The organism is Variovorax monticola, from assembly GCF_051216855.1.
Classification (GTDB): domain Bacteria; phylum Pseudomonadota; class Gammaproteobacteria; order Burkholderiales; family Burkholderiaceae_C; genus Variovorax.
Genome location: NZ_JBPJZP010000009.1, coordinates 54,021 through 109,945, shown reverse-complemented (window position 1 = coordinate 109,945; position 55,925 = coordinate 54,021). Strand labels below are relative to the sequence as shown.

51 protein-coding genes and 1 pseudogene (2 of these 52 cut by a window edge) are annotated in these 55,925 nt (G+C 69.4%); 13 read left to right on the top strand and 39 right to left on the bottom strand.

The window, feature by feature from the left end:
• The 4 genes from ACSFA5_RS30010 to ACSFA5_RS29995 all read left to right on the top strand — a co-directional run.
• Nucleotides 1-2,250, top strand: the 3' portion of a protein-coding gene (locus tag ACSFA5_RS30010; RefSeq protein ID WP_435447696.1) for a bifunctional acetate--CoA ligase family protein/GNAT family N-acetyltransferase. It extends 471 nt beyond the left edge of the window; the window shows 2,250 of its 2,721 coding nt (coding positions 472-2,721); its start codon lies beyond the left edge, outside the window; it ends in the stop codon at nt 2,248-2,250.
• A 76-nt stretch (nt 2,251-2,326) separates the two neighbouring features.
• Complete coding sequence (locus ACSFA5_RS30005) at nt 2,327-3,355, top strand: Lnb N-terminal periplasmic domain-containing protein (RefSeq protein WP_435447695.1); 1,029 nt, start codon at nt 2,327-2,329, stop codon at nt 3,353-3,355.
• Nucleotides 3,356-3,360: 5 nt separating this feature from the next.
• On the top strand, nt 3,361-5,331 hold the full coding sequence (locus tag ACSFA5_RS30000) for an esterase/lipase family protein (protein WP_435447694.1): 1,971 nt from the start codon (nt 3,361-3,363) through the stop codon (nt 5,329-5,331).
• Between the two features lie 162 nt (nt 5,332-5,493).
• Complete coding sequence (locus ACSFA5_RS29995) at nt 5,494-7,152, top strand: ankyrin repeat domain-containing protein (RefSeq protein ID WP_435447693.1); 1,659 nt, start codon at nt 5,494-5,496, stop codon at nt 7,150-7,152.
• Between the two features lie 141 nt (nt 7,153-7,293).
• On the opposite strand, the gene ACSFA5_RS29990 is transcribed toward ACSFA5_RS29995, so the two are convergent.
• Genes ACSFA5_RS29990 through ACSFA5_RS29960 form a run of 7 tightly spaced genes read right to left on the bottom strand, consistent with a single transcriptional unit; the run spans nt 7,294 to nt 15,015 of the window.
• On the bottom strand, nt 7,294-8,310 hold the full coding sequence (locus ACSFA5_RS29990; RefSeq protein ID WP_435447692.1) for an LLM class flavin-dependent oxidoreductase: 1,017 nt from the start codon (nt 8,308-8,310) through the stop codon (nt 7,294-7,296).
• Nucleotides 8,307-9,221, bottom strand: coding sequence for an ABC transporter substrate-binding protein (locus ACSFA5_RS29985; RefSeq protein WP_435447956.1), 915 nt, complete (start codon nt 9,219-9,221; stop codon nt 8,307-8,309). Before ACSFA5_RS29985 ends, ACSFA5_RS29990 begins: the two co-directional genes overlap by 4 nt.
• Nucleotides 9,222-9,256: 35 nt before the next feature.
• Nucleotides 9,257-10,192, bottom strand: a complete 936-nt coding sequence (locus ACSFA5_RS29980; protein WP_435447691.1) for an ABC transporter substrate-binding protein — start codon at nt 10,190-10,192, stop codon at nt 9,257-9,259.
• A gap of 57 nt (nt 10,193-10,249) precedes the next feature.
• Nucleotides 10,250-12,094 carry an amino acid ABC transporter permease/ATP-binding protein gene (locus ACSFA5_RS29975; protein WP_435447690.1) on the bottom strand — a complete coding sequence of 615 codons (1,845 nt, stop codon included), beginning with the start codon at nt 12,092-12,094 and terminating at the stop codon, nt 10,250-10,252.
• Nucleotides 12,091-12,627, bottom strand: coding sequence for a GNAT family N-acetyltransferase (locus tag ACSFA5_RS29970; protein WP_435447689.1), 537 nt, complete (start codon nt 12,625-12,627; stop codon nt 12,091-12,093). Before ACSFA5_RS29970 ends, ACSFA5_RS29975 begins: the two co-directional genes overlap by 4 nt.
• Complete coding sequence (locus tag ACSFA5_RS29965; protein ID WP_435447688.1) at nt 12,627-13,964, bottom strand: LLM class flavin-dependent oxidoreductase; 1,338 nt, start codon at nt 13,962-13,964, stop codon at nt 12,627-12,629. Before ACSFA5_RS29965 ends, ACSFA5_RS29970 begins: the two co-directional genes overlap by 1 nt.
• A 43-nt stretch (nt 13,965-14,007) precedes the next feature.
• On the bottom strand, nt 14,008-15,015 hold the full coding sequence (locus ACSFA5_RS29960; RefSeq protein WP_435447687.1) for an LLM class flavin-dependent oxidoreductase: 1,008 nt from the start codon (nt 15,013-15,015) through the stop codon (nt 14,008-14,010).
• Nucleotides 15,016-15,212: 197 nt separating this feature from the next.
• Between ACSFA5_RS29960 and ACSFA5_RS29955 the strand changes: the two are divergent.
• Nucleotides 15,213-15,631, top strand: a pseudogene (locus ACSFA5_RS29955) (DUF1801 domain-containing protein).
• On the opposite strand, the gene ACSFA5_RS29950 reads toward ACSFA5_RS29955, so the two are convergent.
• The 9 genes from ACSFA5_RS29950 to ACSFA5_RS29910 form a co-directional block, all read right to left on the bottom strand.
• Nucleotides 15,628-16,176: a P-loop nucleotide/nucleoside kinase family protein gene (locus ACSFA5_RS29950; protein WP_435447686.1), complete on the bottom strand. Its 549-nt coding sequence runs from the start codon at nt 16,174-16,176 to the stop codon at nt 15,628-15,630. The pseudogene ACSFA5_RS29955 and the gene ACSFA5_RS29950 sit on opposite strands and share 4 nt — an antisense overlap.
• A gap of 43 nt (nt 16,177-16,219) precedes the next feature.
• Nucleotides 16,220-16,417: a hypothetical protein gene (locus ACSFA5_RS29945; RefSeq protein ID WP_435447685.1), complete on the bottom strand. Its 198-nt coding sequence runs from the start codon at nt 16,415-16,417 to the stop codon at nt 16,220-16,222.
• A 101-nt stretch (nt 16,418-16,518) separates the two neighbouring features.
• Nucleotides 16,519-17,559: an L-glyceraldehyde 3-phosphate reductase gene (gene mgrA / locus ACSFA5_RS29940; RefSeq protein WP_435447684.1), complete on the bottom strand. Its 1,041-nt coding sequence runs from the start codon at nt 17,557-17,559 to the stop codon at nt 16,519-16,521.
• 162 nt (nt 17,560-17,721) lie between these two features.
• The gene (locus ACSFA5_RS29935; protein ID WP_435447682.1) at nt 17,722-18,693 is read right to left on the bottom strand and encodes an ABC transporter substrate-binding protein; all 972 of its coding nucleotides are present in this window, start codon (nt 18,691-18,693) and stop codon (nt 17,722-17,724) included.
• Between the two features lie 37 nt (nt 18,694-18,730).
• Complete coding sequence (locus ACSFA5_RS29930; RefSeq protein WP_435447681.1) at nt 18,731-19,060, bottom strand: 4Fe-4S binding protein; 330 nt, start codon at nt 19,058-19,060, stop codon at nt 18,731-18,733.
• A complete protein-coding gene (locus ACSFA5_RS29925) occupies nt 19,057-20,670 on the bottom strand; it encodes an FAD-dependent oxidoreductase (RefSeq protein WP_435447680.1) in 1,614 nt (537 codons plus the stop codon). Before ACSFA5_RS29925 ends, ACSFA5_RS29930 begins: the two co-directional genes overlap by 4 nt.
• 126 nt (nt 20,671-20,796) lie before the next feature.
• Complete coding sequence (locus tag ACSFA5_RS29920) at nt 20,797-22,233, bottom strand: MDR family MFS transporter (protein ID WP_435447679.1); 1,437 nt, start codon at nt 22,231-22,233, stop codon at nt 20,797-20,799.
• Nucleotides 22,234-22,336: 103 nt separating this feature from the next.
• A complete protein-coding gene (locus ACSFA5_RS29915) occupies nt 22,337-23,260 on the bottom strand; it encodes a cation diffusion facilitator family transporter (protein WP_435447678.1) in 924 nt (307 codons plus the stop codon).
• A 7-nt stretch (nt 23,261-23,267) separates the two neighbouring features.
• Nucleotides 23,268-24,272, bottom strand: a complete 1,005-nt coding sequence (locus tag ACSFA5_RS29910; RefSeq protein WP_435447677.1) for an AraC family transcriptional regulator — start codon at nt 24,270-24,272, stop codon at nt 23,268-23,270.
• A 230-nt stretch (nt 24,273-24,502) separates the two neighbouring features.
• Here ACSFA5_RS29910 and ACSFA5_RS29905 point away from each other — a divergent pair, with 230 nt between their 5' ends.
• Nucleotides 24,503-25,555 carry an aldo/keto reductase gene (locus ACSFA5_RS29905; RefSeq protein ID WP_435447676.1) on the top strand — a complete coding sequence of 351 codons (1,053 nt, stop codon included), beginning with the start codon at nt 24,503-24,505 and terminating at the stop codon, nt 25,553-25,555.
• Here ACSFA5_RS29905 and bioD read toward each other — a convergent pair.
• The 8 genes from bioD to ACSFA5_RS29865 form a co-directional block, all read right to left on the bottom strand.
• Nucleotides 25,538-26,272, bottom strand: a complete 735-nt coding sequence (bioD, locus tag ACSFA5_RS29900; protein WP_435447675.1) for a dethiobiotin synthase — start codon at nt 26,270-26,272, stop codon at nt 25,538-25,540. The two genes, ACSFA5_RS29905 and bioD, sit on opposite strands and share 18 nt — an antisense overlap.
• Entirely contained in the window at nt 26,269-27,510 is a 1,242-nt protein-coding gene (bioF, locus tag ACSFA5_RS29895; RefSeq protein ID WP_435447674.1) for an 8-amino-7-oxononanoate synthase, read from the bottom strand. Before bioF ends, bioD begins: the two co-directional genes overlap by 4 nt.
• Nucleotides 27,494-28,885, bottom strand: a complete 1,392-nt coding sequence (gene bioA / locus ACSFA5_RS29890; RefSeq protein WP_435447673.1) for an adenosylmethionine--8-amino-7-oxononanoate transaminase — start codon at nt 28,883-28,885, stop codon at nt 27,494-27,496. The genes bioF and bioA overlap by 17 nt, the downstream gene beginning before the upstream one ends.
• A gap of 325 nt (nt 28,886-29,210) precedes the next feature.
• Nucleotides 29,211-29,846 (bottom strand): class I SAM-dependent DNA methyltransferase, encoded by a 636-nt coding sequence (locus ACSFA5_RS29885; RefSeq protein WP_435447672.1) that lies wholly within the window; start codon nt 29,844-29,846, stop codon nt 29,211-29,213.
• Entirely contained in the window at nt 29,843-30,601 is a 759-nt protein-coding gene (locus tag ACSFA5_RS29880; protein ID WP_435447671.1) for a PIG-L deacetylase family protein, read from the bottom strand. The genes ACSFA5_RS29885 and ACSFA5_RS29880 overlap by 4 nt, the downstream gene beginning before the upstream one ends.
• A complete protein-coding gene (locus ACSFA5_RS29875) occupies nt 30,589-31,632 on the bottom strand; it encodes an acyl-CoA dehydrogenase (RefSeq protein WP_435447670.1) in 1,044 nt (347 codons plus the stop codon). Before ACSFA5_RS29875 ends, ACSFA5_RS29880 begins: the two co-directional genes overlap by 13 nt.
• Nucleotides 31,633-31,723: 91 nt before the next feature.
• Nucleotides 31,724-32,356, bottom strand: coding sequence for an alpha-ketoglutarate-dependent dioxygenase AlkB (locus ACSFA5_RS29870; protein ID WP_435447669.1), 633 nt, complete (start codon nt 32,354-32,356; stop codon nt 31,724-31,726).
• Nucleotides 32,353-34,677, bottom strand: a complete 2,325-nt coding sequence (locus ACSFA5_RS29865) for a helicase C-terminal domain-containing protein (RefSeq protein WP_435447668.1) — start codon at nt 34,675-34,677, stop codon at nt 32,353-32,355. The genes ACSFA5_RS29870 and ACSFA5_RS29865 overlap by 4 nt, the downstream gene beginning before the upstream one ends.
• Before the next feature lie 148 nt (nt 34,678-34,825).
• On the opposite strand from ACSFA5_RS29865, the gene ACSFA5_RS29860 reads away from it, so the two are divergent.
• The 5 genes from ACSFA5_RS29860 to ACSFA5_RS29840 all read left to right on the top strand — a co-directional run bounded on the left by ACSFA5_RS29860 (nt 34,826) and on the right by ACSFA5_RS29840 (nt 41,485).
• A complete protein-coding gene (locus ACSFA5_RS29860; RefSeq protein ID WP_435447667.1) occupies nt 34,826-38,374 on the top strand; it encodes a response regulator in 3,549 nt (1,182 codons plus the stop codon).
• Nucleotides 38,371-39,243 (top strand): CheR family methyltransferase, encoded by an 873-nt coding sequence (locus tag ACSFA5_RS29855; protein ID WP_435447666.1) that lies wholly within the window; start codon nt 38,371-38,373, stop codon nt 39,241-39,243. The genes ACSFA5_RS29860 and ACSFA5_RS29855 overlap by 4 nt, the downstream gene beginning before the upstream one ends.
• Nucleotides 39,240-39,845: a chemotaxis protein CheB gene (locus ACSFA5_RS29850; RefSeq protein ID WP_435447665.1), complete on the top strand. Its 606-nt coding sequence runs from the start codon at nt 39,240-39,242 to the stop codon at nt 39,843-39,845. The genes ACSFA5_RS29855 and ACSFA5_RS29850 overlap by 4 nt, the downstream gene beginning before the upstream one ends.
• Complete coding sequence (locus ACSFA5_RS29845; RefSeq protein ID WP_435447664.1) at nt 39,835-41,052, top strand: hybrid sensor histidine kinase/response regulator; 1,218 nt, start codon at nt 39,835-39,837, stop codon at nt 41,050-41,052. Before ACSFA5_RS29850 ends, ACSFA5_RS29845 begins: the two co-directional genes overlap by 11 nt.
• Before the next feature lie 73 nt (nt 41,053-41,125).
• Nucleotides 41,126-41,485, top strand: coding sequence for a response regulator (locus ACSFA5_RS29840; RefSeq protein ID WP_435447663.1), 360 nt, complete (start codon nt 41,126-41,128; stop codon nt 41,483-41,485).
• On the opposite strand, the gene ACSFA5_RS29835 is transcribed toward ACSFA5_RS29840, so the two are convergent.
• The 5 genes from ACSFA5_RS29835 to ACSFA5_RS29815 form a co-directional block, all read right to left on the bottom strand.
• Nucleotides 41,482-41,856: a hypothetical protein gene (locus ACSFA5_RS29835; protein WP_435447662.1), complete on the bottom strand. Its 375-nt coding sequence runs from the start codon at nt 41,854-41,856 to the stop codon at nt 41,482-41,484. The two genes, ACSFA5_RS29840 and ACSFA5_RS29835, sit on opposite strands and share 4 nt — an antisense overlap.
• Entirely contained in the window at nt 41,853-43,313 is a 1,461-nt protein-coding gene (locus ACSFA5_RS29830; RefSeq protein ID WP_435447661.1) for a DUF1501 domain-containing protein, read from the bottom strand. Before ACSFA5_RS29830 ends, ACSFA5_RS29835 begins: the two co-directional genes overlap by 4 nt.
• A 22-nt stretch (nt 43,314-43,335) precedes the next feature.
• Nucleotides 43,336-45,129 (bottom strand): DUF1800 domain-containing protein, encoded by a 1,794-nt coding sequence (locus ACSFA5_RS29825; RefSeq protein ID WP_435447660.1) that lies wholly within the window; start codon nt 45,127-45,129, stop codon nt 43,336-43,338.
• 234 nt (nt 45,130-45,363) lie between these two features.
• Entirely contained in the window at nt 45,364-45,669 is a 306-nt protein-coding gene (locus tag ACSFA5_RS29820; protein WP_435447659.1) for a hypothetical protein, read from the bottom strand.
• Between the two features lie 166 nt (nt 45,670-45,835).
• Nucleotides 45,836-46,783, bottom strand: a complete 948-nt coding sequence (locus tag ACSFA5_RS29815; RefSeq protein ID WP_435447657.1) for an adenylate/guanylate cyclase domain-containing protein — start codon at nt 46,781-46,783, stop codon at nt 45,836-45,838.
• Nucleotides 46,784-47,125: 342 nt separating this feature from the next.
• Here ACSFA5_RS29815 and ACSFA5_RS29810 point away from each other — a divergent pair, with 342 nt between their 5' ends.
• Nucleotides 47,126-47,461 carry a hypothetical protein gene (locus ACSFA5_RS29810; protein WP_435447656.1) on the top strand — a complete coding sequence of 112 codons (336 nt, stop codon included), beginning with the start codon at nt 47,126-47,128 and terminating at the stop codon, nt 47,459-47,461.
• A gap of 52 nt (nt 47,462-47,513) precedes the next feature.
• Here the strand turns inward: ACSFA5_RS29810 and ACSFA5_RS29805 are convergent, their stop codons facing one another.
• The 8 genes from ACSFA5_RS29805 to ACSFA5_RS29770 form a co-directional block, all read right to left on the bottom strand.
• Nucleotides 47,514-48,485, bottom strand: a complete 972-nt coding sequence (locus ACSFA5_RS29805) for an LD-carboxypeptidase (protein ID WP_435447655.1) — start codon at nt 48,483-48,485, stop codon at nt 47,514-47,516.
• Entirely contained in the window at nt 48,482-49,612 is a 1,131-nt protein-coding gene (gene tadA, locus ACSFA5_RS29800; protein ID WP_435447654.1) for a tRNA adenosine(34) deaminase TadA, read from the bottom strand. Before tadA ends, ACSFA5_RS29805 begins: the two co-directional genes overlap by 4 nt.
• Complete coding sequence (locus ACSFA5_RS29795; protein WP_435447653.1) at nt 49,602-49,820, bottom strand: hypothetical protein; 219 nt, start codon at nt 49,818-49,820, stop codon at nt 49,602-49,604. Before ACSFA5_RS29795 ends, tadA begins: the two co-directional genes overlap by 11 nt.
• 1 nt (nt 49,821) lies before the next feature.
• Nucleotides 49,822-50,454 (bottom strand): FMN-binding negative transcriptional regulator, encoded by a 633-nt coding sequence (locus ACSFA5_RS29790; protein ID WP_435447652.1) that lies wholly within the window; start codon nt 50,452-50,454, stop codon nt 49,822-49,824.
• A 46-nt stretch (nt 50,455-50,500) separates the two neighbouring features.
• A complete protein-coding gene (locus tag ACSFA5_RS29785; RefSeq protein ID WP_435447651.1) occupies nt 50,501-51,217 on the bottom strand; it encodes an ankyrin repeat domain-containing protein in 717 nt (238 codons plus the stop codon).
• The gene (locus ACSFA5_RS29780; RefSeq protein WP_435447650.1) at nt 51,217-51,717 is read right to left on the bottom strand and encodes a GlcG/HbpS family heme-binding protein; all 501 of its coding nucleotides are present in this window, start codon (nt 51,715-51,717) and stop codon (nt 51,217-51,219) included. The genes ACSFA5_RS29785 and ACSFA5_RS29780 overlap by 1 nt, the downstream gene beginning before the upstream one ends.
• Before the next feature lie 118 nt (nt 51,718-51,835).
• On the bottom strand, nt 51,836-52,474 hold the full coding sequence (locus ACSFA5_RS29775) for a response regulator transcription factor (protein ID WP_435447649.1): 639 nt from the start codon (nt 52,472-52,474) through the stop codon (nt 51,836-51,838).
• Complete coding sequence (locus tag ACSFA5_RS29770; protein WP_435447648.1) at nt 52,471-53,973, bottom strand: sensor histidine kinase; 1,503 nt, start codon at nt 53,971-53,973, stop codon at nt 52,471-52,473. The genes ACSFA5_RS29775 and ACSFA5_RS29770 overlap by 4 nt, the downstream gene beginning before the upstream one ends.
• A 62-nt stretch (nt 53,974-54,035) precedes the next feature.
• On the opposite strand from ACSFA5_RS29770, the gene ACSFA5_RS29765 reads away from it, so the two are divergent.
• Nucleotides 54,036-55,112, top strand: coding sequence for a DUF72 domain-containing protein (locus tag ACSFA5_RS29765; protein WP_435447647.1), 1,077 nt, complete (start codon nt 54,036-54,038; stop codon nt 55,110-55,112).
• Here ACSFA5_RS29765 and ACSFA5_RS29760 read toward each other — a convergent pair.
• Nucleotides 55,109-55,600: a RidA family protein gene (locus ACSFA5_RS29760; RefSeq protein WP_435447646.1), complete on the bottom strand. Its 492-nt coding sequence runs from the start codon at nt 55,598-55,600 to the stop codon at nt 55,109-55,111. The two genes, ACSFA5_RS29765 and ACSFA5_RS29760, sit on opposite strands and share 4 nt — an antisense overlap.
• A gap of 86 nt (nt 55,601-55,686) precedes the next feature.
• Nucleotides 55,687-55,925, bottom strand: partial view of a non-heme iron oxygenase ferredoxin subunit gene (locus ACSFA5_RS29755; protein WP_435447645.1) — the 3' portion only. It continues 82 nt past the right edge of the window; the window shows 239 of its 321 coding nt (coding positions 83-321); its start codon lies off the right edge, out of view; it ends in the stop codon at nt 55,687-55,689.

Sequence of the window (55,925 nt, the reverse complement as noted above, 5' to 3'; positions counted from 1 at the left end):
CTCACGGCCTCCATGCTCGACTGGGCGCGCCAGAACGGCGTGGGCTTCTCGAGCGTGGTGTCGCTCGGGCCGCACACCTCGCTCGACATTGCGCAGGTGCTCGACTTCCTGGCCAACGACCGGGACACGCACAGCATCATCGTGTACCTCGAAGGCATCGACGACGCGCGCCGCTTCATGAGCGCGCTGCGCTCGGCCTCGCATGCCAAGCCGGTGGTGGTGCTCAAGGCCGGGCGCAAGCCCGCCGGCAACGAGGCCGCGCAGACGCACAGCGCCGCCATCGTGGGCAGCGACGACGTGTTCGACTCGGCCCTGCGCCGCGCGGGCGCGGTGCGGGTGCGCTCCTTCGTCGAGCTGTTCTCCGCCGCCAAGTGCCTGGCCTCGCGCTACCGCCCGGTCGGCAAGCGGCTGGCCGTGGTCACCAACGGCGGCGGGCCGGGCGTGCTGGCGGCGGACTGGATCAACGAGATCGGGCTCGACCTGGGCAAGCTCTCCGCGCCCGCGCAGAAGCTGTTGCTGCCCAGCCTGCCCCCGCTCGCGTCGCTGGCCGACCTGATCGACCTGTCGGAAGACGCCCTGCCCACGCATTACCGCGCCGCCATCGACGCGGCCTCGGCCGACAGCCAGGTCGACGGCGTGCTCGCCATCTTCTCGCCCAAGCCCGGCGCCGACGCGGTGGCCGTGGCCAAGGCGCTGGCCGGCATTGCGCGGCCCATGAACAAGCCGCTGCTGGCCTGCTGGATGGGCGACGCGTCGGTGGGCCAGGCGCGCGCCGTGCTGGCCGACGCCACCATTCCGAGCTTTCGCACGCCCGAGGCCGCGGTGGGCGCCTTCGGCAACATCGCGGCCTTTTATCAGAACCAGCAACTGCTGCAGCAGACGCCGCCGCCGCTGTCGGCGCTGGCCAAGCCCGACATAGATGGCGCGCGCCTGCTGATCGAAAGCGTGCTGGCCGAGCGGCGCAACGTGCTGACCGAGATGGAGTCGAAGACGCTGCTGTCGTCGTTCCACATTCCCATCACGCGCACGCTGCTCGCGCGCAGCGCCAACGAGGCCATGATGATCGCCACGCAGCTGGGCTTTCCGGTGGCGCTGAAGATCGATTCGCCCGACATCGCGCACAAGTCCGACGTGGAAGGCGTGGCGCTCAACGTGCTGAACGGCACCGGCGCGCGCGACACCTACATCGAGATGATGGAGCGCGTGGCCCGGCTCGCGCCCGGGGCCCGCATCAACGGCGTGACCGTGCAGAAGATGGTGCGCGCGCGGCGCGGCCGCGAGATCTACGTGGGCATGGTGACCGACGAGCCCTTCGGCCCGGTCATCGTGTTCGGCGCGGGCGGCACCATGATCGAGCTGCTGAACGACCGCGCCATGGAGTTGCCGCCGCTCAACCAGTTCCTGGCGCGCCGGCTCATCGAACGTTCGCGCGTGGCGCAGACGCTGGGCGAATGGCGCGGCGCCAGCGCGGTGGACATGGAGGCACTCGAAGACGTGCTGCTGCGCGTGTCGGAAATGGTGTGCGAGCTGCCCGAACTGCGCGAGATGGACATCAACCCCATCATCGTGGACGAGAACGGCGCCGTGTCGGTCGATGCGCGCATCGTGGTGGCCAGCAGCACGCAGGCGGTGGCGGGGAACGCGGGCTATGCGGGCGGCTCCGCAAGCTCGGGAAACGGCTACCAGCACCTGGCCATCATGCCGTACCCCGCGCGCTACCGGCGCGAGTGGCCGATGCAGGGCGGCGGCACGTACATCGTGCGGCCGGTGCATCCGAACGACGCGCAGATGCTGCAGGCGCTGGTGCAGGGCCTGTCGCCCGAGAGCCGGTGGTTTCGCTTCGTGTCGCGCTTCCACGAGCTGCCGCCGTCGATGCTGTCGCGCTTCACGCTGATCGACTACGACCGCGAGATGGCGCTGGTGGCCGTGGTGCTGGAGCGCAGCGTGTCGCCCGAAGGCACGGTGCTGGAAAGCGAACGCATCGTGGGCGTGTCGCGCTACATCACCAACCCCGACCAGACCAGCTGCGAGTTCTCGCTGGTGGTGGCCGACGAGTTCAGCGGCAAGGGCATCGGCTCGCGGCTGATGGAAAGCATCATCGACGTGGCGCGCGACAAGGGCCTGGCCGAGATGGACGGCCTGGTGCTGTCCACCAACCCCGACATGCTGAAGCTGGTGCGCAGGCTGGGATTCACGGTGAAGTCCTTTGCCCAAGACCCGGACTTCAAGCTCGTGACCTACATGCTCTGACCCCGGGGCGCCCGGGGCATCGCGGCTGCGACGTAAGCTCACGGGTCTTCCGCTTCCCCGACTCCTTGAACCTCCCATGATCAGAACGCTCTTGCGTGTCACCGGCCGCCTTGCGGCCTCGCTCGGCTTGCTGCTGACGGCCCTGTGGGCCTGCCTGGCGCTCTGGTACCAATTGCCCGGCCCCGCCGCCGTGAAGGTCGGCGCGGGCGTGCTGTGGGCCGCCTTCGGCCTGGCCGCCATCGCGCTGGCGTGGCGCGGCCGCTCGGCGCGCGCCCTGCTGTCCTATGCGGTGGGCTTTGCGCTGCTGCTGGGCTGGTGGGGCACCATCCTGCCGTCGCAGAACCGCGTGTGGGCCGACGACGTGGCGCGACAGGTGAGCTCGCGCGTCGACGGCAGCGTGGTCACCCTGGACAACGTGCGCAACTTCGACTGGCGCAGCGACACCGACCACACCGCGCGCTGGGAAACGCGCCGCTACGACCTCGACCGCCTGCGCTCGGTCGACGTGGCGCTGTCTTACTGGAGCGGCCCCGCCATCGCGCACACGCTGGTGTCCTTCGGCTTCGACGACGGCCGGTTCCTGACCTTCTCCATCGAGATCCGCAAGGAGCGCGGCGAGAGCTTCTCGTCCGTCGGCGGCTTCTTCAAGCAGTTCGAGACCAGCCTGGTGGCGGCCGACGAGCACGACATCGTTCGGGTGCGCACCAACGTGCGCGGCGAAGACGTCCACATGTACCGCGTGCGCCTGCCGCAGGCGGAAATGCGCTCGCTGTTCCTGGCCTACCTGGACGAAGGCGCGTCGCTGGTGCGCGCGCCCAGCTTCTACAACACGCTCACCGCCAACTGCACCACCATCGTGTACGCCTTGGCAAAGCGCATCGTGCCCGGCCTGCCGATGGACTACCGCCTGCTGGCATCGGGCTACCTGCCCGACTACCTGTACGACGTGGGCGGCCTCACGCCGGGCTACAGCCTGGAGGCGCTGCGCGAGGCCGGCCGCATCACCGACCGTGCCATCGCCGCCGACAAGGCCCCGGCCGCCGACTTCTCGCAGGCGATCCGCCAGGGCATGCCCGGCGTGGCGCCTGCGCAGGCGGCGCCGTGATGCGCATGCGCCGATTTTCTTTGCCCGCGCTGCTGTGCGCCGCCGTGCTGCTGGCAGGCTGCGCCGGCGTGAAGGTCGGCTCCATATCGCCGGCCGACTACCTCGCGCAGCGCCGCGGCGACGTGCTCACCACCGGCACACTCAGCACCTCGGCGCAGGAGGTGCTGCGCGTGATCGGCACCGACGCCGACCTCTGCCGCAAGAGCGTACCGGCCTGCCGCAACGCCCTGGCCGACTCGCCCGGCCTGAGCGACGAGCAGCGCCTGTCGGCCCTGTCGGAGGTGTGGCTGCAGGTGGCGCTGGCCACGGACAAGGGCGGCACCGCGGCCGCGCCAACCTCTGCCGACGCCGACGCCGCCATCGAGGCCTGGCTCGAAACCGCCCGCCACGCCTACGCCTACCTGTTCTTCACGGCCCGCAAGCCGCGCGACCGTGCCTTCGAAGACCGCCAGACGCAGGTGCGCGACTACTACAACTACGCGGTGCAGCAGGCCATCACCGGCCTGTACCGCAGCTACCAGCGTGCCGGCTCTCCGGGCGCCAACGACCCCACGCAGCCGCAGGTGCCACAAGTGCCGCAGGTCGGCACCTGGCGCATCGGCACCGACATGACGGCCATGCGCCTGCCCGCCGACGCGGCCCTGCCCGACGAGCTGATTCCCGCCGCGTCGCTGACCTTCTCGGGCCTGCGCAACACCTACCGGCGCGACGGCTTCGGGGCCGAGCTGGTGGCGGCGGCCAGCAAGCGGACCTACGAAGAGCCGAAGGCGCCGGCCGACGCGAACGACAAGCGACCGCCCCCGCCGCCGTACCGCGAAACCCCGTTCCCCGCCCTCACAGCGCTGCTGCTGTTCGACGGCGACACCCTGGACGAGATCCTGCACACGCGATCGCTGCGCATCGCGGCCTACGACCCATACCGCACCGCCACCGTGCAGCTGGCCGGGCAAGAGGTGCCGCTGGCGGCCAACTTCACCTCGGGCTACGGCCTGTGGCTGGCCCGCTCCGACTTCGCGCTGCAGGCGCTGCGCAGCCTGTTCGGCAGCCCCGACGGGCTCACGCAGCCGCGCATCTACCTGATGCAGCCCTACGACCCCGACCGCCGCACCGTCGTCATGCTGCACGGCCTGGCCAGCAGCCCCGAGGCGTGGATCAACGTGGCCAACGAGGTGCTGGGCGACGAAACGCTGCGCCGCCACTACCAGGTCTGGCAGGTGTACTACCCCACCAATGCACCGCTGCCGCTGAACAACCTGGCCATTCGCCAGGCGCTGGAACGCACGCTCGCGCACTTCGACCCCACGGGCAAGGCCGTGGCCTCGAACCGCATCACGCTGATCGGCCACAGCATGGGCGGCGTGCTGTCGCGGCTCATGGTGTCCTCGTCGGAGGACAAGCTGTGGGACGCCCTGCTCGACAACTACCCCATGAAGGCCGCGCAGCAGGCGCGCGTGGAAGCGCGGCTGTCGCCCTACCTGCGCTTCGAGCCCTTGCCGCAGGTGAGCGACGCCATCTTCATCGCCGCGCCGCACCGCGGCACGCCGTTCGCCAACAACCGCATCGCGCGCTGGGTGGCCAACCTCATCACGCTGCCCGTGACCATGCTGGGCCAGCTGGGCGATATTTCGCGCGAGCTGATCCGCATCGCGCCCGGCAAGCAGGAAACGGGGCCGCTGCGCATTCCCAACAGCATCGACAACCTGAGCGACAGCGACCCCTTCGTGCGGCTGTCGTCGGGGCTGCCGATGAACCCGGGCGTGCGCTTTCATTCGATCATCGGCAACGACACGCCGGGCCTGGCGCAGGCGCTGTCGAGCGACGGCATCGTGCCCTACGAAAGCGCGCACCTGGACGGCGCCGCGTCGGAGCTGGTGATCGCGTCGCCGCACAGCGTGCAGGAGAACCCGCTGGCGATCCTGGAGATACGCCGCATCCTGCGCGAGCAGCTCGGCTCGCAGGCTGCGTCGGCACGCTGAGCGCGAGCGCGTCGGCCCGCATCGACTACCATGCGGGCCGCGGTCCAAGCCGCGCCCGGGCCCGCGGGAAGGGTTGAACCCACTTGGCTTTCTTGCGGCGATCCACCGCCTTTTGTGCAGCCGGATTTGCGGGTCATCGGCGTCTGATGCACGGAGGTTTTCATGAAGCGCATTCCCGCCCGGCCCGACATCGGCCACCTGAAGAAACAAGCTAAGGAACTGCTGGCGCTCTACCGCAGCCACGACCCCACGGCCCTCACCCGCTTTCGCGATGCCTTGCCGGCAGCGGCGGGCAAGAACCCCACCACCATCGCAGCGCTCGGCCTGCGCCTGCACGACGCGCAGTCTTGCGTGGCGCGCGAACACGGCTTCGCATCGTGGGCCGACCTGCAGGGCTTCGTGCTCGCGCGCAGGGCACAGGCGGACGACCCGGCACGCGCGGTGCTGCACTGGCTGCGCCTGGTGTATGCGGGCGACATCGCCGGCGGCAACCACCGCGCGCGGCCTTCGGTGGCGGCGCGCATGCTCGAAGACGATGCGAACCTTCTGCCCGGCAGCGACCCCTGGCTGGCCTGCGCGATCGGCGACGAGGCGGCACTGCGCGGGGCCGCCGCGCAAGACCCGGGCTGGATACATCGCTCGGGCGGCCCCCTGAACCTGCCGCCGCTCGTGGCGGTGACGCACTCGAGCCTGCTGCGCCTGCCGGGCTTTCGCGAGCGTCTGCACGCGTGTGCGAGGTACCTGCTCGACGCCGGTGCCGATGCCAACCAGTCGGCCGGCAGCCGCTGGCCGCCGGCCTCGCTGGCTGCGCCGTCCGACACCGAACGCCTCAGCGCGCTGTACGGTGCCGCCGGTCAGAACCACGACCCCGCGCTCACCCGACTGCTGCTGAATGCGGGCGCCGACCCGAACGACGGCGAGTCGCTCTACCACTCGCTGGAGCAGCCTGCCTGCACGCTGTTGCTGCTGCAGGCCGGCGCGCGTGTCACCGGCTCGAACGCGCTGTACCGCCAACTCGACTTCGACGACGTAGCCACGCTGCGGCTGCTGCTCGCGCACGGTGGCGACGCGAACGAGCCGGCGCCGGGTCCACCGTCTTCGGACTGGGGCACGCCGCTGTTGTGGGCCATTCGCCGCCGGCGCTCGCCAGCCCACATCGAGGCCTTGCTGTCCGCAGGCGCCGACGCGTCCGCCACCCTGCCAGACGGCACGCCCGCCCGCCTCATGGCCTTGCGCTTCGGCCTGACCGAGGTGGCGCGGCTGCTGGAGGCGGCGGTCGGCGACCACACACCGCTGCCGCCGGACGAAGCCTTCGTCGCCGCCTGCGCGCGCGCTGACGAAGCGGCGGCGCGGCAAATTCAAGCGCAGCACCCCGGCATCATCGCCATGCTCGGCGACACCCGCCTGAAGCTGTTGCCCGAGCTGGCGGCCCAGGGCTGCGGCGACGCGGTGAAGACGATGGTCGCGCTCGGATGGCCGCTCGAAGTGCGCGGCGCCGACATCGACGGCTCGGCGCTGAACCAGGCGGTGTTTCGCGGCGACGCGGCGCTCGCCCGCTTGCTGCTCGAACACGGCGCCGATTGGCGCACGCTGCACGGCTTCGGCGACGACGCGCGCGGCACGCTGTCGTGGGCGTCGCTGAACACGCCCGAGCCCGGTGGCGACTGGCTCGGTTGCGCGCAGGCGCTCGTGGCGCATGGCATGCCGGGCGCGCGGCCGGACCCGCAGGCGCCCGACAGCGTGCTGGTCGGCGACGGGCGCTACGGGTTCTCCGACGAGGTCGCCGACTTCCTGCTCGGCGTGTCCCCGGTGCAGGGCTGATCCGAAAAAAAGCGGGCCCCAGGTGAACCGGGGGCCCGCCAAAGATCGCCCATCGCGCGGCGCGAACACCGCGCGATGCCGACCCACCTCGAACTCAACCTCCTGCTTATCCTGTCCGTCCTTTTTCTCTTCGTTCCCCGTTCAAAGTGCCCGCCAGCCCAGCTCCGGCGCAATGCGCCCGGACAGGTCGGTCAATATCTGTTCGTAGTCCTCGCCGCTGAAGTTGTAGGGCAACTCCACGCGCAGTTCTTCCACATGCGGCAGCACCGGGTCTTGCCGCAGCCGCTCCAGGATCTCGTCGGACGTGCCCACCAGGTCGCCCGCGAACAGCGTGCGCCGCTCGCCCTGCGGCGCCAGCGTGCGCTCGACACGGCCGGCCGCGAAGGCGCGGTAGCGCTTGCGCGTGGCGGCGTCTGCGCCGTCCAGCGGCACGATCACGCGGCCCAGCGCCACCCTGCCCTTGTGCGCACCGGCTTCATCGCCCTCGCTGGCGCGGTAGCGCTCCACAAGGCCCAACTGCGCCGCCAGGAAGTCGTCGGTGGTCTCGCCCGACAGCACGTTCCCCTGCAGCAGGTTGAAGCCGTTGCGCCCCGCCCACTCGGCCGAACGCAGCGAACCGCCGCCATACCAGAGCCGGTTGGCCAGGCCCGGCGCATGCGGCTGCACCTGCGGACGCACGCGCCCGCCGGCCGACTCGATGAAGGTTGCCTCGTCGCCCAGCGGCGTGGGCGCCAAGTTGGCCTTCAGGCGCCCCACGCGTTTGTGCGTGTAGTCGACGGTGTTCGGTGCCGTGTCGTAGAAGCGGCTGCCCAGCAGCGCGCCATGCAGCGGCACGCCCGCGCTCAGCCCCACCTGCAGCCGGCCGCGCGCCAGGATGTCCACCGTGGCCAGGTCTTCGGCCAGGCGGAACGGGTTCTCGTAGCCCATCTGGATCACGGCCGCGCCCAGCTCGATGCGACGCGTGCGCTGCGTCGCGGCGGCCAGGAAGGTCGCGGCCGACGACACGCCGCGCTCCAGGTGGCGTTGCCGCACCCACGCCCCGTTGAAGCCCAGCTTCTCGCCGAACTTGAACAGCTTCAGCGCGGCTTCCAGGCCTGCGAAGGGGTCGGCCTCGGCAAAGTTGCCGGGCGTGAGGAAGGCGAGATGGCGGATGCTCACGGCGCGAACTTCGGCAGGCCCGGCGGGTTGGTCTCCGACCTGGGCAGCGCCTCTTCCGCGAGGCTCCAGCGCGCGAGCGCCTTGGCGTAGGTGCCGCTGCGAATCAGGTTGTTGGCCGCCGTGGTCAGCGCCACCGCCAGTCCGCTGCCCTTGCGCGTGGCAATGGCCACGTCGGACTTCAGCGGCCAGCCCGCGTTCACCGTGCCGACCAGGCGGATCTGCCCGTTCTTCGCGGCCTCGTAGGCCTGCGGCGCGTTCGGGTTGAAGTTGGCGTCGACCCGCTTGGTGACCACCGCCAGCGTGCGCGTCACATCGTCGTCGTAGTACTGCAGCGTGGCGGGCTTGAGCCCGGCCGCCGTGTTCTGCCGGTTCCATTCGAGCAGGATGCGTTCCTGGTTGGTGCCCGCGCCGGTCGTCAGCTTCAGGCCCGCAATGTCCTTCGGCTCCTGGATGCGCTTGATGGGGCTGTCGGCCTTCACGTAGAAGCCGTGCAGGCCCAGGCGGTAGGTCGAGAAATCGAACTTCTCCTTGCGCTGCTCGGTCACGCCCACGTTGGAGATCACCGCGTCGTACTTGCCCGAGCTCAGGCCCAGCGGCCAGTCGGCCCAGGCGATGGGCTGCAGGTCGAGCTTCAGCCCCAGTGCATCGGCCACGAGCAGCGCGAAGTCGGCGTCGAAGCCGACCACGGTCTTGGCGTCGGTGGCGTAGGTCGCGATGGGCGGCGCGAACGGCGCGACGGCGATGGTGAGCACACCTTCTTTCACGAACTTGAAGTTCGGCGGAATCGCGTTCACGGCTTCGGCGTCCTTGGCCGTGCGCGGTCGGCCCTGCTGCTCGGGGCTGAAGTCGAATTTTTCGGCGGCGTGCGCTGCACCGGTGACGAAAGCGAGCGCCACGAGGCTGCGCGCCATCCACGCGCCGGGTGTGTACTTGAAGGTCATGGTCATCAGTTCTTCGGCAGGCCGGGCGGGTTGGTGCGCGAGGCCAGGATGGCTTCGGAGTCCAGGTTCCAGCGCGTGAGCGCCTTGGCGTAGTTGCCGTTCTTGATCTGTGCGTTCAGCGCCAGCGTCACGGCATCGGCAATGCCCGCGCCCTTGCGCGAGGTGACTGCAATTTCGGCGTCCAGCGGCCAGCCGCCCGAGAACACGCCCGCCAACCGCGTCTTGCCGTCGCGCGCCTCGTAGGCCGCAATGGCGTTCGGGCCTACGTAGGCATCGGCGCGGCCCGACTGGATGGCCAGTCGCTGCACCACGTCGTCGTCGTAGTACTGAAACTCCACCGGCTTCAGGCCGGCCGCCAGGTTCTGCTTGTTCCAGCGCAGCACGATCTGCTCCTGGTTGGTGCTGGCCTGCACGATGAGCTTCAGCCCCGCGATGTCCTTGGGCTCCCTGATGGCACCCAGCTTGCTGTCGGACTTCACGTAGACGCCGATCTGGTCGTTGCGGTAGGTCGAGAAGTCGAACTTCTCCTTGCGCTCTTCCGTCACCGTCACGTTGGACACCACCACGTCGAACTTGCCCGACTGCAGGCCCAGCGGCCAGTCGGCCCAGGCGGTGGACACCAGCTCCAGCTTGCGCCCCAGACTGTCGGCCACCAGTTGCGCGATGTCGGGTGCGTTGCCCACGGGCGTCCTGGTGTCGGTGGCGTAGGCCGCGAACGGCAGGCGCCCGGTGGTCGTGCCGACGACGAGCACGCCCTCCTTCTGGAACTTGAAGCCCTTGGCGAGCGCGATGGCCTCGTCGATCTTCTGCGCGCGCGGCCGGCCGGCCTGCTCGGGGCTCAGGTCGGGCGCAGCGGGTTGCGCGGAGGCGGCCAACGGCACCAGCAGCGCAGCCAGGGAAACGGACCAAAGAGCGGACAGAATGTTTCGTCGGTGGGTCATGAAGTGCGATGCAGTGAAAGAAAGGAAAGGAAAAGGAAAAGGAAACGAAGGGAAGACTCAAAGAACCTTGGCCAGGAACTCGGCCGTGCGCGCATGCGCCGGTGCGTTGAACACCTGTTCGGGCGTGCCGGTCTCCAGGATGCGGCCGCGCTCCATGAAGACGACGGTGTCGGCCACCTCGCGCGCAAAGCCGATCTCGTGCGTCACGATGAGCAGCGTGGTGCCCGAGCGCGCCAGCTGCTTGATGACCGCCAGCACCTCGCCCACCAGCTCGGGGTCGAGCGCGGAGGTGGGCTCGTCGAACAGCAGCACCTTGGGCCGCAGCGCCAGCGCGCGCGCAATGGCCACGCGCTGCTGCTGGCCGCCGGAAAGCTGGCGCGGATACGCATGCGTTTTGTCCACCAGGCCCACGCGCACCAGCAGCTCGGAGGCCAGCGCCTCGGCGTCGGCGCGCGACAGGCCGCGCACGGAAATGGGGGCCTCGACGATGTTCTCCAGCACCGTGAGGTGCGGGAACAGGTTGAAGTTCTGGAACACCATGCCCACGTCGACGCGGCGCTTGAGAATTTCTTTCTCGTGCAGCTCGTAGAGCGTGTGCGCGTCGCGCCGGTAGCCGATGAGCTCGCCGTCGATGGCGATGAAGCCGTCGTCCACGCGCTCCAGGTGGTTGATGGCGCGCAGCAGCGTCGACTTGCCCGAGCCCGACTGACCGAGGATGACCGTCACGCTGCCCTGCGGCACGGTGAGCGTCACGTCGTCGAGCACCTTGAGCGCACCGAAGCTCTTCGAGACGCCGTGGATGGTGACCTCGCCGCCCTGCGTGAGCGGATCGGTCCAGCGCGGCACTTGCGCGGGCGCATCGGTGGCGGGCGCTTCGGCCACCGGTGCAATGGCCGGTGCCTTCGAACGCCACAGCCCGCGCACCACGCCGCCGACCCACGAGCGCGGCGGATTGCGCAGCGCGCCGCGTGAAAAGTGCCGCTCCACATAGTGCTGCACCACCGACAGCACCGTGAGGATGACGAGGTACCACACGGTCGCCACCATCAGCAGCGGAATCACTTCCAGGTTGCGCCGGTAGATGATCTGGATCGTGTAAAACAGCTCGGGCAGCGCCAGGATGTAGAGGTTCGACGTGCCCTTGGCCAGCCCGATGATGTCGTTGAAAGCCGTGGGCAATATCGTGCGCATCGCCTGCGGCAGCACGATGCGAAACGACTGCCTGCCGCGCGAGAGCCCCAGGGCGGACGCCGCCTCGAGCTGCCCCTGCTCCACCGACAAAATGCCCCCGCGCACGATCTCCGACGCAAAGGCCGCCTGGTTCAGCGTGAGTCCCAGCAGCGCCGCAACAAAGGGGCTGATGAGCTGCGTGGTCGGGTACGAGAAGAAGGTGACGTCGGTGCCCGGAATGCCCAGCGTCACCGTCTCGTACAGGTAGCCGAGGTTGTTGATGATCAGCAGCAGCACGATCACCGGGATCGAGCGGAACACCCAGGTGAACACCCACGACAGCCGCGCCAGCAGCGGCGAGCGAGACACCCGCGCCAGCGCCAGCGCGGTGCCGAAGAAGAAGCCGAGCACCGCGCCCAGCGCTGTCAGCAGCAGCGTGCGGCCCAGGCCTTCGAGCACCGGCTCGGCGAAGAACCATTGCGCGAACACGCCCCAGCCCCAGCGCGGGTTGGTGAAGGTCGAATACAGCACCACGGCGATGACCGCCACCGCGAAGACGGTGCCTGCCGTGCGCGCCGGGTAGCGGGCCGGGACGATGCGCAAGTGGGAGTAGTCGCCCTTTTCCGGTGCGGCGCGTTGCGGTTGCGGTTGCGGTTGCGTCTGCGTCCGCGGCAGGCGGACTGGCACGGGATCGCGCGGCTCGGCGCCGGCGTCGAGCACGGTCGTGTTCATCGCTGCACCGCCTGGGCCTGGGGTGGCACGGCGCGGTCGTGATGGCGCCCCACGTTCAGCACTTTCTCGAAAGGCAGCTTGCGCGGCGTTTCAGGGTCGACGGCAGGCTCGAACAGCGCCGTGTAGCCATGGCCCAGGTAAAGCCCCACCGCCTCCGGCTGGCGAAAGCCCGTGGTCAGGCAGATGCGCTCGTAGCCCTGGCGCTGAACCTGCGCCTCGAGTTCGAGCAGCACCTTCTTCGCGAGGCCCTGGCGCCGCAGGTCGCTGTGCGTCCACACGCGCTTGAGCTCGGCCGTGCGCGCGTCGTGGCGCATGAACGCGCCGCCGCCCACCGCCACGCCGTCGCGCAGCAGCAGCACGAAGTTGCCATGCGGCGGTGCGAACAGGTGCGCCGGGTAGCGGTCGATTTCGCGCGGCTGGCCGGGCTCGCGCAGCACGTCGCCGTAGCGGCTGTCGTACTCGAAGGCCAGGCCTTCGATCAGCGGCGCGGCGCGCGCGTCGAGCGGTGTGGTGTAGACGAACTGTTCGCTCATCAGGCAGCCCTCTGAATCAGCGTCGGGTCGAGCGTCGCCGCATGGCGGCTCGCCTTGCGCGGCAGGCCGAGGTGGTCGCGCAGCGTCTGCCCGGGCAGCTCGCGGCTGTAGCGCCCGCGCGCCTCCAGCACCGGAATGACGAACTCGATGAAGTCGTCCAGCCCCGGCCCGAGCACCGGAAACCCGAGGATGAAGCCGTCGGCCGCGCCCTCGTCCACCCATCGGATGATTTCGTCGGCAATGCGCTCGCCGGTGCCGACGAACTGCGTGCGTGGCGTGGCCACTTCGAGCGCCACTTCGCGCAAGCTCAGGCCCTTGGCTCTGGCATTGGCCTTGATGCGGTCGGTGGTCGAGCGAAAACTGTTGCGCCCCAGTTCGCCCAGCTCGGGAAAAGGCGCGTCCAGCGCGTACTGGCTGAAGTCGTGGTGATCGAAGAAGCGGCCCAGGTAGGCCAGTGCTTCGTCGACGGTCAGCAGCTCGCGGATCAGCCGGTACTTGGCCTCGGCCTCTTCCTCGGTGGCCGCGACCACGGGGCCGATGCCGGGAAAGATCTTCACGTCGTCTGCCTGGCGGCCCTGCGCCACCGCGCTGGCCTTCACCTGGCGCAAAAAGCTGCGCGTGTCGTCCAGCGAGGGCGAATGGGTGAACACCGCGTCGGCGTACTTGCCCGCCAGGCCGATGCCTGCGTCGGACGACCCGGCCTGGAAAATCACCGGCTGTCCCTGCGGCGAGCGCTGGATGTTCAGCGGCCCCGACACCTCGAAGAAGCGCCCCTTGTGGTCCAGCGTGTGCAGCTTGTCGCGGTCGAAGAAGCGGCCGCTCTCGCGCTCGCGCACGAAGGCGCCGTCGTCCCAGCTGTCCCACAGGCCCTGGGTCACGGCGAGGTATTCGTCGGCAATCTCGTAGCGCTGCGCATGCTCGGGGTGCGTGCGGCTGTAGTTCTTCGCGCTGCCTTCCAGCGGCGTGGTCACCACGTTCCAGCCCGCGCGGCCGCCGCTGATGAGGTCGAGCGAGGCGAACTGGCGCGCCACCGTGAACGGGTCGCTGTAAGAGCTGGACACCGTGCCCGCCAGCCCGATCTTCGAGGTGACCGTGGCCAGCGCCGAAAGAATGGAGATCGGCTCGAAGCGGTTGAGAAAGTGCGGAATCGACTTCTCGTTGATGTAGAGCCCGTCGGCCACGAACGCGAAGGCGATGCCGGCCGCCTCCGCCTTCTGCGCGGTGCGCACGAAGAAGCCGAGGTTGACGCTGGCATCGGCCGGCCCGTCCGGGTGTTTCCAGGCGTTCATGTGGCTGCCGGCGCCTTGCAGCATGACGCCGAACTTGATGTTGCTCATGCGGTCGTTCCTTGTGTCTCGTCGTTGGGGAAAAAGAGAAAGCTCAGGCCGGCACACGGTCGCGCGCCGTGGCCAGCAGCTCGACCGACGCATGGCGCGCCGCGAAGTCGGCCACCGGAATGTCGATGACGAACTCCTCGATGCCGTGGCGTGCGCTCAGCGCGTCGAGCGCATCGCGCACCGCTTCGCCGGTGCCCGCGATGACGTGCGGGCGCCGCTCCTCGGTGCGGTAGTCGCTCGCGCCGGCCTGCCGCGCGAACTCCGCCGCGGCTTCGAGGCTGGGCAAGTTGACGGTCTGGCCGGTGGGCAGGTACACGCGGAAGCTGCGCAGCGCACCGACGCGGTCGGCCGCCTCTTCGCTCGTGTGTGCGGCAAAGGCAAAGAGCGCGAGCCAGGGTGCGCGGCCCGTCTCGGCGCGGTAGGCGTCGATCGACTGCGCAAGGTTCACCGGGTCGCCGTTGAAGTGCCCCGCATAGACGAACTGCCAGCCGAGGCGCGCCGCGAGCACCGCGCTTTCAGGGCTGCCGCCGAGCAGCACGCGCTGCGGCAACTGCGGCGGGTTGGGCATGGCCGCCGCGCCGGCGAGCGCGTGGTCCGAGGCGACACCGTCGTGCAGGAAGGCATCGAGCTCGGCCAGCCGCACGCCGAAGTCGTCGCTGCGTTTTTTCTCGGGGTCGTGCAGCCACTGCAGGGCCTTGCTCGTGAGCGGCAGCCCGCCCGGCGCCTTGCCGATGCCCAGGTCCACCCGGCCCGGCGCCAGCGACGCGAGCACGCGAAAAGTCTCTGCCACCTTGAACGGGCTGTAGTGCTGCAGCATCACGCCGCCGGTGCCCACCCGGATGCGCGAGGTCTTCGCGAGCACATGCGCGGCCAGCACCTCGGGCGCCGAGCCTGCGTAGGTCTTGTTGCCGTGGTGCTCGGCCAGCCAGTAGCGGCGGTAACCCAGCCGCTCCGCGCTCTGCGCGAGCGCAACGGTGTGCTGGAACGCCTGCGCGGCGTCGGCGCCTTCAGGGATCAGGCTCTTGTCGAGCAGGGACAGCGAATAGGACACGGTGTGCGGCGAAGACGCCCTCGAGAAGAATTGCTGCGAATTCTCTTGGGCATCGCGCGTGGCGTTTGCGCTGAATTCCTCTATCGATAGTTGGGGATTGCGGGTCGGCTCGGGGTGAACAGGATGGGCGGTTTACGCGCGTCGACGCCCGCAATAACATGGCATCAAAGCTTTCAGCGCCATCCGGGACAAAGACCATGACAAAGCCGCAAGCGCCCCCTGCCCCGCCTGCATCGGAACTCATCTCGAAAAAATCGCCGAGCTCGGCGACTGGCGCGCTGACACGCTCGGCCGAATGCGCAAGCTCGTGCACGAGGCGGACCCCGACGTCGTCGAAGAGTGGAAGTGGATGGGCACGCCGGTGTGGTCGCACGACGGCATCGTCTGCACGGGCGAGACCTACAAGAAGGTCGTGAAGCTCACCTTCGCCAAGGGAGCGTCCCTGAAAGACCCGGCCGGCCTCTTCAATTCGAGTCTCGACGGAAACACCCGCCGCGCGATCGACATCCATGAAGGGGAAGAAGTGAATGCGGCCGCCTTCAAGGCGCTCGTTCGCGAGGCGATTGCGCTCAACAAATCCGGCAGGTCGAAGCCTTCCAAGAAGGCCGCGTCCTAGAAGACACCCGCACCGAACGGGGCCGACGTCGTGGTGATGGAGGCGTCGTTCCGCAACCGAGCGACGATGGCTTGCGCCGCATCTCCTGCGCTCACGAATGCCGTGTCGATCACAAGGCGCTGCGTGGTCCACGGCAAATACTCATGCTGCTGCACCGACGCCCATGTCGGCGGCACAAGGCGCGGGACGTCAACCACTCTCTGCTCCACACGACGCCGATGCTCAACATCGTCCGAGCACACGATCTCGACCTCCAGGATCTGCGAGGAAGCCTCCGCCGCCACGGCCCGCCAGGCCTCCCGCGTCACCGGCAACGGGTTGACGCAATCCGCCACCACGCGCTGCCCCAACGCGAGGTTCGAGCGAGCCAGTGCATAGGCCACCACGTAGCCCGCAGGCCCCACGTCGCCGGCCAGCACGCCGGACGCGCGCAGCGACTGCTCGATGGTGTCGATGCGCAGGCAGGTGGCAGGCAGCAGCGCGACGATTTCGCGCGCGATGGTGGTCTTGCCGGTGCCGGGCAAGCCGCCGAGAACGATCAGCATCGGTGGGTCTCCGGGGTCGGTGTTCAACCGCCTGGAGACGAGTTCACCACGAATGCGGCAACAAGGCCAGCACGGCAGCCGCATGCAGCCTGCGCATCGCGCGCACCGGCACATAGCCGTGCGGCGCACGACGCGCCACCGCGCGCGGAGAGCTGTGCGGAACGCGCCAGGCCTCGGCCGTCAGCGCCAGAACTTGGCGCGCCTGCGCGGCCGGGGAAACGTGAAAGGTGCGAAACAACATGGCAGTGATCGAATGAAAGCTTCTGCCGATTCTGCGCAGCCCCGCCCGCTTTGCCAAAGACGGATTCCAAGTTTCCTGATGCGCTCAGTGACCTGAACGCGTCACGCGAAATCGGTCGACGGCTTCTCCCACAGGTTCACGCCGCCCTCCACCGCGTACTTGTCGATGTCGGCCAGTTCCTCGGTGCTGAGCGGCGCATGCGACAGCGCCGCCACGTTGTCGACGATCTGCTCGGGCCGGCTGGCACCGATGAGCGCCGAGCTCACGCGCGGGTCGCGCAGCGTCCACGTCAGCGCGAGCTGCGCCAGCGTTTGCCCGCGGCGTTGCGCGATCTTGTGGAGCGCGCGCGCGCGCTCCACGTTGGCCTCGGACAGGTGCTCCTGCTTGAGCGAGCCGCCGCCGGGCCGGTTGATGCGCGCATCGTCGGGAATGCCGTTCAGGTACTTGTCGGTCAGCAGGCCTTGCGCCAGCGGCGTGAAGGCGATCACGCCCGCGCCCAGGTCGTCGGTGGCGGCCAGCAGGTCTTTCTCGATCCAGCGGTTGAACAGGTTGTAGGCCGGCTGGTGGATCAGCAGCGGCACCTTCCACTCGCGCAGCAGCGCGGCAATTTCGCGGGTCTTGCCGGCCGAGTACGACGAGATGCCGATGTACAGCGCCTTGCCCTGCTGCACGGCCTGGGCCAGCGCGGAGGCCGTTTCTTCCAGCGGGGTGTCGGGGTCGAAGCGGTGCGAATAGAAGATGTCCACATAGTCCAGGCCCAGGCGCTGCAGGCTCTGGTCCAGGCTGGCGAGCACGTATTTGCGCGAGCCGCCGCCCTTGCCGTAAGGGCCGGGCCACATGTCCCAGCCGGCCTTGCTGGAGATGATGAGCTCGTCGCGGTAGGCCTTGAAATCTTCGCGCAGCAGGCGGCCGAAGTTGGTCTCGGCGCTGCCGTAGGGCGGGCCGTAGTTGTTGGCCAGGTCGAAGTGGTTGATGCCCAGGTCGAAGGCCGTGCGCAGCAGCTGGCGCTGCGTGGCGATGGGCGTGGCGTCACCGAAGTTGTGCCAGAGCCCGAGCGAAATCGCGGGCAGCACGAGCCCGCTGCGCCCGACGCGGCGGTAGGGAATGGCGTCGTAGCGCTTGGAGTCGGCGTGGTAGGTCATGGGTGTGTCTTGTCTTGACGATGAAGGAATGAGAAAGGCCGCGTGCCGGGGTGCCGGGGGTGGCATGGCACGTTCGAGGATGCCCGCCCGAGCGCAGGGCTGCAAGCATGCCCACGCCGCAAGCGCGTGCTTGGCGCCGCTGCGATGCAGGCCGGCCGATGTTCAGGCTTCGGGTGCGCGCCACTGCGCGAGCGCGAAGTCGCGGCTCACGAGGTTTTCGGCCAGCAGGAACCTCTTGACCTCGTCGAGCAGCGCCAGCCCCTCGGCCGGGTACGCCGCCTCGGGGAACTGCGACAGCGGGTGCGACACCTTCACCACGTCCAGCGGGAAGCCGCTGACCTCCGCGTGAAAGGCGTAGCAGGCGTCGCTGTCGCGGCGAATCTCCTGCAGCGCGGTGCGGCGCGCGCGTGTCCATGCGGCGGGCAGCCCGGGCGCGGCCGCGAGCAGCTTGTTCGATGCGACGATCACCGAGGTGCCGCGCAGCGTCGGATGCCGGTCGGCCTCGTCGATCACCGGGTAGCCGCGCGACGCCAGCAGAGGCCCCACGTCGATCTGCGCCGCGAAGGCCGCGATGGAGCCCTGGTCGAGCGCCGCCTCGCCGTCGCGCGGGAACATGTGGATCACTTTCACCGACTTCTGCAGTCCGTGCTCTTTCAGCAGGCCCAGCACGTAGCGGTGCATGTACGAGCCGCGCGCCACGCCGATCGACTGGCCTTCGAGCGCCTGCACGCTGCGCACGCCGTTGCGCGGCGTGAGCAGCCACACGTTCATGCCCACCGCGTCGAAGCCGATGAGCTGGCTTTCGAGGCCGCGCGAACGCGCCACGATGGCGGGCGTGTCGCCGTAGATGCCGACATCGAGCACACCGGCCACGAAAGCCTCGTTCAGGTCGGGTCCGTTCGGAAAGTTGCGCGTGCTCACGTCCTTGAAGCCGAGCGCCGCCAGCTCACGCTGCAGGTGACCCTGGCGCAAGGCCCAGCCGGTGGCGTTCGCGGGCTTCTTGCCCGGGCCGATGTAGCCCAGGCGCAGCATCTGGCCGCTGCCCTGGGCGAAAGACAAGGCAGGCAAGGCGCTGGCGGCGGCCCCCGCCATGGCGGCGCGCAACAACCGGCGGCGGCTGAAGAAATCTGGCATCGAAGAACCCACGGCGAAAGGAAAAGAAATGAGGGGCTCAGTGCGCGCGGCGCAGCAGCTCGAAGCTCGCATCGGCGGAGGCCGTCGACTGCCGCCCCCTGCCCCATCCGATGGCGCTGCGGTAGCTGCCCATCAGCGCCTGAGCGGCGGCGTCGCGCTCCTCGGCGGTGGCGCTGCGGTCGGCGATGGGGGCGACGTAGAGCGCGTCTTCGGGGCAGTACAGCTCGCACATGAAGCAGGTCTGGCAGTCGTCCTGCCGCGCGATGCGCGGCGGCCCACCGGCCACCGCCTCGAACACGTTGGTCGGGCAGGCGTTCACGCAGATGTTGCAGGCGGTGCAGCGCTCGGCGCTGATGACTTCGATCATGCGAGCTCCGTCACGGCGTGCTGCTGAACCCACACTTCGTCCAGGCCGCCGCTGAGCAGGCGATGGCGCTGCGCGGGGTCGAGCACGCCGTGCTCGCGCCGGCGGTGCATGCCGCGCGTTTCGGTGCGCTGCAGGGCGCTGCGGTACATCCAGCGCGAAGTGGCGAGCATGGCCGCGGCCTCGCGTGCGCGCACCGCCTCGGTGGCCGTGGCGGCGCTCGCGCTGGTGCGCAGGCGCGCCCACAGCGCGTCGAGCCGCCCCAGCGAATCGCGCAGCACGTCGCCTTCGCGGAACCAGTTGCGCTCGTACGGAAACACTTCGGCCTGCACCGCGCGAATGACCTCCTGCGCGTCGAACGGTGTCGCGCCGCGCGTGGACAGCGCCACGCCGCCCGTGCGCAGCGCGGTGCGGTTGCTGCTGGCGCGTGCATCGCGCCCGAACGCCGCCGCACCCGTGCCGGCCCAGAAGCCCGACGACAGCGCCCACGCCGCGTTGTGGCTGCCGCCGCCCGTGAAGCCGCCGCAGATCAGCTCGCGCGTGGCCGCGTCGCCCGCCGCATAGAGGCCGGGCACCGAGCTCGCGCAGGTGTCGTCGACCAGGTGCAGGCCGCCGGTGCCGCGCACCGTGCCTTCGAGGCGGAGCGTCACGGGGAAATGCTGCGTGAACGGGTCGATGCCCTGCCGGTCGAACGAGACGAAGAAGTTGGGCTGCGCCGTGCGCATCCACACTCGGATCTGCGCGTCGGCGCGGTCCAGGCAGGCGAACACAGGCTGCGACTGCAGCGTCTGCGCGATCACGCCGCGCCCCTTCGACGAGCCCGCGCCCTCGATCGCCACGCCCTCGGCCGTGTAGAAGGTGGCCCAGTTGTAGAACAGCGACTTGGTGACCGAAGAGAACGCCGGCCCCAGCCCGTAGGCATTGGAAAACTCCATGCCCGACAGCGCCGCGCCCACCTCGGCGGCCATCAGCTGGCCGTCGCCGGTGAGCACGTTGCAGCCCAGCGCGCGGCTCAGGAAGGCGCAGCCGCCGGTGGCGATGACCACCGCGCCGGAGCGCACCACCCAGGTGTCGCCGCGCTGGCGGTTCACGCCGGTGGCGCCGCACACGGTGCCGTGCTCGTCCACCAGCAGTTCGAGCGCAGGGCTGTGGTCGAGGATGCGCGCACCCGATTCCTTCACGCGCTTGCGCATCAGGCGCATGTACTCGGGGCCCTGCAGCGAGGTGCAGCGCAGCGCGCCCTGGTCGTCGGCCGGAAAGGGGTAGCCCCAGTCCTTCAGCCGCTCGACGTTGTCCCAGGTCTGCGCGAGCACCCGGTCCATCCACGCATGCTCGGCCAGCTGGCCACCCATGGCGTAGCGGCTGGCCTTGGCCTCTTCACGTGCACTGCCGTCCGGCGACACATGCCACAGGCCGGTGCCCGAAGGCGCTGTCGCGCCCGAGGTGCCGCAGAAGCCCTTGTCGGCCAGCACCACGCGGGCGCCCTGCGCCGCCGCGCTCACCGCGGCCCAGGCGCCGGCCGGGCCGCCGCCGATGACCAGCACATCGGCCTGATGCTGCGTGTTGCCCTCGGCCCCCGACAGAACCCGCCCCTCGAAATCTCTCGCGCCCATGGTCGATCGCCTCGAAATGCAAAGAGAGCGACCGTAGCAATGCGGGGTGAGGGGCGCAAAGAAGGAAAGTGCGCAACGTTATGCGGCGTGCGGGCAAGCACAGTCGCAAAACGAAAGACAGGAGGCCTACTTCGCCGCCGGCTCCCCCGCCCCGACCGCGTGGCTCTCCAGCCCTTCCTTGGGCAGCAGCAACGCCAGCACGACCACGCCCAGGCTCACGACCAGCATCGTCACGAAGGTGAGATGCAGTGAGCCGCCCAGCGCCAGGCGAATGCCCGCGTCGGTGGCCGCCGAGCCGTGCGAGCCCTGCAGCAGCAGGCGCAGCTGGTCGTCGGTGAAGGCCATGGCGCCGTCGCCGCGCGTCAGCCCGAAGTTGAAGACCGCGCCGAAGAAGGTCGCGCCCAACGCGCTGCCGAGGTTGCGCGAGAACACGTTCGACGCGGTGGCCACGCCGCGCTGCGCCACGTCCACCGCCTCCTGGATCAGGATGAGCGAGGCCAGGCTCATCACGCCCATGCCCAGGCCCATGATGAAGGAGCCGACCGCCGCCAGCGCCGGCGTGCTGTCGGACGACAGCAGCGCGAACGCCGCCGTGCCCACCGGAATGAGCGCCCCGCCGACCACCACCATGCGCCACAGCCCGATGCGGTGCCAGGTGCGCGAGGTGAGCGTGGCGCCGATGGGCCAGCCCAGCATCACCATGGTGAGCGTGAGGCCTGCCGTGACCGACGAGCGCTGCAGCACCACCTGCACGTACATCGGCAGGAAGGTGGTGATGCCGATCAGCACCATGCCACCCAGCATGGCCGCGCCGTTCACGGTGGCGATGATGCGCGCGCCCCAGAGCTTGAGCGACACCATCGGGTCGGCGGCGCGGCGCTCCTGCAGCACGAACAGCACCAGCGTCACGGCGAACACCGCCGTCCACAGGGCCGCGCTGCCCAGGTCGCCGATGCCGAAGTCGGTCAGCGCGATCATCAGCGCCGCGATGCCGACGGTGAACAGCACCGCGCCCACGATGTCGATGGACGAGCGGCGCACGGCCGGCGCCTCGTGCAGGTAGCGCCAGAAGAGCGCGGCGGCGGCAAGGCCGATGGGCACGTTCATCCAGAAAATCCACCCCCAATCGAGCTTCTGCACGATGAGCGCGCCGATCATCGGCCCCACCACCGCCGACACGGCCCACACGCTGGCCAGGTAGCCCTGCACCTTGCCGCGCTCGCGCGCCGGGTACAGGTCGCCCACGATGGTGAGCGACACCGGCTGGATCGCGCCCGCGCCGATGCCCTGAATGAGCCGGAAGCAGATCATGGCCGGCATCGACCACGAGAAGCCGGCCAGCACCGAGCCGACCAGGAAGATCCCGATGCCCACGAACATGACCGGCTTGCGCCCGTACAGGTCGGAGAGCTTGCCGAACACCACCGTCATCGCCGTCTGCGCGAGCAGGAAGGACGCGAACACCCAGCTGTACAGGTGCAGCCCGCCGAGCTCGGAGGCGATCTGCGGCATCACGGTGGAGACGATGGTCGCCTCGATGGCCACCATGGCCATGGAAGCCATGATCGCGGCGATGACCAGGGGGCGTCTTGTTGTTTTGGCTGTCGTGGTTGTGGGGGTCATGTGCGGGCGATGCTATCGGGGGTGGTGAGCCCTTGTCGCTGGCTCAAGCTCTGGCGCCTTCGGCCACCGGCGCGTCGCTCGCCTCGATGAACAGGCGCTTGATCATCGGAAACCGCACGCGCACCTGCCGCTCGATGGCGGCAATGGCCTCGCCCGCCTCGCCGGTCGGCACGTCGTTTTTGAAGTTGACGTCGACCACCACCAGCACCTCGTCGGGCCCGATGTACATCGACAGCACGTGGCCCACGTCCTCCACGCTGGGCTGCGCCAGGGCCAGCTCGCGAATGGCGCGCGCGGTCTCGGGGCGGATGCCCTCGCCGATCAGCAGGCCGCGTGCCTGGCGGATCAAAAACACCGCCACGCCGGCCAGCAGCACGCCGATGACCACCGAGGCCACGCCGTCCAGCGCGGGCATGTCCAGCGCGTGGCTCAGGTAGATGCCCAGCCCCGCCACCGCCAGGCCCACCAGCGCGGCCGAGTCTTCGGCAAGCACGGTGTAGGTGGTCGGGTCCTTGCTGCGGTCCAGCGCCTGCCAGAACGGCATGCCGCGAGCCTGCGCGCGAAACTGCTTCAGCGCGATGAAGAAGCTGGTGCCCTCGAACAGCGCGGCCGCCGCCAGCACGACATAGTTCCACGTGGGGTCGCGCATCGGCTCGGGGTTGCGGATGTGCTGCACACCTTCGAAGAACGACACGCCGCCGCCCAGCCCGAAGATCAGCACCGCGACGATCAGGCTCCAGAAGTACAGCTCCTTGCCGTGCCCGAACGGATGCTCCGCGGTCGCGGGCCGCTTGCTGAGCCTGATGCCCACGAGCAGCAGCACGCCGTTGAAGGTGTCGACCGCCGAGTGGATGCCTTCGGACAGCATCGCGGAACTGCCCGTGACGCCGGCCACGATGAACTTGGTGGCGGCAATGGCGACGTTGGCCGCTATCGCGCCGTAGATGGCGACCTTGGATTCGGCCATCTGCGCGCTATGCCGCTTCCATCGAGGCGGCGCCCAGCGCGTCGTTGCCCGCCTCGCCGAGCCAGCGGCGCTTGTCGCGCAGCGGCGGCGCACCGAACATGCGGCCGTACTCGCGCGCGAACTGCGAAGGGCTTTCGTAGCCCACGCTGTGCGCGGCGGAGGCCACGTCGGCGCCCGTCAGCAGCATCTGGCGGCGCGCCTCCTGCAGGCGCAGTTGCTTCTGGTACTGCAGCGGGCTCATCGCGGTCACGGCCTTGAAGTGATGGTGGAACGACGACACGCTCATGTGCACCGCGCGCGCCATGTCCTCCACCCGCAGCGACTGTGCGTAGTTGACGCGCAGCGCGCTGATGGCCTTGGTGATGCGCTGCGTGTGGCTGTCTTGCAATGCGATCTGGCGCAGCCGCGCGCCCTCGCCGTTGACCAGCAGGCGGTAGAGAATCTCGCGCTTGATGAGCGGCGCGACGATGGGCACGTCTTCGGGTGTGTCGAGCAGCCGCAGCAGGCGCAGCACCGGCTCCAGCACAGGCATGGCGATGCGGTTGACATACAGGCCGCGCGACGCGGGTGCGTTGTTCGCCTTGGCGGGCAGTTTCTCGTCGCCGATGAGCTCGCCGATCTCGTCGACCGCCAGCTCCAGCCGCACGCCCAGGTAGGGCTCGTGCTCGCTGGTCAGGCGCACGTGGCCGCACACCGGCAGGTCGACCGAGGTCACCAGGTAGTGCATGGGGTCGTACACGTAGATGTCGTCGCCCACGATGATGCGTTTGGAGCCCTGCGCAATGAGCCCCAGCGCCGGGCTGGCGAAGGCGTGCTTGGGGCCGTCGGGCTTGCTGATGCGAAACACCTGCAGGCCGGGCACGGCGGTGACGATGGTGCCGTCCTGACCCTGCGTGATGTGGTTGAGCAACTGCACCAGCTCCTTGCGGGCTTCGTCCAGCTCGGGCTCCAGCGGCATCGGTTCGGCAACGCCGGCGCAGAGCGCGGAGGTTTCGGTTGTTTGTTCTGACATGTCCAGGGCCTTGTGGTGGAAGGGGCCACAGGGTGGCCGCCATGGAGGATCGAGTGGTTGCAGCTTAGCGCCGCTCCCGCGCAAGCGCACGCGCCTCGGGCGTCATCTGGAGAAATAGGCAAAGACTTTGCAGGAACGCGCGCGTCGCCGGCACGCTCACGGCGGGATACTTCGCCGGCAGCGCCCCGCCACACCTCCCCCAACGCTCCCCCAAGCAAAGGAATCTCTCCATGCAACACCGCAAATTCGGCCGTACCGGCCTCCTGGTTTCGGAACTGTGCCTCGGCACCATGACCTTCGGCGGCTCCACGGGCATCTGGGGCCAGATCGGCAACCTGCAGCAGGCCGAGGCCGAGGGCCTGATCGGCAAGGCGATGGACGCCGGCATCAACTTCATCGACACGGCGGACGTTTACTCCGAAGGGCAGTCCGAAATCATCACCGGCCAGGCGCTGAAGAACCTGAAGGCCCCGCGTGACAGCTTCGTGCTGGCCACCAAGGTGCTGGGCGAAACCGGCAGCAAGGGCCTGAACTCGGCCGGCGCCTCGCGCTTTCACATCATGGACGGCGTGAAGGCCAGCCTGAAGCGCCTGCAGCTGGACCACATCGACGTGTACCAGATCCATGGCTTCGACCCGCTCACGCCCATCGAGGAAACCGTGCACGCGCTGGACACCCTGGTGCGCCACGGCCACGTGCGCTACGTGGGCGTGTCGAACTGGGCGGCCTGGCAGATCACCAAGGCGCTGGGCATCGCGGAGCGCGACAAGCTGGCGCGCTTCGAGTCGCTGCAGGCCTACTACACCATCGCCGGGCGCGACCTGGAGCGCGAACTGGCGCCCATGCTGCGCAGCGAGAACGTCGGCCTGATGGTGTGGAGCCCGCTGGCGGGTGGCCTGCTGAGCGGCAAGTTCGGCCGCGACATCGAGGCCGAAAAAGGCAGCCGCCGCGCCACCTTCGACTTTCCGCCGGTGAACGTGGAGCGCGCCTACGACTGCATCGACGTGATGCGCCAGCTGGCCGATGCCCGCAAGGTATCGGTCGCGCAGATCGCGCTGGCCTGGCTGCTGCACCAGCCGGTGGTGACCAGCGTGATCATCGGCGCCAAGCGCGTCGAGCAGCTGGACGACAACATCGCGGCCACGGCCATCCGGCTGACCGGCGACGAGCTGGCCGCGCTCGACAAGGTGAGCGCCCTGCCCGCCGAATATCCGGGCTGGATGCTCGAGCGCCAGGGCGGCGCGCGGGCCAGGCGGCTGGCGGAATCAGGCCAGCGCGGCTGACAGCACCTGCGCGCGGCGCGCGGCATGCACCGCCGTGCCGCGCAGCGCGCGCAGGTCGATGTGGCGGGCCGCCTGCGCCGCGTCGGGGTGCGCCAGGTGCGGCACCACGCCCAGCAGCGGTGCGCCGAGCCGGGCGCGCAGCGTCTGCAGGTTGGCCTGCGGCGCGAGCATCGACGGATCGACCACGCTGGCCACCCAGCCCGCGAGCACGAGGCCACGCGCGCGAACGGCCTCGGCCGTCAGCAACGCATGGCTGAGGCAACCCAGCCGCAGCCCGACCACGAGCACCACGGGCAGGCCCAGCGCCACGGCCAGTTCGGCGCTGTCGAGGTCGTCGCAAAACGGCACGCAGAAACCGCCCACGCCCTCGACCACCACCGCGTCGGCGCGCGCCGCGAGTTCCGCGAAGGCCGACAGCATGGGCGGCAAGGCGATGCGCACGCCTTCTTCTTTCGCGGCCAGGTGCGGCGACATCGGCGCGCGCAGCAGGTACGGGCAGCGCAGGGCCAGCGGCGCGTCGACGTTGCCGGCCGCGGCCAGCTGTTCCACGTCTTCGTTGCGCCACCCGCCGTCGATGTCTTCCGCCCCCGCGGCGACGGGCTTCATGCCGACCGCACGCAGCCCCGAGCCGGCCAGCAGGTGCAGCATGGCGGTGCTGACCAGGGTCTTGCCGATCCCCGTGTCGGTGCCGGTCACAAACCAGTGGCGCCGTGTCATGCAGCCTCCTGTTCCGCGGACGAGCGCTGCGCGAGCGCCTGGCCCACCGCATCGACCAGCCGCGCGGCATCGGCCTCGCTGTGGCTGGCCGACAGCGCGATGCGCAGCCGTGCGGTGCCGGCGGGCACGGTCGGCGGGCGGATCGCGCCCACGCGCAGGCCGCGCGCGTCGAGCTGCGCCATGACCCGCATCGCACGCGCGTTGTCGCCCAGCATCAGCGGCTGGATGGCGGTGGGCGACGGCGCGAGCCACGCGCTGCCGTCCGAAGGCAACACCGCCTGCAGACCCTGGCGCAGTTGCGCAATGCGCGCCTGCAACCGCGCCCGGCGCCGCACGCCCTCCTCGCCTTCGATCAGCGCCAGGCTCGCCAGCAACGCATGCGCCACCGCCGGCGGCGCGGCCGTGGTGAAGATGTAGGGCCGCGCCCGCTGCACCAGGTAGTCAACGACGGTGCGGTGCGCCGCCACGAACGCACCCGACACGCCCGCCGCCTTGCCCAGCGTGCCCACCAGCACCAGCCGCTCGGAACGCAGGCCCAGCGCCTGCAACACGCCGCGCCCCGTGGCGCCCAGCACGCCGAAGCCGTGCGCGTCGTCCAGCACCAGCCAGGCGTCGTGGCGCTCGGCCAATGCGAGCAACTCGGCCACCGGCGCGATGTGGCCGTCCATGCTGAACACCGCATCGCTCACGATGAGCTTCACCGGCGCATCGCAGGCAGCAAGCTGGGCGTCGAGCGCGGCCACGTCGCAATGCGGGTAGCGCTCCACCCGCGCCTTGGCCAGCCGCGCACCGTCGATCAGCGAGGCGTGGTTGAGCGACTCCGAGAAGATGACCGCTTCGGCCCCGCCCAGCGCAGACAGCACGGCCAGGTTGGCCATGTAGCCGGTGCAGAAGAACAGGCTCTGCGCTTCGGGAATGAACGGTGCCATCCAGCCGGCGAGCTTGTCTTCGAGCAGCGCATGCGCCCGCGAATGGCCGAGGATGAGGTGCGAGCCGCCGCTGCCCGTGCCGTACAGCGCCGCGCCTTCGGCCCAGGCGTCGGCCAGCGCGGGGTGCGCGGCCAGCCCGAGGTAGTCGTTGCTGCTGAAGCACAGCATGGTGCGCGGGGCCGTGGTGCCGGCCAGCGTCAGCGTCTGCTCGGGCGCGCAGGCGGTTTCGGCGACATGCCGGCGGCGGCGCAGCGACTGTGCGTCGAGCGCGGCCATTTCGCCCTTCAGGCGGTCAAGCAAGCGCGACATCGTGGGCTCCTTCTTGTTCGTTTTCTTCGCGCGTGGCCCTCACCGTCTTCAGCGTGGCCAGGGTGCCGTCGACCAGTTGGTCGATCTCGTCGTCGCCGATCACGTAGGGTGGCATCAGGTAGACGGTCGGGCCGATGGGCCGCATCAGCAGGCCGTGCGCGCGCGCCGCCATGTGAAAGCGCTCGGCAAAGCGGGCGCCGGGTTCGCGCACGTCGAAGGCGGTGATCGTTCCGCGCTGGCGCAGGTGGTCGACCGCCTGCCCTTCGAGGCCCTCGCTCAAACGCGCCAGCAGCCGTGCCGCGCGGCCGCGGTTGCGCTGCAGGGCGTGTTCGCTGTCGAACAGGTCCAGCGTGGCCAACGCCGCGCGGCAGGCCAGTGCATTGCCGGTGTACGAATGCGAATGCAGAAAGCTGCGCGCCACGTCGTCGTCGACGAAGCCCTCGTGGATGGCGTCGCGCGCCATCACCAGCGCCAACGGCAGGTAGCCGCCGCTGATGCCCTTCGACAGGCACAGCAAATCGGGCCAGACGCCGGCCTGCTCGCACGCGAAGAAGGTGCCGGTGCGCCCGCAGCCCACCGCTATTTCGTCGGCGATGAGGTGCACGCCGTAGCGGTCGCACAGGGCGCGCACGCGCCGCAGGTAGGCGGGGTCGTGCATCGCCATGCCGGTGGCGCACTGCACCAGCGGCTCGACGATGACGGCGGCGATGGTCTCGTGCCTGTCGGCCAGCAAGGCTTCGAGTTGATCGGCGGCGCGGTGCGCCACGGCGGCCGCGTCTTCGCCCGGCCGCGCATGGCGCGCGTCCGGCGAGGCGACGAGGTGCGCCTGCGCGAGCAGCGGCGCATACGCATCGCGGAACACCGGCACGTCGGTCACGTGCAGGGCGCCGAGCGTCTCGCCGTGGTAGCCCTGCTTCAACGCCACGAAGCGCAGCTTGCCGCTTCGGCCCGCGTTGCGCCAGGCATGGAAGCTCATCTTCAGCGCGATCTCCACTGCAGAAGCGCCGTCGGACGCATAGAAGCAATGGCCCAGCGCATGCCCCGTCAGCGCGGACAGCCGCTCGGCCAGTTCCACGGCCGGCGCGTGCGTGCAGCCTGCGAGCATCACGTGCGACAGCGTGTCGAGCTGGTCTTTGAGCGCGGCGTTGAGCGCCGGGTGCGCATGGCCGAAGAGGTTGACCCACCACGAGCTGGTGGCGTCCATGTAGCGGCGCCCCTCGGCGTCGAACAGCCACACGCCCTCCCCGCGCGCAATCGGCAGGGGCGGCACGGCGTTCAGGCGGATGCTCTGGGTGCAGGGGTGCCAGACGTGGCGCCTGCTGCGCTGCTGCCAGCCGGCATTGGATTCAGGGGAAAAAGCAGTCGTTGAAGGCACCCGCGCAGTCCTTTTTTCAGAGGCAAGGCGCGGGATCGTATCGGTGCATCAGGGGCGCGGCAAACGCGGAAAACGTCAGGGGAATGCAGGTGCGTTGAGCGATGTTTGCAGGTGTAGCTCGCCCGTTGGGCACCATGTCGCCGAACAAGCGGACTGACGGGTTTCAGCCGGCGGTGGCGGGAAAACGCAAGTTGTCCGGCTGCCGTCATAAACAAGCCACGAATGTCCGGTTCTCGTGGCCTTGCGCGAACAAACGGAATTTTCAGACACCCGTGTGGCGTGTTTCAGCGCAGCGGCAAGCTACGCGCAGGCACAACGAGCTCGGTCACCGAATGCCCTCCCGCTGCGCCACCGAGCGCGTATCGCGCGACCACACCTGGAGCACGAAGTCGTCTTCTTCGTGCAGCACGAGTCGCGCGAGGCCGATCCCGGCGAGCATGCCGTGCACGTCGGCGGTGGACAGGCTGCGCTCGCTGAAGTCGGGCCGCCAGTCGCAGGCGACCAGCGTGCCCCCTTCGTCCAGTGATTCGCTGCATTGCTCGGCCACGCGCTGCATGTCGTCACGCTGCAGAAAGTAGCCCACCTCGCTGAGCACGATCAGGTCGAAAGGCCCCTCGTCGCGCGGCCAGTCCACCGGCAACGTGTGCCGCGCGATGCGCACGTGGGGGCAGCCGATGGTGCGCTCGCGGGCCAACGCCACGGCCTGCGCCGAGAAGTCACTGGACAGCAGCCGGTCGCAGCGGGCTGCCAGCGCGAGCGTGAGTTCGCCGATGCCGCAGCCCGGCTCATAGGCATTGCGAAAACGCGCTTGCGGCAGCGCCGCGAGCAGCACGGCCCGCTTGCGCGCCTCGTACCAGCGCTCGCGCGACACATAGGGGTCGTCGCTGGCGGCGTAGAGCGCGTCGAAGTACCGGCGCTTGCCATGGCCTTGCGCTTCGGCCTGCCCTGGATGGGCGCTCACAGGAACACCACTTCGTAGGGGCGAGCCGCGCGCTCGACCGTGCTTGCGCGCAACACCGGCCCCACGCCGGTGGACGCATCACGCTGCAACTGGCTCGTGAAGGCCTGCACGGCCGCGCGCTTGCGCCGCACCGCTTCTTCGCTCAGTGGCAGGCGAAAAGCGCTTTTCCACGGCATGCGTTCGTCGCCGGGCCGGGACCAGTGCCAGCCCCAGACCGGCACCTCGACCAGCCGCGCGCCCGCGGTGGCGGCGGCCAGCGCGCAGGCCTCGCCAGTGATCTCGTGGTCCGGATGGCCGTCCCGTCGCCAGGTGGTGAACACCACGTCGCGCGGGCGCAGCAAGGCCACGAGCCGCGCCGCGAGCACGGCGCGCAAGTCCTTCAGCCCGCCGTCGGGCAGCCCGAGCCGCGCGGGCTCGATGTGCAGGCCCAGGCACTCCAGCGCACGCTGGCTTTCGCGCGGGCGGGCGGCGGCGAGGCGCTCCGCGGGCCATTCGGTAGAGCCCGCGTGGCTGGCGGTGCCGTCGGTGACGGCAATGACTTGCACCGGCGTGCCGTTGTCGGCCAGTTGCGCCAGCAGGCCGCCGACCGAAAGCACCTCGTCGTCGGGATGGGGCGCAACGACCACCGCGCGCGCGCCTTCGGGCACCAGCGCATGCATGTCGATGACAGGCAGTTCGGCCAGCCCCGGCCAGCGGTGCCATTCGGCTTCGGTGGTGCCTTCGCCACGAATGGCGCGGCTTGCTACAGCGACCATGAAGGAGATTCCTCTTGCGTGTTGTCTTCGCTTTGTGCGTTGCGGTCGATGGCCAACTGGCCCAGCGCGGCCAGGTCGCGCTCCGCATGGCTCTGGCGCAGGAACACGGGCAGGTCGGCCATCGCGCGGGCGAAGTGCGGGTCGCGGCACAGCGGACCGGCGCCGACCGCGCGGCCGGCATGGTGCATGACCTCGGTGGCGGCCCGCTCCACGGCCAGGCGTGCGCGTGTCGCGACATGCTGGGCGCTGTCGCGCGGATGGCGGTCGATCCACTCGGCGGATTCGCGCAGCAGCGCGGCCACCGGGCCCAGCGCCACCTCGATGGCGCCGAGGTGCGCGAGCCGGTGCGCGTCGGGCTTGGGGCCTCCCGGGCGGCGCACCCTGCGCGCGATGCCGAGCGCGCCGCCGAACCAGCAGGCTGCAATGCCGGCGCCGCCCTGCCAGAAACCGGCCCGGCCTACGTAGTCGCCGGGCTGGCCGACCTGCACGGCCTGCGCGTTGTCGAAGCACACATCGACGCTGGCGCTGCCCGCCATGCCGACGGCATGCCAACCGTCGCCCGTCACGCGCACACCGGGCTGGTCCATGGCCACGGCGGCCAGGCAAGGCTCGCCGGCCGCGTTCCAGCCGCTGACCACAGCATGGGTGACGCTGGCCGCGCCTGAGCACCAGGCCTTGGTGCCGTGGAGGCGCACGCTGTCGCCCTGCCCGGCTTCCAGGGTCACGCGGGCGTCCGGCGGCTCGGCACACCATGTGCCCCAGCGCGAGCCCGATGCCGCAAGCGGCGCACCGCCCAACTCGGCCAGGATCGCCAGCGCGTCCGTGTGGCCCTCGAACAGCTTCACCAGCGAAAGATCGTGCGCCGCGACCGCCGCCAGCACACGCCAGCGCGACAGCGTGTCGCCGGAACCGGGCAGCGGCAGCTCGTCGATGCCGGCATCGACCAGGTGCGCGAGCGACAGCGCGCCGCCGTGACGAAGCGCCAACGACGCCAGCAAATCGGCGGGCGCGGCGGGAAGGGGTTCGAACATGTGCCCAAGGTAGACAGCCTGCGTGTCCGGCATCGTCGGGAATGGGCGTCGCCCCCTGTAGGAGCGGCGGCAGCCGGGGGCATCCGGCGGTTCAGGGCGGGGCTGCCCGGCCCGTTCGTCGCGTTCGCAAGGTGATGGCGTAGCGCAGCGCCTCGGTCGGCGCAATGGCATGCTGCCAGGCCCAGCGCGCCGGCCCGCGCAACACGTAGATGGAGCGCGGCTCGATCAGCAACTCCAGCACGCTCGGCCCCGAGGCCGGCGCACCGGGCACCCAGGGCCTGAACTGCATCACCGCGTCGCCGTGCAACGAGACGCCGACGATGTCCTCGAAATCCGGCACGTCGCGGTGCCAGCCCAGCGGCGTGCCGGGGCGGTATTCGGCAATCAGCGCGTGCGTGAGCGCTTCGGGCGCGATGCCGGCCCACGCCGCCGCCTTGTTCCGCAGCGGGTGCAGCAGCTCGGGCAGCGGCGCGCCGGGCTTGAGCGTGTTCGTGTCGAAGTCGTGGCTGCCGCCGTAGCCGATGCCGCGCCGGCGCGCCGTGTATTCCTTGTAGCGCATCTCTTTCAGCGGCAGGCCCTGCACAAGGCGCAGCAGGCCGGCCTCCTGCTGCGCAGAAAGAAAGCCGTTTTCGTAGCGCAGCCCTTCGATGACCGCGCTGGGTGCTTCGCCGAACAGGTCGGGCTGGCCCGCATGTTCGAGGCGCCTGCCACCGCGCGCGGTCATGCCCCTCCCGCCAGCTGCACGTGCCACCAGCGCGGCAGCAGTTCGCGGATTTCGGCGCGCGCGAAGCGGTCGTCCAGCAGGTGCAGCACGCCCCGGTCTTCCTCGGTGCGGATCACGCGGCCGGCGGCCTGCACCACCTTCTGGAGGCCCGGGTAGAGGTAGGTGTACTCGTAGCCCTTGCCGAAGCGCGTCTGCATGCGCTCGCGCGTGATCTCGTTCAGCGCGTTGTACTGCGGCAGCCCCAGGCTGGCCACGAAGGCACCGATGAGCCGGCTGCCCGGCAGGTCGATGCCTTCGCCGAAGGCGCCGCCGAGCACCGCGAAGCCGATGCCCTGCCCGCCCTCCTCGAAGCGCGCGATGAAGCCGTGGCGGTCGTCCTCGCGCATGCCGCGCGTCTGCGTCCACACCGGCACGCTGGGGTGCAGCAGCGAGAACGCGGCGCAGGCCTTGTCGAGGTAGTCGAAGCTGCTGAAGAAGGCCAGGTAGTTGCCCGGCGCGCGCTCGAACTGCGCGCCGATGATGTCGGCCACGTGGCGCAGCGAGCCCGCGCGGTCGCGAAAGCGGGTGGACACGTGCATGGCCACCTCCACGCGCAGCTGCTGGCTGGTGAAGGGCGAGGCCACGTCGAGCAAGGCGGTGTCTTCGGGCAGGCCGAGCGCGTCGCGGTAGAACGCGAAGGGCGACAGCGTGCCCGAGAAGCAGGTGACCGACACCGCGTCGCCGAAGCGCGCGGCCAGGAACGGCGCGGGCACGAGGTTGCGAATGGCCAGGGTGCGGTCGTGCTGCGCGGCGCCCAGCGTGCGCTCGAACACCGAGTGGTCGCTGAAGGCCTCGGCCAGCCGGGCGAAGTGCAGCGCGTCGAAGAAAAAGCGCTGCAGCGGCCCCTGCGACGCCTCGGGCGTTTCCGCGAAGTACTCGGCCATGGCGGTGTTGGCGGCCTGCAGGGTGCGCAGGAAGCGCTCGGGAATCTCGTCGCCGGTTTCGTAGTCGGCCTGCTGCGCCTGCTGCACGGTGTCCCATTCGCGGAACAGCCGGGCCAGCGGGCCGCGCAGGGCGGCGGGTGCCACGCGGTGGGCTTCTTCGAGCGCGGCGCCTTCGAGCGCCGCGGTGTACATGCCGCGCGCGCGCTCCAGCAGGTTGTGGGCCTCGTCCACCAGCACGGCCACCCGCCAGTCGGCGTCGCGCATGGTGGCGTAGAGAAAGGCGCTGCTGTCGAAGTAGTAGTTGTAGTCGCCCACCACGGCGTCGGCCCAGTGGGTCATTTCCTGAGCGAGGAAATACGGGCACACCGCATGCGCGAGCGCAATGTCGCGCAGCGCCTGCCGGTCGAGCCAGGCGGCCTGCGCGGCCTGCTCGCGCGCGGCGGGCAGCCGGTCGTAGAAGCCCTTGGCCAGCGGGCAGGCGTCGCCGTGGCAGGCGCGGTCGGGGTACTCGCACACCTTTTCACGGGCCGCGAGTTCGAGCACGCGCAGCCGGCCGGCCCCCTTCCCTTCGCCCTGCCCCTTGTCGAGCACGCGCAGTGCGTCGAGCGCCACCGGGCGGCCCGAGGTCTTGGCGGTGAGAAAGAAGATCTTGTCGATCTTTCCCGCGGCCCGCGCCTTGAGCAGCGGAAAGAGGGTGGCCAGCGTCTTGCCGATACCGGTGGGCGCCTGCGTCATGAGGCAGCGGCCGTTCACGGCCGCGCGGTAGACGGCTTCGGCCAGTTCGCGCTGGCCGGTGCGAAAGCTGCGGTACGGGAATTCGAGCCGGGCCAGGGTCTGGTCGAGCGCGGCGCGGTGGCTGGCCTCGCTCGCAGCCCATGCGCTGTATCGGTCGCACAGCGCCTCGAAGTGCGCGCGCAACGCATCGCGGGTGTGGTGCTCCTCGAGCACGGTTTCATCGCCGCTGGCCAGGTCGAGGTAGACCAGCGCCACGGTCATTTCTTCGTGGCCGTTCAGTTCGCACAGCATCCAGCCATAGGTGCGGGCCTGCGCCCAGTGCAGGGCGCGGTGGTTGCCGCGAATGGCGTCGAAGTTGCCGCGGAAGGTCTTGATTTCCTCGACCCGGGCCGGTTGCCCCCTGCGCACTTCGTAGCCGTCGGCGCGACCGCGCACCCTCAGCGCGCCGCAGGTGGTGTCGAGCCCGACCTCGCTGGCGTACCCGTCGCCGCGCCGGTTCTGCACCAGCGCATGCCCGGCCATGCCTTCCTGCGCGCTGGGCGCGGGCACGAAGCGCAGGTCGAGGTCGCCCGCCTTCGCGCCGAAAGCGCACAGGGCCTTGACGGAAACGACGTGCGCAACAAGGGGTGCCGCGGCTTGCGGGCTGGAGGGTACGGGGCCCATCTCGCTTTGACTGTATGAATTCACAGTATAGCGAGGCATGCCTCAGACTAGGACCTCACTCACCTTCTTGTCCTGACGGGGCTTTCTCCGACAGGGTGACCTGATTTTTTCGGCAAGACTTGACAAGTTTTGCTTACAAATGCGTCCGATGAATACTCCCGCAGCGATCGACCCCGAAGACTTTGAACGGCTGCTGGGCCGCAACATCAAGCTGCCGCTGATCGGCGGCGTATTCGGCGCCGTGGTGTTCGTCGGGCTGATCCTGTTCTTGCTCAACGCCATCGGCTGGGTCGAGCACACCGACCGCGTCACCCGTGCCGCCAGCGAGCTGCAGCGCCAGGGCATCGACATGGAAACCGGCATGCGCGGCTTCCTGATCACCGGCGACGAGAGTTTTCTGGAGCCCTACCAGAGCGCGGTGCCGCGCATGAAGGGCGACACGGCCGCGTTGCGCGAGCTGGTGTCCGACAACCGCCAGCAGGTGGAGCGCATCGACCGCATCGCGGGCATCCAGGCCACCTGGCTGGAGTTCGCGCGCAGCCTGATCGCCGCCCGCCGCGCCGGCGAAGACGCCCAGGCCCAGGTGCGCCTGGGCCGCGGCAAGCGGCTGACCGACGACATGCGCGCGGAGTTCACCGCGTTCATGGACACCGAGCAGGCGCTGCGCTTTCAGCGCAACAACGACGCCAACCGCACCGCCTGGTGGACGGTCGGCCTGTTCCTGCTGTTCACGGCGGGTTTCACCGGCCTGGTGGCCTACTTCGGCCGGCGGCAGCTGGTGCGGCTGTCCGACGGCTACGACGTGGTGTTGAAGGAACAGGCCGCCCATGCGGAGCGGCTCGTCCACGAGGCCTGGCTGCGCAGCGCGCAGACCGAGCTGGTGGGCGACCTGGTCGGCGAGCTGAGCGCGCCGGACATGGGCCGCAAGGTGCTCGCGTTCTTCTCGCGCCACCTGGGCACCTCGGTCGGTGCGCTGTACGTGCGCGAGCGCCACGGCCCGCTGCGCCGGGCGGCGAGCTACGGATTCTCGAGCGCCTCCGAGGCCACGCCGCAGGTGTTCTCCCCCACCGAGAGCCTGATCGGCCAGGCCGCGGCCGAACGCCGCCGCATGCTGATCGACCCGGTCGACGCCGACTACCTGAAGGTCAACTCCGGCCTGGGCCAGATGTCGCCCAAGGCCGTGCTGCTGCTGCCGGTGACGGACGGTGGCGCGGTCAACGGCGTGATCGAGCTCGGCCTGCCGGGCCCGCTGGACGATCGCTGCAGCCAGCTGCTGGACGTGGTGGCCGACGACATCGGCACCTCGCTGGCGGCGGCGCGCTACCGCGAGCAGCTGCAGGACGTGCTGGCCGAAACCCAGCAGCTCAACGAAGAGCTGCAGGTACAGCAGGAAGAACTGCGCACCGCCAACGAAGAACTCGAGGAACAGTCGCGCGCCCTGCGCGCCTCGCAGGCCATGCTGGAGAACCAGCAGGCCGAGCTGGAGCAGACCAACAGCCAGCTCTCGGAACGCACAGAGGCGCTGGACCAGCGCAACACCGCGCTGCGACGCGTGCAGCGCGACCTGGAAGACCGCGCCGACGAACTGCAGCGCTCCAGCCGCTACAAATCGGAGTTTCTGGCCAACATGTCGCACGAGCTGCGCACGCCGCTCAACAGCGCGCTCATCCTGGCCAAGCTGCTGGGCGACAACCCGCAGGGCAATCTCACGGCGGAGCAGGTGAAGTTCGCCGACTCCATCTACGCGTCGGGCAACGACCTGCTGGTGCTGATCAACGACATCCTGGACATCGCCAAGGTCGAGGCCGGCAAGCTCGAGGTGGTGACCGAAGACATGTCGCTCGCCAAGCTGGCGCAGAGCCTGGAGAGCACCTTCAGCCCGCTGTCGACGCAGAAGAACCTGGGCTTTCGGCTGGAGATCCGGCCCGATGCGCCGGCCACGCTGGTCACCGACCGCCAGCGCGTGGAGCAGATTCTGAAGAACCTGCTGTCGAACGCGCTGAAGTTCACCGACCGGGGCGAAGTGGCGCTGGTGGTGTCGCCGACCGCGGACGGCGGCGCGGCCTTCGCTGTGTCCGACTCGGGCATCGGCATCGACCCGCAGCAGCACGAACTGATCTTCGAGGCCTTCCGCCAGGCCGACGGCACCACCAGCCGCCGCTACGGCGGCACCGGCCTGGGCCTGTCGATTTCGCGCGACCTCACACAGCTGCTGGGCGGCAAGCTCACCGTGAGCAGCACACCCGGCCAAGGCAGCACCTTCGTGCTGGAGCTGCCGGCCAGGGCGCCGCAGGCGGACGCAGCTTCGTCGTCTTCCTCGTCCTTTTTCTCTGCGCCCTCCCCTTCCACCCCTTCCTCGCATTCGTCGCATTCGTCTTTCGCGCCGCCTCCGCACTCGGCGATCTACTCGCCCCGCGCCATGGCCGTGCCTGCCGCACCCCAGGCGCCCAAGACAACCCCCGTGCCCGCACCCCAGTTCGCCGACGACCGCACGCTTCCGCGCGACCAGGTGCGCCGCGTGCTGGTGATCGAGGACGAGCCGCAGTTCGCGCACATCCTCTACGACCTGGCGCACGAACTGGGCTACCGGTGCCTGGTGGCGCACGGCGCGAACGACGGCTTCGAGCTGGCCACGCAGTTCCTGCCCGACGCGATATTGCTCGACATGCGCCTGCCCGACAGCACCGGGCTGGACGTGCTGCAGCGCCTGAAGGACTCGCCGCACACGCGCCACATTCCCATCCACGTGGTGTCGGCCGCCGACAACGCCCAGGGCGCCGCGCTGCAGATGGGCGCCATCGGCTTTGCGCTGAAGCCCGCCACGCGCGACGAACTGATGAAGGTGTTCGGCCGGCTGGAGGACAAGCTCACGCAGAAGGTCAAGGTCGTGCTGCTGGTGGAGGACGACGCGCTGCAGCGCGAGAGCGTGATCCGCCTGATCGGCGACGACGACATCGAGATCGTGGCGGTCGGCTCGGGCGAAGAGGCGCTGGAGCTGCTGCGCACCCGTGTGTTCGACTGCATGATCACCGACCTGAAGCTGCCCGACATGCAGGGCAGCGAGCTGCTCAAGGCCATGGCGGCCGAAGAAATCGTGTCGTTCCCGCCGGTCATCGTGTACACCGGGCGAAACCTCACGCGCGACGAAGAAACCGAGCTGCAGCGCTACTCGCGCTCGATCATCATCAAGGGCGCGCGCTCGCCCGAGCGCCTGCTCGACGAGGTAACGCTGTTCCTGCACAAGGTGGAGGCCGAGCTGTCCACCGAGCGCCAGGGCATGCTGAAGACGGTGCGTGGGCGCGACCGCATCTTCGAGGGCCGCACCATCCTGCTGGTGGACGACGACGTGCGCAACATCTTCGCGCTGACCAGCGCGCTGGAGGCGCGCGGCGCCATGGTCGAGATCGGCCGCAACGGCCGCGAAGCGCTGGAAAAGCTCGACCAGGTCAGCGAGATCGACTTGGTGCTGATGGACGTGATGATGCCGGAGATGGACGGCCTGGAGGCCACGCGCCGGCTGCGCGCCAACCCGCGCTTCGAGAAGATGCCGGTGATCGCCATCACCGCCAAGGCCACCAAGGACGACCGCGAGCAATGCCTGGCCGCCGGTGCCAACGACTACCTCGCCAAGCCGGTGGACCTGGAGCGCCTGTTCTCGATGCTGCGCGTGTGGATGCCCAAGATGGAGCGCCTATGACCCGACCGTCCGCGAAGCCGACATCCGCCACCGCCTCCCCGCAGGCGCACCCGCTCAGCGACACCGAGATCGAGCTGCGCCTGCTGATGGAGGCGATCTACCTCAAGTACAGCTACGACTTTCGCAACTACACCGTGGCCTCGCAGAAGCGCCGCGTGCTGCATGCGCTCGACCAGCTCGGGCTGCCCAGCATCTCGGCGCTGCAGGACAAGGTGCTGCGCGACCCGGGCCTGTTCGGGCGGCTGCTGCAGTTCCTGACCATTCCGGTGAGCGAGATGTTCCGCGACCCGCCGTACTTTCTGGCGCTGCGCCAGCACGTGGTGCCGATCCTGCACACCTACCCTTCGGTGAAGGTGTGGGTGGCGGGGTGCAGCACCGGCGAGGAGGTGTTCTCGCTGGCCATCCTGCTGCGCGAAGAGGGCCTGCTGGCGCGCACGCAGATCTACGCCACCGACATCAACCCGGCCTCCCTGGAAAAGGCACGCCACGGCATCTTTCCGATGGATGCGATCAGCGGCTACACCACCAACTACCAGCGCGCGGGCGGGCGCAGTTCGTTCTCGGACTACTACACCGCCGCCTACGACGCCGCCCGCTTCGACCCCTCGCTGTGCGCCGACGTGATCTTTGCCGACCACAGCCTGGCCACCGACAGCGTGTTCGCGGAAACGCAGCTGGTGTCGTGCCGCAACGTGCTGATCTACTTCAACAGGCAACTGCAGGACCGGGCCTTGGGCCTGTTCCACGAGTCGCTGTCGCACCGCGGCTTTCTCGGCCTGGGCTCCAAGGAGAGCATCGACTTCTCGGGCTACGCCGACCGCTTCGAGACGCACGCCCGCGTCGAGCGCATCTACCGCAAGCTCGCATGAGAAAGCAGCTGCGTTCATCCCTTCACAAGCGCGTGGACGCCGTGGTGCTCGGCGCCTCGGCCGGCGGCATCGAAGCGCTGACCACGCTGCTGCACGGCTTGCCCGCCACCTGGCAACTGCCGATGGCGGTGGTGCTGCACCTGCCCGAGGACCACGACAGCCACCTGGCCGAGATCTTCGCCCAGCGCCTGCCGATTCCCGTGCACGAGGCGGCCGACAAGATGCCGCTCGCGGGCGGCAGCCTTTACTTCGCGCCGCCGGGCTACCACCTGTCGATCGAGCGCGAGCGGGCGTTCTCGCTGAGCTGCGAGCCGCCCGTGCTGTTCTCGCGGCCGTCGATCGACGTGCTGATGAGCTCGGCCGCCGACGCCTACGGCCCCGCCCTCGCGGGCTTTCTGCTGACCGGCGCGAACTACGACGGCGCCGAAGGCCTCCACCGCATTCACCTGGCCGGCGGCCTTACCGCCGTCCAGGACCCGCAAGAAGCCCAGATTTCCACCATGCCCCAAGCCGCCATCGCGCGCCACGCCCCCGACTACGTGCTCCCCTTGCGCGAACTGCGCGAACTGCTGCTCCAACTGGAGGCCGTTCATGAACATTGACATCGAAAGCAAGCTGCTGATCGTCGATGACCTGCCGGAAAACCTGCTGGCACTGGAGGCGCTCATTCGCGCGCCGGGCCGCGTGGTGTACCGCGCGGCTTCCGCCGAGGCGGCGCTGGCGCTGCTTCTGGAGCACGAGTTCGCGCTGGCCATCGTCGACGTGCAGATGCCCGGCATGAACGGCTTCGAGCTGGCCGAGCTGATGCGCGGCACCGAGCGCACGCGGCACATTCCCCTCATCTTCGTGAGCGCCGCCGGGCGCGAGCTGAACTACGCGTTCCAGGGCTACGAAAGCGGCGCGGTCGATTTCCTGCACAAGCCGCTGGACCCGCATGCGGTGGTCAGCAAGGTGAACGTGTTCGTCGACCTGTACCGGCACCGCAAGGCCCTGCGCCACGAAATGGAATCGCTGGCCGCGGCGCACCGCAAGCAGGAAGAGCTGGTGGCGCAACTGCAGCACACCCAGCACGAGCTGGAACGCGCCGTGCGCATGCGCGACGACTTCATGTCGATGGTGTCGCACGAGCTGCGCACGCCGCTGAACACGCTGTACCTCGAGGCGCAGCTGCGGCAGTTGCACCTGTCCAAGGGCAACCTGGCCAACTTCGCGCCCGATCGCCTGCCCGCGATGATCGAGCGCGACCAGCGGCAGATCCGCAACATGGTGCGGCTGATCGACGACATGCTCGACGTGACGCGCATGCGCCGCGACGCGCTGTCGATCCAGACCAAGCCGGTCGACCTGGCCGAGCTGGCGCGCGCGGTGGTCGAGAACCTGCGCCAGCAGGCCGAGGCCGCGGGCACCGTCATCACGCTGGACGCACCGGCCGAGTTGCGCGGCATGTGGGACGAGTTCCGCATCGAGCAGGTGCTGACCAACCTGTTGACGAACGCGCTGCGCTACGGCGGCGGCAAGCCGGTTCAGATGGTGGTGCGCGCGGTCGACGGCATGGCGCAGGTGGCCGTGCGCGACCAGGGCATCGGCGTGGCGCCCGAAGACCAGGAGCGCATCTTCGAGCAGTTCGAGCGCACCGCCGACAGCCACAAGCATGCGGCCGGGCTGGGCCTGGGGCTGTACATCACGCGCAAGATCGTGGGCCTGCACGGCGGGCATATCGGCGTGCAGAGCACGCCGGGCGAAGGCTCGCGTTTCGTGGTCGATCTGCCACTGCAGGCGGCCGAAGCGCAGGCGGCAGCGCAAACGTAGGCATGCGCCTACGGCGCGGCGCGTTCGGCGCCGCGATACTGCAACATTCGACCTACTTCAAAGAGAGCTTTCCGTGAATGTGCTGATCGTCGACGACAACGAAGCCGCGGCCGACCTGTTGCAGGAATTGCTGAGCTTGCAGGACCACACGGCGCGCTGCACCTACACGGCGCAACAGGCGCTGGACGCGGCCGCCGCCGAGCGCTTCGACGCGGCGCTGATCGACCTCACGCTGCCCGACTTTCCGGGCACCGAAGTGGCGCGCCGGCTTCGCGCCAGCACGGCCGAAGGCACGCCGAAGCTGCTGGTCGCCATCTCGGGCTTCTCGGCGCAGGACACCGGCGGCCACGCGGCCGAAGGCCTGTTCGACCACCATCTGCAAAAGCCCATCGACATCGACCGGCTGGAGCAGATCCTGGCCGGCACGCGCTAGCGCTGCGGGTTGCTGCGCCCCGTGTAGCGGCGCATGGCTTCGTAGCGGTACACGCGAAACCCCTCCCTCTGCATGAAGCTGAGCGGCTCCCAGCCGCGGGCCAGCGCGCAGTCGTTGATCTGCGCCATCTGCACGCCCAGGTAGTCCTGCAGGCTGTCGGCCACCGCGAGCTCGAACTTTCGCAGCTCGCGGTCCAGCGATTCGATGGCCGTGACGGCCGCCTCCACCGTGAGGAAGGGCCGCACACGCGTCACCTCGTTGCTGCGCACCAGGGTGCGCGGGCGATACGGGCGCGGTGCCTGGTCGGCGCCGAAGTTCACGCTGGTGCCGCCGTCCATGCCGTCGAGGCCGCCGATGCTCATTGCATTCATGCCATGAATCCCATGTTGCGCAGGTAGGTCAGGCCGCTCGGCGCGGTCACGTTGTCGAAGTTCTTCAGGTTGGGCAGGATGGCGTCGAGCTGCGCATCGGGCACGCCGAACCACCGGGCCAGCGTGGCGGCGTACTGGTCGACCGAGGTGGTCGGCAGCAGCCGGCCCTGCCCCACATGCCACTGGTCTTCGTCGCTCGCGGTGCTGCCCACGCTCACCGGCGGCGGCGTGCCGTACAGAGCCTTGCCCCTGACCGCGCCGCCCACCACGAAATGGTGGCTGCCCCAGCCGTGGTCCGAACCGTTGCCGTTGCTGGTCAGGGTGCGGCCGAAGTCCGAGGCGGTGAAGGCCGTTACCTTGTCGGCGATGCTGAAGGCCTCCATCTGGCGCTGGAACGCGGTCATGGCGTCGGACACCTTCTTCATCAGCCCGCCCTGCTTGGTGTCGAGGTCGTCGTGCAGGTCGAAACCGCCCATCGACACGAAGAACACCTGGCGCTTGACCCCCAGCGCGACACGTCCGCGGATCAGGCGCGCCACCATCTTGAGCTGGGCGGCCAGGTAGTCGTTGGCCGGGAAATTGCCGTTCAGGTCGTTCAGCTGAATGGCGCTTGTCACCTTGCCTTCGGCGGTGGTCGCGCGCGCGGTGACCTTGTTGTATTCGTTCTCCAGCATGTGGCCGCGCGACTGTTGCGCCAGCTGCTGCATCGCGGCTTTGACCGCCGAGGAGCCGTAGACATTGCCGGAGGCCGGGCTCACGCTGTTGATGCGCACCGCGCCGCCGGTGCCGACCTGGTATTGCTGCGCCTCGTCGCCCGACAGGAACACGGTGTTGCCCGACACCGAGATGCAGGTGAAGAGCGAGGCGTCCTTCTGGCCCGACAGCACCAGGTCGCCCAGGTTGCCGCCCCAGCCGATGGTGGAGCCTTCGGGCGACGACGACTGCCACACCGACTGCTGGTCGTTGTGCGAGAACAGCTTGGGCGGCACCGGAAAGTCCTTGCGGTTGGCGCCGTTGTACTGCGCCCGCGTGAGCGGCTTGACGAGCGGGCCCACGTTGAGCTGCACCGCCATCTTGCCTTCGCCGAAGAGCGTGGCCAGGCCGGTCATCGACGGGTTCAGCGCGTACTTGCGCCCGTCCGCCAGGGCCACGGCGGGCCGCAGTTCGGTTGCCGCCAGCGCGGCATCCGAAGGCAGCGCGATGGCGCCGCGAATGTCGTTGTACTTGCCGTAGCTGACCGCGTCGTAGTTGACGAGGGTGTTGGCGTAGTCGTTGCCGCCGTACAAGAAGACGCACACCAGCGCCTTGTAGTCGTCGCCGGGCGCGCCCTGCGCGGCGGCTTCGCCCATGGCGGCCAGGTTGAGCGCGAACGGCATCGCGGTGCCGGCAATGGCGAGGTGGCCCGCGCGGCGCAAAAAGGCGCGGCGTGAATGTTCGGACGGGTCGATCAGGTACATGTGCGACTTGCTCCTGCGTTCTTTATTTCTGCACCAGGTATTCGGGCGACCCCATCGCCAGCAGCACGCCAGCGCAGACCAGCAACAGCCGGCCGGCGTCGTTGGTGGGGTTCGCCAGCGGCGCCTTCGAGAGCGCATCGGCAATCAGCGCCACCGAGGCGGGCGACAGCTGGTTGGCGGCCAGCAGCAGGTTGAGCCGTCGCACCAGGGCCGCCGGGTCGCCGGCCAGCGCCTTCTCGGCCGCGTAGCCCGCAGCGACGTCGCCGGCATCGAAGCCGTTCGGCAGCACGCTCTGCAGGAAGTTGAGGTAGCCGCCCACGCTGGTCTCGTTGACCAGCTGGAACTCCGGCGCCACCAGATTGCCGGCGGCGATGGCGGTCGCGGGCGGCACATAGCCGGGGCGGAAGAAGTTGAACACCGAGGGCGAACGCAGCGGGCTCTGGCCCAGGCTCTGGCTCGGGTCGGAGGTGTTGCCGATCTTCCAGGCGTCCCGGGCGGAGCTCACGCCGAAGGTGCGGCCCCATTGCACGAGCCGCAGCATGGGCTCGCGCAGGCGGCCGAAGTCGGCCTGGCTCAGCCCCGCGGGTCCGCGTGCCTCGTCGTCCAGCAGCACGGCCGCGAACACGGTCTTCATGTCGCCGCGCACGCCCGAGCCGTTGTTGGCGAAGGCGTCCGACACGCGCTTCATGTAGGCCGGGCTCGGGTTGCTTGTCACCAGCCGCTGGATGAGCTGCCTGCCGATGAAGGGGCCGACGTTCGGGTGGTTGAAAAGCGCATCGAGCGCGATCTTCAGCGCCGCGGGCCCGGCCGTGCCGGCGGGCACGGTGGTGCCCAGAAAGCGCGCCTCCAGCATCGAGTGGTCGCCCGCCGTGAAGGCCATGGGCCGCGTGGTCCACGCGTTGGACTCGATGGTGCTGCTGGAGGCCGGGTTGGGGCGCACGGCGTTGCGCTCCGCGGCGCGAATGTCCAGGTTGTAGCCGGTGAACACGCGCGCCAGGTTCGACACGTCGCTTTGCACGTAGGTCTCGATCGGCTGGCCGTCGGCGCCGGTCTTGCGGGAACCGTCGGCTTCGAGCTGGTAAAGCCCGATGCTCATGAGCTGCATGACTTCGCGCGCGTAGTTCTCGTCGGGCTGGCGGCCCGAGGCGTCTTCCTTGCGGTTGCCGCGCGTGTTCAGGTAGAAGCCCATCGCCGGGTTGAGCGTGACGTCTTCCAGCAGCTGGCGGAAGTTGCCGGTGACGCCGTTCACCAGCGTGTCCCAGTACTGGGCCATCATGGCGGTCGCCCAGCTGGAGCCGATGTCGGTGGACGAGACCACGAAGATCTCGCTGAGCGCCAGCGCCATGCGCTTGCGCACCGGGTCGGCCGATGTCATGAGCTGGCGCCAGACCATGGCGTCGGCATCCACGGTGTCGTAGGCCTTGGCGTTGACCCACTCCCATGCGGTGGGCTGGCGCGGCGCGCCGAACTGCTCGGCGAGCCAGGGCAGGTAGCCCTTGGCGCGCACGTCGGCGATTTCCTTCTCCGATGCGGAGAGCTGCGCCTGCAGCAGGAAGCGCGCGGCTTCTTCGTCGGTCTTGGCCTGGGGGTAGTGGTACGGGCCGGTGTCCACCGCAGCCTGGTCGGCCACGCCGCCGTTGCCGGCCACGGGGAAGAAGGCGCCGCCGGCCCCTCCTCCACCCCCGCCGCCACCGCCGCACGCGGCGAGCGCCGCAGCGATCGAAAACAACGCCGTGGCCCTCAGCGGGCGCGACGCATCGGACGGTGGCGCGCCCTGCGCCAGGTCTTGGGCAACGTCGTCGAACTGTTCCACCATGGTTCTCGCTCCTCCTGCGCTCCGGCGCGGGTTGAAGCTCTCAAGGCAAGCGGCATGCCTTGCGAAAACGCATTGAAAACAGTGTTCCAGGACTGCCGAAGCAGCGACGGAGCCTCATAAATGTGAATTTATGTGACTTTTTCGTCACTCCTTGAAACAAAAATGGCATGCCAGTTGGCATGCCTTGTTCAGGAGGCCTTCACCCGCCTGGGCGGCCGACAGGCTGGCCGCCGCTCAATAGCGTTCGTCGTACCAGCCGTTCGGCGGACGGTACGGGTAGCCGGGGCCGTAGTACACGCGGCCGGGCGGCGGCGCGTACACGGGTGCCGGCCGGTAGTACACGGGTGGCGGTGGCCGGTAGTACACCGGCGGGGGTGCCTCGTAGTAGACAGGCGCGGGCTCCGGGTACGCATAGGCGGGCGGTGGCGCGTAGTACGGCGCCGGGTAGGCCACGCCGGGCGTGCCGATCTGCACCGACCAGCTGCCGCGCGCGCTGGCAGCACCGGCCGCCAGCAGCGCGACCGCGGCAACGGCGCTCAAGGCGGCGCATTTGAAGAAAGACGATTGATTTTTCAAGTTCACAGAAGCTCCAGGGCCGGGGGCGGACGCTGTCCGGGTGCCCAAGCAACGCCGCAGCACGTGCCGCGGTGCACGCGGTGCAGCGAAAACGGGTGGCCGAAGGTGAGCAACCGGTCGCGCCGGCCCGTCAGCGCGCAAGTTCGCGGCGCGACAGCATCACGTCGCCGCCGGTCGTGTTGAAGGCGATGGTGGGCGCGCTGAAGTCGCTCAACGGCGCACCCAGTCCGATCTCGCCGCTGCCGTGCAGCACGCATTCCTGCCGGCGCAGCGCGATCTCGGTGCTCGGGCCGCCGTTGCCGTGAAAGCGCACCCAGGTCCCGTAGGTGCTGACGTCGATCAGCACGCAGCTGCCCTGGCGCAACTCGATGCGCGCATGCAGCCGCGACACGCGCGGGTCGTTCACCACGAACTGCGCGTCGTCGACGCGGCCCAGGTGGATGGGCAACTGCTCGATGCGAAACATCGAGCGCACGTCGAGCCAGGCGAGCTCGATCTGGCCGAACGAGGAGTCCGGCATGCGCGACGGCGCGAGCGAGGCGGGCACCGTGAGAAAGGAGGTCACGTCCTCCTGCCAGTCGATGCGGTGCACGACCGGCATCTCGCTGCGGCCGCGGATGTTGATGAGACCGAGGTCGCGATGCTGCACCGAACCTTCATGCAGCTGCGAGATGACCGCATCGGTCACCCAGATCTGGCCGGGCCCCGCCAGGTCGCTGAGCCGCGAGGCCAGGTTGACGGCGTCGCCGTAGCAGTCGCCCTCGACCTCGACCACCTCGCCGCTCGCCACGCCGATCTGCAGCGCCATGCGCAACGGCTCCGGCCACACGAGCAGGCGCTTCTGGTGATAGCGCTGCAGTTCGATGACCGCATGCGTGGCGGCGGCACCGGTCGAAAAAATGGCGAAGACGCCGTCGCCGAGCGACTTCACGACGCGGCCGCCGTGCGTCTGGCATACGCCGCCGATCCATTGCGTCAGCCGTGTGACGGTTTCCGTGGCTCGCGCATTCCCCATGGCCTCGAAGACCCTGGTACTTCCCGTCAAGTCCGCGAATACGACTGTGGAATTGACACCCATGTTCTTGTGATTCTCGTTTTCAGATCGCTGTTGGTGAATGGCCGAGTCCCCACGTTACCCTGCAAACCATTTCCGTTGCTCGTGCACATTGCCGCAAAAAGTGGACCGGCTTGCACGCCATATTTGTTGACGTTACATGTATACGCAACTTGCTACAGATCAGATGCGAGACAGTCATTCCTTGTATGTAGTACTTTAGAAAACAAAACTAGACGACAAATAAGATCTCCAAGTAAAGCGTGTTGTTTACAAACAAGGAACACTGTTCCGGATCTTGTGCAATCGTGAACTGGCGCTTAAGGTATCGAACGTCGCTGCTCTCGGCAATACGCTTTTTGTCCCATGCTCCTTCGTCGCATTCTTCGCCTGCTGAACGTGCCCGGCTTCGGTTCCCGCCGGGCCGCAGAGAGCCAATTGGGGCGCATCCGCACGGCGATGCTCTCGGTGCTCCAGGGCCATGGCGGCAATTCGGTGCAGCGCGTCAGCCAGCGCGTGCGCTTTGCGGCCGATGTCGAGTCCCTCTGGTACCTGCGCCAGGACGTGATGATCGCGCTGAGCGCGATCGACGGCGAAACCGCGGCGCGCCATCAGATGAAAACCATCAACAGCATGTTCAAGGGCGGCTTGCCCGGCTCTATGGGCCCCAGGGCCCACCAGCGCTTCACGCACGACGCCTGAGCTCTGATCCACGATTCAAGCAGCAACGGCCCTTCGGGGCCGTTTCTTTTTCTCAATGCGCGTGGTGATGATGGTCGTGCCCATCGTGATCGTGGTGGCCCGCTTCGTGACGGTGACCCCAGACGAGAAACACGTCGCGCCCTTCGGCCGCCATCGATACTTTGGCGCCGACTGGAAGTAATACTTTTGCGGCAACGTGGCCGAACGGCAGGCCAGCCAGCACGGGCACCTTGAGCGAAGCGCGAAGCCGGTCGATCACGGTGTTGATGCCGAAGCCGCGGTCATAGCCAGGCACCTTGCGCACCCCCGTGAACTGGCCGAACACGATGGCGCGCTGGCGCGCGAGCACGCCGGCCATCTTCAACTGGTCGAGCATGCGTTCGATGCGGTAGGGATGCTCGTTGGTGTCCTCGATGAAGAGCACGCCCTTGTCGACCGCCGGAAAGTACGGCGTGCCGAGCAGGCTCGTCAGCACGCACAGATTGCCGCCCCACAGCACGGCGTCCTGCACGGGCTTGAACTTCAGCTCGGCGTCGCGCGCCGGCATGCGCCAGCCGGTGCCTTCGCCCTGCCCGCTCACGAGGTCGTCGAAGCAGGCTTCCATGATGTCGTCGGGACCGGCTTCGGCGCCGAAGTCTTCGCCGACCGCGGGACCGGCCCACGTGACGGCGCCGGTCTTGGCGAGCAGCGCGTTCTGCAGCGCGGTGAAGTCGCTGCAGCCGACGAACTCGGTGCCCTTGCCGATCGCCTTGGCGATGGCCTTGTACGGCAGCGCATCGAGGATGCGCGTGAGGCCGTAGCCGCCGCGCGCGATGAGCGCCACGTCGGCACCGCTGGCGGCGGCGCGGGAAATCGCGGCGAGCCGCGTGGCGTCGTTGCCTGCAAAACGCTGGTGCACCGAGAGTGCCGCGTCGTCGACTTCGACTTCATGGCCCAGTGCCTCGAGGCGCTTCACGCCGCGCCGAAAGGCGGCCTTGTCGCGAATGGCACTGGAGGGGGAATAGATGTAGATGTGTTTGGTCACGTGGCCGAGTATCCCATTGCGTTGCGCACTTCGAGAGCGAGCGCCCGTGCCTGCGCCAACGTCGGCCCCGAGGACGACGCGAGCGGCCCGAGCGGCCCGAGCGCGCGCAACGCGGCTTCGTAGCCACGGTCGGGGTACGGCGCGCGCCATGCACCCTCGATGCGCTCGTCGCCGTCGGGCGCGACGAGCGTCGCGACAAAAAGCTCAGGCGCGACGGACTGCAGCAGCGCGGCGAGTGCGCTGGCGGCCGCGCTGTGCACCAGCACCAGTGGCCCGGCCTGCACGCCCGCGAGCCATTCACGCAGCACTTCACCATGCCACGCCAGCGTGTGCGTGGTCTCGCGCTTGGGCTTGTCGCTCTTGCCGAAGCCAACCAGGTCGGGCACCAGCGTGCGCAGGCCCGGCAGGCCCACGAGGTGACGGAAGAAGTAGCCCCACTCGCCCGGCCCGTGCAGGCAGAGGCAGCCAGCGAGCTTCTCGCCTTCACTGGGTTCACCGCTTTCATCGACGTAATGCATGCGCCAGCCATGCAACGCCGGCAGGTCCTGCACGTGCTGCGGTGCGAAGGCGTAGCCCTGCAGCGCGGCGAAGCGCGCGGCCGGCGTGCGCAACGCGTCGTCCCGCAAGGGCTCGGCCTGCGCGCGAGCGGCGCTGCGGCGTTGCTGGAAGAAAGCTTGCAGCACCGCGGCGCATTCGTCGGCCAGCACCCCGCCCTGCACCTGCGTGCGATGGTTCAGCCGCGGCTCGGCAAAAAGATCGAGCACCGACCCGGCCGCGCCGGTCTTCGGGTCCGCGGCGCCGAACACCACGCGCGCCAGTCGCGAATGCAGCATCGCGCCCGAACACATCGCGCACGGCTCCAGCGTGACGAACAGTTCGCAGCCGTCGAGCCGGTAGTTGCCCAGCGCCGCGGCGCCCGCGCGCAACGCGTTGATCTCGGCATGGGCGCTCGGGTCGTGCTGCGCCACGGGGGTGTTGCGACCGGTCGCAAGCAGGCGGCCGTCTTTCACCAGCACCGCACCGACGGGCACCTCGCCCGCCGCGGCCGCCAGGCGCGCCTCGGCCAGCGCCAGCTCCATCCAGTGCGTGTCGCTCGCCGGGCTTGCGGGGGCGGCCTCAGTTGTCATCGGGCATCTGGCGCGTCCTGGCCGCTGCATCGAGCGCGTCCTTGACCTGCTGTTGGACACGCTGCGCCTGGTCGTGGGCGGTGCCGGGCGACTCCCCGGCAACCGGCGGCATGCCCACGGGCGCGGCCACGCTGGTCATCTGCTTCTTCGCGACCAGCCCGACGATCAGCAGGGCCAGCACGAGGCCGATCAGTCCGAGTCCGCGCATCTCAGCGGCCTTGTTCCGCGGGCATTCCGAGGCGGTCCATCCACGCGGCCAATGCCTGCTCGTGCGGCGTGCCTGCGCTGTACATGGCGTGCATCGCGGCATGCGACTCGCGCCGGTGCTGGTTGAGCTTGACCTTGCATTGCAGCGCCGTCACGCGCAGCTCGAAGCCGACGATGCCGGCCAGCATCTTGAGCTGGAACTCCTCGCCCAGGTCGCGCCATTGCTGCGCATAGCCGGGTTCGTGGTCCCCGATGAGTTTCTTCAGCAGCACGTCCTTGGCGCCCGGCTCTTCGACGAGCCGCGCCTCGACGGTGCAATGCACGGCGAGGTAGTTCCACGTCGGCACGCGGGCCAGGTCGGGATAGACCGAAGGCGACAGGTAGGCGTGCGGGCCGAGAAAGGTGACGGTCGCCCCGGGTCGCGCCTGCAGGTAGCGCCAGTGCGGATTGGGCTTGGCGCAATGGCCCCACAGCACCAGCGCGTCGCCCTCTCGCTGTTCGGCCACCAGCGGCAGGTGCGAGACGTACGGCAATCCGTCGTCGTCGTTCGAAATGAGGCTCGCGAACGGGTGCGAGCGCATCAGCTCGAGCGCGATGGCCGGGTCCTTGGCGTTGAACTGCGGGGGCATGTACATGGGGCGGTTTCCTCGTGGGGCGAGGCCTGATTGTCCCCGAGCCGACCTACCTTGCGCGCGTTTTGCGGCTGGTGCGCGCTTCTTCCAGCAGTTTCACCATGGCGGTGTAGCCGCGTGCCTTCGCCAGCTGCAGCGGCGTGTTGCCCTGGCGGTCCGCCAGCGCGAGGCTGGCGCCGGCATCGACCAGCGCGGCCAGCGTGCGCTGGTGGCGCGGGCCGCCGTCGCCGAGCACGATCGATTCGATCACCGCCGTCCAGTGCAGGTTGTTGACGTGGTCCAGCGGCGCACCGGCAGCGATCAACCGTCGCACCACTTCGTCGTGCCCGAGGTGCGCGGCCGCGATCAGCGCGGTGCCGTCGTAGCGGCTCGTGGTCTGCCCGGCATTGGCGCCGAGCGACAGCAAAAGGGAGAGCGTGGCGGCGTCGTCGGCCACCGACGCGATGGTGACCGCGTCGTAGCGGTCGTCCTCGAGCAGGTCGAGGTTGGCGCCGGCCCTGGCCAGCAGCTTGACGGCCTCGCGCTGCCGCGCATGCGTGGCGACCTGCAGCGCGGTGCGGCCGCGCGTGTCGCGCGCATCGAGGTTCGCGCCAGAGGCGATCAGGCTCCTGAGCTTGGCCAGGTCGCCGTGCCACGCAGCCTGGTGCAACCCGTCATAGGCCAGCACCTCGGCCGCGGGCGGCGGCACCTGGGCTCGCGTGCCTGCCGATGCGCCCAACCCGAGCGCGGCGACCAGCATGCCCGACCAGATGCCGCGCGCGAACATCAGAGCAGGCCCTTGACCTTGTCGATGGCCGCGTTGGCGCACTGCTCGTCGAGGTGGCCCCCGGGCGCGCCGCCCACGCCGACCGCGCCGATCACTTCGTTGCCCGACTTCACCGGCACGCCGCCGCCCAGCAGCAGCACGCCCGGCAGGTACACCAGGTTGGCGCCGCCCGGGTTCTTCTGCGAGCCTTCCATCATGGCTTGCGTGGGCGCCTTCGACGAAGCCGAGGTCCAGGCCTTGCGCTCGCTCGACGCCAGCGTGTGCGGGCCGGCGTTGTCGGCGCGCTGCACGGCGCGCACGGTGCCGGCGCGGTCGACCACGGTGGCCGCCACGTTGTAGCCGTTGGCCGCGCAGGCCGCCACGGCTTCGGCCGCGAGCTGGTTGGCCAGCGCCAGCGACATGTTCTTTTCGGTGCGGACCGCAGGTGCGGGCGTCTGGGCTTGCGCGAGCGAAGCGGCGAGCAGGACAGCGAGGCTGCCCAGGCGAAGGATGGTTTGCATTGTTCGTTTTCTCCAGTGGATTCGGGTGTTCGCGCCGGCTGTTGCCGACGGCTGCGCCACTGTAGAAAACCTGGGGCCAGGCAGCCATTCGTACGGCTACGCGCGGCGCTCCGTAGAACTACGCAGTGCGCTCCACCAGCACGGCGTAGCGCCGGATCAACTGGGCCAGCGAATCGCAACCGAGCTTGGCGAACAGGTTGGCGCGGTGCGTCTCGACCGTGCGCGGTGACAGCGCCAGTTCGCGCGCGATCTCCTTGTTGGTGAGCCCCTGCACGATGAAAGCCAGCACCTCGCGCTCGCGCTCCGACAGCTGCGCCACCTGCTCACGCGCCGCGTTGTCGGCCTGCGAACGTTCGCGCGAGCGCACATGCTGACGCACCGCGTGCTGCAACGCTTCGAGCAGCTGCTCGTCGTCGACCGGCTTTTCGAGGAACTCGGCCGCGCCGGCCTTGAAGGCACGGCGGCACATCTCGACGGTGCCGTGGCCGGTGAGCATGATCACCGGCTGGTCCACCCCCTGCGTCACCAGGCGGTCGAGCACCGTGAGCCCGCTGATGCCGGGCATGCGCACGTCCAGCACGATGGCGCCCACGCTCGCACGGTCGAAGCCGTCGATGAAGGCCTGCGGGTCGGCCCACGCCTGCACGCGCAGGCCGACCGTGCCGATCAGCAGCGACAGGCTGTCGCGCACCGCCTGGTCGTCGTCGATCAGGTGGATCAGCGGCGACTGCGGCTGGTGCGTGGCGGGGGCGTTCATGGCGCGCGCTCCGCGGTGGGCGCGACGAGCGGCAACAGCAAGGTGAAGCGCGCGCCGCGCGGCGACACGTTGGCCGCGCCCAGGCTGCCGCCCATGCCGCTGGCCAGCGTTTCACTGAGGCTCAGGCCCAGCCCCAAGCCGCCTTCGCGCGTGCTGAAGAAAGGCTCGAACAGGCGCGGCAGCGCCTCGGGCGCAATGCCGCGGCCGTTGTCGGTCACGGTGAGCACGCCCTCTTGCCCGTTGCGCCCGACCGACACCACGAGGCGGCGTTCGGCGGCGGGCACCAGGTCGAGCGCCTGCAGCGCGTTCATCAGCAGGTTGTGCACGATCTGCTCCAGCGCCACGGCTTCCGCCTGCACGCGCACCGGCGCCTGGGCCGTGGCGTCGAACTGCGCGGCGACGGTGCGCTGCGCGAACTCGGGCGCCAGCAGGTGCATGGCGCTGCGCACCACCTCCTGCAACACCAGCGGCTTCATGTCGCCGCCGGCTTCGGGCCGCTCGATGACGCGCCGCAGGCGCCCTACCACGCCGGCCGCGCGGCGGGCTTGCTCCACGGCCTGCCCCATCGCGTCGCGGGCGGTGGCCAGGTCCGGCGGATCGTCGTCGAGCAGGCGGCGCGCGGCCTGCGCGTTGGCCAGCACCGCCGTCAGCGGCTGGTTGAGTTCGTGCGCCAGTCCGGCCGACAGCTCGCCCAGCGCGTTGAGCCGCGCGACCTGCCCGAGCCGCAGCAGCTCTTCGGCACGCCGTCGCGCGACGCGTTGGCGCTGCGCGGCCCACAGCCCCGCCAGCAGCGCGGCCATGGCCGCCGCCCAGGCGGCGATGCCGCGCCACGGCAGCTCGCCCCACCCCACCTGCCGTTCGGCCACCACGTCGAAAGGCTGGCTGGGCGACGCCAGCGCCTTGGTCAGCCCGAAGCGCCAGCCGCTGGCGGCCGGCACGCCGGATTGCAGCACCAGTTGCTGCCCGTCGCGCTGCAGGCTCAGACGCACCGGGCTGCGCTGCGGGTTCATCGGCCAGTCGCGCCAGGGCACGGAGCCGGCCAGGTCGATGTCCAGCGCATAGCTGAAAGGCGTGGCGCCCATCACGAGCACATAGCGGCCGTGCGCCAGGTCGAGCGTGGCGAGTTCGGCGCGGTGCTGGTCGCGCGAACGCGCTTCCGCCGCGGCCAGCGCTTGCGCGGTCGTGCCCATCTGCGGGGTGTCGGGCCAGGGCTCGTCACGCTCGCGCCGCTGTACGCGAAGGATCGACGAGTACACCGACGGCAGGCGCTGCTCCGGACGGTCCGCGCCGGTGCTGGGCTCCAGCAAGGCGAGCGTGGCCAGCACGGCGTCGTACTGCACCATCTGCTGGCTCAGCAGGCGGTGCGCGATGCGCACGTCGGTCTCGAAGTCCTGGTGCATCTGCGCGAGCTCGGCGCGCGCGATCCACACCGCGCCCACGGCGGTCAGCGCCAGCCATGCCAGCCACCAACCACCCTGCGTACGCAACCACTGTTTCATGGCGCGGATTGTGCCCGCCGCTGCAGGCCCGATCGATGTGGGACGAGAATGCGGCCCCAGACATGGCTGAAGTACAGGACTCTCTTTTCCCCGAGCTGCCGCGCCCTGAAGAGGCGCCCGTGCCAGCGCCCGCACTTTCCGAGGCCGAAGCGCCTGCAAGGAAGAAGTCGCGCACGGGCAACGTCGAGCCGGCGCCGACCGACCCGGCCCTCGTCGCGCTGGCCGCAGCGCTGTCGCCGAACCTGCGGCTGGGCACATCGTCATGGAGCTATCCGGGTTGGGCGAATCTGGTGTGGGATGGCGAATACGCCGAGAGCGTGCTGTCGAAGAACGGCCTCCACGCGCTGTCGAAGCACCCGCTGTTTCGCACCGTGAGCCTGGACCGCAACTTCTACCGCGCCCTCACCGCGAGCCAGTACGCCCGCTACGCGGCCATGGTGCCCGACGACTTCCGCTTCATGGTGAAGGCGCCGAGCCTGGTGAGCGACGCCACCGTGCGCGACGAAAGCGGGCGTGGCATGCAGGCGAACCCGGTGTTCCTGAGCCCGGAGATCGCGCGACAGGAGTTCGTGCTGCCCGCGCTCGAAGGGCTGGGCCACCGCATCGGCGTGCTGGTGTTCCAGCTGAGCCCGATGCCGGGCCACATCCTGGCCGACCAGCCCGCGCTGCTCGCGCGCATCGCCGAGATGCTCGATGCGTTGCCCGACCTGAAGCAGGTCGCGCCCGACGCGGTGGTCGCCGTCGAGGTGCGCGACCCGCAGCTGCTGAACCCCGCCTTCGCCGCGATGCTGCGCAGCGTGGGCGCCACCTTCTGCATGGGCCTGCACGCCAAGATGCCGCCCATCGAAGACCAGTTGCCCATGCTGCGCGCGCTGTGGCCCGGGCCGCTGGTGTGCCGCTGGAACCTGCACCGGCGGCACGGCCGCTTCGGCTACGAGGACGCGGAAAAACTCTACGGCCCGTTCGACAAAATCGTCGACCCCGACCCCGAAACCCGCGCGGCGCTGGCCAAGGTGATTGCCGGCACCACCCGCGCGGGCCAGAACGCCTTCGTCACCGTGAGCAACAACGCCGAAGGCTGCGCGCCGCTGACCATCGCGCAGCTGGCGCGCGACCTCACCGGCCTGGCGTCGCCTTAGCCGATGTTCTGCTTGGCGGCGACGGTCATCTCGACCTCGACAGTCGCGTTCTTCGGCAGCGCATAGACGCCGACGGCCGTGCGCACATGCACGCCGGCGTCGCCGAACACGCGGTGCAGCAGGTCGGACGCGGCATCGGCCACCTCGCTTTGCTGCGTGAAGTCGGCCGTGCACTGCACGAACACGCCCACCCGCAGCACCTTCTCGACGGCATCGAGCGAGCCGAGCGCCCTGCGCAGCAGCGTGAGGCTGCGCAGCGTGCAGATCTGCGCGCCCTCCTGGGCCTTGGCCAGCGACACCGTGTCGCCGACACGGCCGGTGACCACCACCGTCGTGCCCACGCGGGGTACCTGCCCGCTGAGGTAGACCGTGCGGCCGTCGCGCACCAGCGGCACGTAGTGGCCGCCGGCAAGAATCTCGCCGTCGAAGCTGTGGCCCAGCTCGGCGGCAATCTGGTCGGCGATCTGGTCTCGGGTCGTTTCTGTCATGGCTGTTCCGTGAAAGGGAGCGTCATTGTCGCCATCCCCTTCGCTGCAGAACAGATACAGACGGCGCGCATCGAGGGCAGAACAGATCAGCCCTCGAAGGCCAGGAACACCCGCCCGCCTTCGATCTTCACCGGGTAGCTGCGCAGGTCCTCGGTGAGCGGCGCGCACATCGCCTTGCCCGTGCGCACGTCGAAGCGCCCCTGGTGCAGCGGGCATTCGATCTCGTGGCCTTCCAGGAAACCGTCGCACAGCCGCGCATGGCCGTGGGTGCAAATGTTGTCGGTGGCGTGGATGCCGTCGTCGGTGCCGTAGAGCGCGATGTCTC

Bases quoted from the DNA above. Each gene is read 5' to 3' on its own strand.
- ACSFA5_RS29935 (WP_435447682.1), bottom strand. From the start codon at position 18,693: ATGCCAGATTTCTTCAGCCGCCGCCGGTTGTTGCGCGCCGCCATGGCG.
- ACSFA5_RS29950 (WP_435447686.1), bottom strand. From the start codon at position 16,176: ATGCTGATCGTTCTCGGCGGCTTGCCCGGCACCGGCAAGACCACCATC.
- ACSFA5_RS29790 (WP_435447652.1), bottom strand. From the start codon at position 50,454: ATGTACATGCCCCCGCAGTTCAACGCCAAGGACCCGGCCATCGCGCTC.
- ACSFA5_RS29945 (WP_435447685.1), bottom strand. From the start codon at position 16,417: ATGTTGTTTCGCACCTTTCACGTTTCCCCGGCCGCGCAGGCGCGCCAA.
- ACSFA5_RS29995 (WP_435447693.1), top strand. From the start codon at position 5,494: ATGAAGCGCATTCCCGCCCGGCCCGACATCGGCCACCTGAAGAAACAA.
- bioF (WP_435447674.1), bottom strand. From the start codon at position 27,510: ATGTCGCGCTTGCTTGACCGCCTGAAGGGCGAAATGGCCGCGCTCGAC.
- ACSFA5_RS29985 (WP_435447956.1), bottom strand. From the start codon at position 9,221: ATGGCGCGCAGCCTCGTGGCGCTCGCTTTCGTCACCGGTGCAGCGCAC.
- ACSFA5_RS29765 (WP_435447647.1), top strand. From the start codon at position 54,036: ATGGCTGAAGTACAGGACTCTCTTTTCCCCGAGCTGCCGCGCCCTGAA.
- ACSFA5_RS29815 (WP_435447657.1), bottom strand. From the start codon at position 46,783: ATGGGTGTCAATTCCACAGTCGTATTCGCGGACTTGACGGGAAGTACC.
- ACSFA5_RS29810 (WP_435447656.1), top strand. From the start codon at position 47,126: ATGCTCCTTCGTCGCATTCTTCGCCTGCTGAACGTGCCCGGCTTCGGT.
- ACSFA5_RS29965 (WP_435447688.1), bottom strand. From the start codon at position 13,964: ATGAGCAACATCAAGTTCGGCGTCATGCTGCAAGGCGCCGGCAGCCAC.
- ACSFA5_RS29915 (WP_435447678.1), bottom strand. From the start codon at position 23,260: ATGGCCGAATCCAAGGTCGCCATCTACGGCGCGATAGCGGCCAACGTC.
- bioD (WP_435447675.1), bottom strand. From the start codon at position 26,272: ATGACACGGCGCCACTGGTTTGTGACCGGCACCGACACGGGGATCGGC.
- ACSFA5_RS29930 (WP_435447681.1), bottom strand. From the start codon at position 19,060: ATGATCGAAGTCATCAGCGCCGAGCGCTGCACCGCCTGCAACATCTGC.
- tadA (WP_435447654.1), bottom strand. From the start codon at position 49,612: ATGACAACTGAGGCCGCCCCCGCAAGCCCGGCGAGCGACACGCACTGG.
- ACSFA5_RS29795 (WP_435447653.1), bottom strand. From the start codon at position 49,820: ATGCGCGGACTCGGACTGATCGGCCTCGTGCTGGCCCTGCTGATCGTC.
- ACSFA5_RS29925 (WP_435447680.1), bottom strand. From the start codon at position 20,670: ATGGGCGCGAGAGATTTCGAGGGGCGGGTTCTGTCGGGGGCCGAGGGC.
- ACSFA5_RS29850 (WP_435447665.1), top strand. From the start codon at position 39,240: ATGAGAAAGCAGCTGCGTTCATCCCTTCACAAGCGCGTGGACGCCGTG.
- ACSFA5_RS29860 (WP_435447667.1), top strand. From the start codon at position 34,826: ATGAATACTCCCGCAGCGATCGACCCCGAAGACTTTGAACGGCTGCTG.
- ACSFA5_RS29920 (WP_435447679.1), bottom strand. From the start codon at position 22,233: ATGGCTTCCATGGCCATGGTGGCCATCGAGGCGACCATCGTCTCCACC.
- ACSFA5_RS29870 (WP_435447669.1), bottom strand. From the start codon at position 32,356: ATGACCGCGCGCGGTGGCAGGCGCCTCGAACATGCGGGCCAGCCCGAC.
- ACSFA5_RS30005 (WP_435447695.1), top strand. From the start codon at position 2,327: ATGATCAGAACGCTCTTGCGTGTCACCGGCCGCCTTGCGGCCTCGCTC.
- ACSFA5_RS29865 (WP_435447668.1), bottom strand. From the start codon at position 34,677: ATGGGCCCCGTACCCTCCAGCCCGCAAGCCGCGGCACCCCTTGTTGCG.
- ACSFA5_RS29905 (WP_435447676.1), top strand. From the start codon at position 24,503: ATGCAACACCGCAAATTCGGCCGTACCGGCCTCCTGGTTTCGGAACTG.
- ACSFA5_RS29875 (WP_435447670.1), bottom strand. From the start codon at position 31,632: ATGTTCGAACCCCTTCCCGCCGCGCCCGCCGATTTGCTGGCGTCGTTG.
- ACSFA5_RS29835 (WP_435447662.1), bottom strand. From the start codon at position 41,856: ATGAATGCAATGAGCATCGGCGGCCTCGACGGCATGGACGGCGGCACC.
- ACSFA5_RS29775 (WP_435447649.1), bottom strand. From the start codon at position 52,474: ATGAACGCCCCCGCCACGCACCAGCCGCAGTCGCCGCTGATCCACCTG.
- ACSFA5_RS29830 (WP_435447661.1), bottom strand. From the start codon at position 43,313: ATGTACCTGATCGACCCGTCCGAACATTCACGCCGCGCCTTTTTGCGC.
- ACSFA5_RS29780 (WP_435447650.1), bottom strand. From the start codon at position 51,717: ATGCAAACCATCCTTCGCCTGGGCAGCCTCGCTGTCCTGCTCGCCGCT.
- ACSFA5_RS29975 (WP_435447690.1), bottom strand. From the start codon at position 12,094: ATGAACACGACCGTGCTCGACGCCGGCGCCGAGCCGCGCGATCCCGTG.
- ACSFA5_RS29855 (WP_435447666.1), top strand. From the start codon at position 38,371: ATGACCCGACCGTCCGCGAAGCCGACATCCGCCACCGCCTCCCCGCAG.
- ACSFA5_RS29825 (WP_435447660.1), bottom strand. From the start codon at position 45,129: ATGGTGGAACAGTTCGACGACGTTGCCCAAGACCTGGCGCAGGGCGCG.
- ACSFA5_RS29910 (WP_435447677.1), bottom strand. From the start codon at position 24,272: ATGTCAGAACAAACAACCGAAACCTCCGCGCTCTGCGCCGGCGTTGCC.
- ACSFA5_RS29845 (WP_435447664.1), top strand. From the start codon at position 39,835: ATGAACATTGACATCGAAAGCAAGCTGCTGATCGTCGATGACCTGCCG.
- mgrA (WP_435447684.1), bottom strand. From the start codon at position 17,559: ATGACCTACCACGCCGACTCCAAGCGCTACGACGCCATTCCCTACCGC.
- ACSFA5_RS29785 (WP_435447651.1), bottom strand. From the start codon at position 51,217: ATGTTCGCGCGCGGCATCTGGTCGGGCATGCTGGTCGCCGCGCTCGGG.
- ACSFA5_RS29880 (WP_435447671.1), bottom strand. From the start codon at position 30,601: ATGGTCGCTGTAGCAAGCCGCGCCATTCGTGGCGAAGGCACCACCGAA.
- ACSFA5_RS30000 (WP_435447694.1), top strand. From the start codon at position 3,361: ATGCGCCGATTTTCTTTGCCCGCGCTGCTGTGCGCCGCCGTGCTGCTG.
- ACSFA5_RS29970 (WP_435447689.1), bottom strand. From the start codon at position 12,627: ATGAGCGAACAGTTCGTCTACACCACACCGCTCGACGCGCGCGCCGCG.
- ACSFA5_RS29760 (WP_435447646.1), bottom strand. From the start codon at position 55,600: ATGACAGAAACGACCCGAGACCAGATCGCCGACCAGATTGCCGCCGAG.
- ACSFA5_RS29980 (WP_435447691.1), bottom strand. From the start codon at position 10,192: ATGACCCACCGACGAAACATTCTGTCCGCTCTTTGGTCCGTTTCCCTG.
- ACSFA5_RS29770 (WP_435447648.1), bottom strand. From the start codon at position 53,973: ATGAAACAGTGGTTGCGTACGCAGGGTGGTTGGTGGCTGGCATGGCTG.